Annotated in this window: 56 protein-coding genes (2 of these 56 running past the window's edge); 26 read left to right on the top strand and 30 right to left on the bottom strand. The window is 73.2% G+C overall.

From position 1 onward, the window contains the following. Both R2E43_RS31865 and R2E43_RS31860 read left to right on the top strand, forming a co-directional pair. Nucleotides 1–493, top strand: partial view of a hypothetical protein gene (locus R2E43_RS31865; protein WP_332056778.1) — the 3' end only. 503 nt of this gene lie to the left of the window's left edge; 493 of the gene's 996 nt are visible here — the last part of the coding sequence; its start codon lies off the left edge, out of view; its stop codon occupies nt 491–493. Between the two features lie 76 nt (nt 494–569). Next, entirely contained in the window at nt 570–1,592 is a 1,023-nt protein-coding gene (locus R2E43_RS31860) for a hypothetical protein (protein WP_332056777.1), read from the top strand. Between the two features lie 23 nt (nt 1,593–1,615). Here R2E43_RS31860 and R2E43_RS31855 read toward each other — a convergent pair whose 3' ends face one another. The 3 genes from R2E43_RS31855 to R2E43_RS31845 all read right to left on the bottom strand — a co-directional run bounded on the left by R2E43_RS31855 (nt 1,616) and on the right by R2E43_RS31845 (nt 4,725). Beyond that, nucleotides 1,616–2,461 (bottom strand): spermidine synthase, encoded by an 846-nt coding sequence (locus R2E43_RS31855; RefSeq protein WP_030865987.1) that lies wholly within the window; start codon nt 2,459–2,461, stop codon nt 1,616–1,618. Nucleotides 2,462–2,548: 87 nt separating this feature from the next. Then, nucleotides 2,549–3,727, bottom strand: a complete 1,179-nt coding sequence (gene tuf, locus R2E43_RS31850; RefSeq protein WP_003977508.1) for an elongation factor Tu — start codon at nt 3,725–3,727, stop codon at nt 2,549–2,551. 275 nt (nt 3,728–4,002) lie between these two features. Continuing rightward, complete coding sequence (locus tag R2E43_RS31845; protein WP_189282899.1) at nt 4,003–4,725, bottom strand: DNA alkylation repair protein; 723 nt, start codon at nt 4,723–4,725, stop codon at nt 4,003–4,005. Between the two features lie 49 nt (nt 4,726–4,774). Between R2E43_RS31845 and R2E43_RS31840 the strand changes: the two genes are divergently transcribed. Next, nucleotides 4,775–5,551 carry a TVP38/TMEM64 family protein gene (locus R2E43_RS31840; RefSeq protein ID WP_011027720.1) on the top strand — a complete coding sequence of 259 codons (777 nt, stop codon included), beginning with the start codon at nt 4,775–4,777 and terminating at the stop codon, nt 5,549–5,551. 40 nt (nt 5,552–5,591) lie between these two features. On the opposite strand, the gene R2E43_RS31835 is transcribed toward R2E43_RS31840, so the two are convergent. Then, the gene (locus R2E43_RS31835; RefSeq protein WP_030865980.1) at nt 5,592–6,761 is read right to left on the bottom strand and encodes a thiolase family protein; all 1,170 of its coding nucleotides are present in this window, start codon (nt 6,759–6,761) and stop codon (nt 5,592–5,594) included. A gap of 134 nt (nt 6,762–6,895) precedes the next feature. On the opposite strand from R2E43_RS31835, the gene R2E43_RS31830 reads away from it, so the two are divergent. From R2E43_RS31830 to R2E43_RS31820, 3 genes are all read left to right on the top strand, one after another. After that, nucleotides 6,896–7,369 carry a winged helix-turn-helix transcriptional regulator gene (locus R2E43_RS31830; protein WP_003977504.1) on the top strand — a complete coding sequence of 158 codons (474 nt, stop codon included), beginning with the start codon at nt 6,896–6,898 and terminating at the stop codon, nt 7,367–7,369. A 149-nt stretch (nt 7,370–7,518) separates the two neighbouring features. After that, a complete protein-coding gene (locus tag R2E43_RS31825) occupies nt 7,519–8,394 on the top strand; it encodes an undecaprenyl-diphosphate phosphatase (protein ID WP_003977503.1) in 876 nt (291 codons plus the stop codon). A gap of 596 nt (nt 8,395–8,990) precedes the next feature. Further along, nucleotides 8,991–10,049 (top strand): PP2C family protein-serine/threonine phosphatase, encoded by a 1,059-nt coding sequence (locus R2E43_RS31820; RefSeq protein WP_231909113.1) that lies wholly within the window; start codon nt 8,991–8,993, stop codon nt 10,047–10,049. Here the strand turns inward: R2E43_RS31820 and R2E43_RS31815 are convergent. From R2E43_RS31815 to R2E43_RS31805, 3 genes are all read right to left on the bottom strand, one after another. Then, nucleotides 10,021–10,818 carry a hypothetical protein gene (locus tag R2E43_RS31815; RefSeq protein WP_247703545.1) on the bottom strand — a complete coding sequence of 266 codons (798 nt, stop codon included), beginning with the start codon at nt 10,816–10,818 and terminating at the stop codon, nt 10,021–10,023. The genes R2E43_RS31820 and R2E43_RS31815 overlap by 29 nt on opposite strands. A 294-nt stretch (nt 10,819–11,112) precedes the next feature. Continuing rightward, nucleotides 11,113–11,346, bottom strand: coding sequence for a hypothetical protein (locus R2E43_RS31810; RefSeq protein ID WP_191848756.1), 234 nt, complete (start codon nt 11,344–11,346; stop codon nt 11,113–11,115). After that, the gene (locus R2E43_RS31805; RefSeq protein ID WP_332056776.1) at nt 11,343–12,092 is read right to left on the bottom strand and encodes a class I adenylate-forming enzyme family protein; all 750 of its coding nucleotides are present in this window, start codon (nt 12,090–12,092) and stop codon (nt 11,343–11,345) included. Before R2E43_RS31805 ends, R2E43_RS31810 begins: the two co-directional genes overlap by 4 nt. A gap of 381 nt (nt 12,093–12,473) precedes the next feature. Here R2E43_RS31805 and R2E43_RS31800 point away from each other — a divergent pair, with 381 nt between their 5' ends. Continuing rightward, the gene (locus R2E43_RS31800) at nt 12,474–14,792 is read left to right on the top strand and encodes a LuxR C-terminal-related transcriptional regulator (RefSeq protein ID WP_234328635.1); all 2,319 of its coding nucleotides are present in this window, start codon (nt 12,474–12,476) and stop codon (nt 14,790–14,792) included. A gap of 369 nt (nt 14,793–15,161) precedes the next feature. Here R2E43_RS31800 and R2E43_RS31795 read toward each other — a convergent pair whose 3' ends face one another. Continuing rightward, a complete protein-coding gene (locus R2E43_RS31795; protein WP_332056775.1) occupies nt 15,162–16,034 on the bottom strand; it encodes an RNA polymerase sigma factor in 873 nt (290 codons plus the stop codon). A gap of 304 nt (nt 16,035–16,338) precedes the next feature. On the opposite strand from R2E43_RS31795, the gene R2E43_RS31790 reads away from it, so the two are divergent. The 3 genes from R2E43_RS31790 to R2E43_RS31780 all read left to right on the top strand — a co-directional run bounded on the left by R2E43_RS31790 (nt 16,339) and on the right by R2E43_RS31780 (nt 18,138). Beyond that, entirely contained in the window at nt 16,339–17,307 is a 969-nt protein-coding gene (locus tag R2E43_RS31790; RefSeq protein WP_030865938.1) for a DUF2637 domain-containing protein, read from the top strand. A gap of 219 nt (nt 17,308–17,526) precedes the next feature. Continuing rightward, a complete protein-coding gene (locus R2E43_RS31785) occupies nt 17,527–17,739 on the top strand; it encodes a hypothetical protein (RefSeq protein WP_016325728.1) in 213 nt (70 codons plus the stop codon). 219 nt (nt 17,740–17,958) lie between these two features. Next, nucleotides 17,959–18,138, top strand: coding sequence for a hypothetical protein (locus R2E43_RS31780; protein ID WP_003977493.1), 180 nt, complete (start codon nt 17,959–17,961; stop codon nt 18,136–18,138). A 58-nt stretch (nt 18,139–18,196) separates the two neighbouring features. Here the strand turns inward: R2E43_RS31780 and R2E43_RS31775 are convergent, their stop codons facing one another. Then, complete coding sequence (locus R2E43_RS31775; RefSeq protein ID WP_003977492.1) at nt 18,197–18,937, bottom strand: SDR family NAD(P)-dependent oxidoreductase; 741 nt, start codon at nt 18,935–18,937, stop codon at nt 18,197–18,199. Nucleotides 18,938–19,085: 148 nt separating this feature from the next. On the opposite strand from R2E43_RS31775, the gene lnt reads away from it, so the two are divergent. Beyond that, nucleotides 19,086–20,660, top strand: coding sequence for an apolipoprotein N-acyltransferase (lnt, locus tag R2E43_RS31770; RefSeq protein ID WP_003977491.1), 1,575 nt, complete (start codon nt 19,086–19,088; stop codon nt 20,658–20,660). On the opposite strand, the gene R2E43_RS31765 is transcribed toward lnt, so the two are convergent. Together R2E43_RS31765 and R2E43_RS31760 are read right to left on the bottom strand one after the other, a co-directional pair. After that, complete coding sequence (locus tag R2E43_RS31765) at nt 20,584–21,489, bottom strand: Gfo/Idh/MocA family protein (RefSeq protein WP_106518774.1); 906 nt, start codon at nt 21,487–21,489, stop codon at nt 20,584–20,586. The two genes, lnt and R2E43_RS31765, sit on opposite strands and share 77 nt — an antisense overlap. A gap of 13 nt (nt 21,490–21,502) precedes the next feature. Next, entirely contained in the window at nt 21,503–22,693 is a 1,191-nt protein-coding gene (locus tag R2E43_RS31760; protein ID WP_037666839.1) for an FAD-dependent monooxygenase, read from the bottom strand. 102 nt (nt 22,694–22,795) lie between these two features. Between R2E43_RS31760 and R2E43_RS31755 the strand changes: the two genes are divergently transcribed. From R2E43_RS31755 to R2E43_RS31745, 3 genes are all read left to right on the top strand, one after another. Next, nucleotides 22,796–23,416: a TetR/AcrR family transcriptional regulator gene (locus R2E43_RS31755; protein WP_003977488.1), complete on the top strand. Its 621-nt coding sequence runs from the start codon at nt 22,796–22,798 to the stop codon at nt 23,414–23,416. A gap of 42 nt (nt 23,417–23,458) precedes the next feature. After that, complete coding sequence (locus tag R2E43_RS31750; RefSeq protein ID WP_003977487.1) at nt 23,459–23,971, top strand: DinB family protein; 513 nt, start codon at nt 23,459–23,461, stop codon at nt 23,969–23,971. 103 nt (nt 23,972–24,074) lie between these two features. After that, a complete protein-coding gene (locus tag R2E43_RS31745) occupies nt 24,075–24,581 on the top strand; it encodes a hypothetical protein (RefSeq protein ID WP_046247768.1) in 507 nt (168 codons plus the stop codon). 42 nt (nt 24,582–24,623) lie between these two features. On the opposite strand, the gene R2E43_RS31740 is transcribed toward R2E43_RS31745, so the two are convergent. The 5 genes from R2E43_RS31740 to fabG form a co-directional block, all read right to left on the bottom strand. Further along, nucleotides 24,624–25,175, bottom strand: coding sequence for a hypothetical protein (locus R2E43_RS31740; RefSeq protein WP_003977485.1), 552 nt, complete (start codon nt 25,173–25,175; stop codon nt 24,624–24,626). Nucleotides 25,176–25,301: 126 nt separating this feature from the next. After that, nucleotides 25,302–25,985 carry a uracil-DNA glycosylase gene (ung, locus tag R2E43_RS31735; protein WP_332056774.1) on the bottom strand — a complete coding sequence of 228 codons (684 nt, stop codon included), beginning with the start codon at nt 25,983–25,985 and terminating at the stop codon, nt 25,302–25,304. Nucleotides 25,986–26,058: 73 nt separating this feature from the next. Beyond that, nucleotides 26,059–27,645 (bottom strand): ABC transporter substrate-binding protein, encoded by a 1,587-nt coding sequence (locus tag R2E43_RS31730; protein ID WP_326654293.1) that lies wholly within the window; start codon nt 27,643–27,645, stop codon nt 26,059–26,061. Between the two features lie 208 nt (nt 27,646–27,853). Next, complete coding sequence (locus tag R2E43_RS31725; RefSeq protein WP_011027733.1) at nt 27,854–28,615, bottom strand: SDR family oxidoreductase; 762 nt, start codon at nt 28,613–28,615, stop codon at nt 27,854–27,856. A gap of 43 nt (nt 28,616–28,658) precedes the next feature. After that, the gene (fabG, locus tag R2E43_RS31720) at nt 28,659–29,420 is read right to left on the bottom strand and encodes a 3-oxoacyl-ACP reductase FabG (protein ID WP_003977481.1); all 762 of its coding nucleotides are present in this window, start codon (nt 29,418–29,420) and stop codon (nt 28,659–28,661) included. 265 nt (nt 29,421–29,685) lie between these two features. Between fabG and R2E43_RS31715 the strand changes: the two genes are divergently transcribed. Beyond that, nucleotides 29,686–30,453 (top strand): hypothetical protein, encoded by a 768-nt coding sequence (locus tag R2E43_RS31715; protein WP_189282904.1) that lies wholly within the window; start codon nt 29,686–29,688, stop codon nt 30,451–30,453. Nucleotides 30,454–30,515: 62 nt separating this feature from the next. Here the strand turns inward: R2E43_RS31715 and R2E43_RS31710 are convergent, their stop codons facing one another. Together R2E43_RS31710 and R2E43_RS31705 are read right to left on the bottom strand one after the other, a co-directional pair. Continuing rightward, nucleotides 30,516–30,899, bottom strand: a complete 384-nt coding sequence (locus R2E43_RS31710) for a DUF3037 domain-containing protein (protein WP_016325735.1) — start codon at nt 30,897–30,899, stop codon at nt 30,516–30,518. Beyond that, nucleotides 30,896–31,651, bottom strand: coding sequence for a HipA family kinase (locus R2E43_RS31705; protein ID WP_003977478.1), 756 nt, complete (start codon nt 31,649–31,651; stop codon nt 30,896–30,898). Before R2E43_RS31705 ends, R2E43_RS31710 begins: the two co-directional genes overlap by 4 nt. 260 nt (nt 31,652–31,911) lie before the next feature. On the opposite strand from R2E43_RS31705, the gene R2E43_RS31700 reads away from it, so the two are divergent. Then, on the top strand, nt 31,912–32,493 hold the full coding sequence (locus R2E43_RS31700; RefSeq protein WP_231909116.1) for an ATP-binding protein: 582 nt from the start codon (nt 31,912–31,914) through the stop codon (nt 32,491–32,493). Nucleotides 32,494–32,624: 131 nt separating this feature from the next. Next, on the top strand, nt 32,625–35,342 hold the full coding sequence (locus R2E43_RS31695; RefSeq protein WP_332056773.1) for a helix-turn-helix transcriptional regulator: 2,718 nt from the start codon (nt 32,625–32,627) through the stop codon (nt 35,340–35,342). 32 nt (nt 35,343–35,374) lie between these two features. Here the strand turns inward: R2E43_RS31695 and R2E43_RS31690 are convergent, their stop codons facing one another. Beyond that, complete coding sequence (locus tag R2E43_RS31690; RefSeq protein ID WP_030865899.1) at nt 35,375–36,787, bottom strand: aminopeptidase P family protein; 1,413 nt, start codon at nt 36,785–36,787, stop codon at nt 35,375–35,377. Between the two features lie 123 nt (nt 36,788–36,910). Here R2E43_RS31690 and R2E43_RS31685 point away from each other — a divergent pair, with 123 nt between their 5' ends. Continuing rightward, on the top strand, nt 36,911–37,894 hold the full coding sequence (locus R2E43_RS31685; RefSeq protein ID WP_332056772.1) for a LuxR family transcriptional regulator: 984 nt from the start codon (nt 36,911–36,913) through the stop codon (nt 37,892–37,894). Between the two features lie 80 nt (nt 37,895–37,974). Here the strand turns inward: R2E43_RS31685 and R2E43_RS31680 are convergent, their stop codons facing one another. Both R2E43_RS31680 and R2E43_RS31675 read right to left on the bottom strand, forming a co-directional pair. After that, nucleotides 37,975–38,538 carry a hypothetical protein gene (locus tag R2E43_RS31680; RefSeq protein ID WP_003977472.1) on the bottom strand — a complete coding sequence of 188 codons (564 nt, stop codon included), beginning with the start codon at nt 38,536–38,538 and terminating at the stop codon, nt 37,975–37,977. A gap of 60 nt (nt 38,539–38,598) precedes the next feature. Then, nucleotides 38,599–40,212, bottom strand: coding sequence for a serine protease (locus R2E43_RS31675; protein ID WP_332056771.1), 1,614 nt, complete (start codon nt 40,210–40,212; stop codon nt 38,599–38,601). A gap of 318 nt (nt 40,213–40,530) precedes the next feature. Between R2E43_RS31675 and R2E43_RS31670 the strand changes: the two genes are divergently transcribed. Together R2E43_RS31670 and R2E43_RS31665 are read left to right on the top strand one after the other, a co-directional pair. After that, nucleotides 40,531–41,028 (top strand): Rieske (2Fe-2S) protein, encoded by a 498-nt coding sequence (locus tag R2E43_RS31670; protein WP_003977470.1) that lies wholly within the window; start codon nt 40,531–40,533, stop codon nt 41,026–41,028. Further along, a complete protein-coding gene (locus R2E43_RS31665) occupies nt 41,025–41,492 on the top strand; it encodes a pyridoxamine 5'-phosphate oxidase family protein (RefSeq protein WP_198653144.1) in 468 nt (155 codons plus the stop codon). The genes R2E43_RS31670 and R2E43_RS31665 overlap by 4 nt, the downstream gene beginning before the upstream one ends. A 150-nt stretch (nt 41,493–41,642) precedes the next feature. Here R2E43_RS31665 and R2E43_RS31660 read toward each other — a convergent pair whose 3' ends face one another. Beyond that, complete coding sequence (locus tag R2E43_RS31660) at nt 41,643–42,554, bottom strand: LysR family transcriptional regulator (protein WP_016325742.1); 912 nt, start codon at nt 42,552–42,554, stop codon at nt 41,643–41,645. 74 nt (nt 42,555–42,628) lie between these two features. On the opposite strand from R2E43_RS31660, the gene R2E43_RS31655 reads away from it, so the two are divergent. Further along, nucleotides 42,629–43,627 carry a DMT family transporter gene (locus tag R2E43_RS31655; RefSeq protein WP_136208813.1) on the top strand — a complete coding sequence of 333 codons (999 nt, stop codon included), beginning with the start codon at nt 42,629–42,631 and terminating at the stop codon, nt 43,625–43,627. A gap of 627 nt (nt 43,628–44,254) precedes the next feature. Here R2E43_RS31655 and R2E43_RS31650 read toward each other — a convergent pair. Continuing rightward, complete coding sequence (locus R2E43_RS31650) at nt 44,255–45,592, bottom strand: aminotransferase class I/II-fold pyridoxal phosphate-dependent enzyme (RefSeq protein ID WP_329432726.1); 1,338 nt, start codon at nt 45,590–45,592, stop codon at nt 44,255–44,257. 35 nt (nt 45,593–45,627) lie between these two features. Between R2E43_RS31650 and R2E43_RS31645 the strand changes: the two genes are divergently transcribed. Next, nucleotides 45,628–46,314 carry a pyridoxamine 5'-phosphate oxidase family protein gene (locus tag R2E43_RS31645; RefSeq protein WP_003977465.1) on the top strand — a complete coding sequence of 229 codons (687 nt, stop codon included), beginning with the start codon at nt 45,628–45,630 and terminating at the stop codon, nt 46,312–46,314. Between the two features lie 46 nt (nt 46,315–46,360). Here R2E43_RS31645 and R2E43_RS31640 read toward each other — a convergent pair whose 3' ends face one another. The 3 genes from R2E43_RS31640 to R2E43_RS31630 all read right to left on the bottom strand — a co-directional run bounded on the left by R2E43_RS31640 (nt 46,361) and on the right by R2E43_RS31630 (nt 49,173). Next, nucleotides 46,361–47,311: a DMT family transporter gene (locus tag R2E43_RS31640; protein ID WP_332056770.1), complete on the bottom strand. Its 951-nt coding sequence runs from the start codon at nt 47,309–47,311 to the stop codon at nt 46,361–46,363. A gap of 186 nt (nt 47,312–47,497) precedes the next feature. Beyond that, entirely contained in the window at nt 47,498–48,502 is a 1,005-nt protein-coding gene (locus tag R2E43_RS31635) for an EamA family transporter (RefSeq protein ID WP_003977463.1), read from the bottom strand. 131 nt (nt 48,503–48,633) lie between these two features. Then, the gene (locus R2E43_RS31630; protein WP_003977462.1) at nt 48,634–49,173 is read right to left on the bottom strand and encodes a Clp protease N-terminal domain-containing protein; all 540 of its coding nucleotides are present in this window, start codon (nt 49,171–49,173) and stop codon (nt 48,634–48,636) included. 197 nt (nt 49,174–49,370) lie between these two features. Between R2E43_RS31630 and R2E43_RS31625 the strand changes: the two genes are divergently transcribed. Next, complete coding sequence (locus tag R2E43_RS31625) at nt 49,371–49,559, top strand: hypothetical protein (protein WP_162467732.1); 189 nt, start codon at nt 49,371–49,373, stop codon at nt 49,557–49,559. A 114-nt stretch (nt 49,560–49,673) separates the two neighbouring features. Here the strand turns inward: R2E43_RS31625 and R2E43_RS31620 are convergent, their stop codons facing one another. Genes R2E43_RS31620 through R2E43_RS31610 form a run of 3 tightly spaced genes read right to left on the bottom strand, consistent with a single transcriptional unit; the run spans nt 49,674 to nt 52,214 of the window. Further along, entirely contained in the window at nt 49,674–50,327 is a 654-nt protein-coding gene (locus R2E43_RS31620) for a PadR family transcriptional regulator (protein ID WP_011027749.1), read from the bottom strand. Further along, complete coding sequence (locus tag R2E43_RS31615; RefSeq protein WP_003977459.1) at nt 50,320–51,075, bottom strand: ABC transporter ATP-binding protein; 756 nt, start codon at nt 51,073–51,075, stop codon at nt 50,320–50,322. The genes R2E43_RS31620 and R2E43_RS31615 overlap by 8 nt, the downstream gene beginning before the upstream one ends. Next, a complete protein-coding gene (locus R2E43_RS31610; RefSeq protein ID WP_332056769.1) occupies nt 51,072–52,214 on the bottom strand; it encodes an ABC transporter permease in 1,143 nt (380 codons plus the stop codon). Before R2E43_RS31610 ends, R2E43_RS31615 begins: the two co-directional genes overlap by 4 nt. 173 nt (nt 52,215–52,387) lie before the next feature. On the opposite strand from R2E43_RS31610, the gene R2E43_RS31605 reads away from it, so the two are divergent. The 3 genes from R2E43_RS31605 to R2E43_RS31595 all read left to right on the top strand — a co-directional run bounded on the left by R2E43_RS31605 (nt 52,388) and on the right by R2E43_RS31595 (nt 55,181). Next, a complete protein-coding gene (locus R2E43_RS31605) occupies nt 52,388–53,602 on the top strand; it encodes a sensor histidine kinase (protein WP_332056768.1) in 1,215 nt (404 codons plus the stop codon). Further along, nucleotides 53,599–54,234, top strand: a complete 636-nt coding sequence (locus R2E43_RS31600; RefSeq protein WP_003977456.1) for a response regulator — start codon at nt 53,599–53,601, stop codon at nt 54,232–54,234. Before R2E43_RS31605 ends, R2E43_RS31600 begins: the two co-directional genes overlap by 4 nt. Nucleotides 54,235–54,371: 137 nt before the next feature. Then, nucleotides 54,372–55,181, top strand: a complete 810-nt coding sequence (locus tag R2E43_RS31595; protein ID WP_011027752.1) for a PhzF family phenazine biosynthesis protein — start codon at nt 54,372–54,374, stop codon at nt 55,179–55,181. Nucleotides 55,182–55,207: 26 nt separating this feature from the next. Here the strand turns inward: R2E43_RS31595 and R2E43_RS31590 are convergent, their stop codons facing one another. Further along, a protein-coding gene (locus tag R2E43_RS31590) for a CPBP family intramembrane glutamic endopeptidase (protein ID WP_011027753.1) crosses the window boundary here: on the bottom strand, nt 55,208–55,256 show its end. The gene runs 779 nt beyond the window's last position; the window shows 49 of its 828 coding nt (coding positions 780–828); its start codon lies beyond the right edge, outside the window — the gene reads right to left on this strand; its stop codon occupies nt 55,208–55,210.

Below are 55,256 nucleotides of genomic sequence, written 5' to 3'. Positions count from 1 at the left end.
CGAGGACGACGACCCCGACGAGAAGCCCCTGGTCGCCATGAAGGCCCCCGCCGTCCTGAAGGAGAAGTGGTGCGGGTCGGACGGCGACCGGGACGGCTCGGTCGAGTACACGCCCCTGGCCAGTGCGGGCACCCGCGGCAACAACGGCGCCCGGAGCACCGGGGAGATCGCCAGGGCCGACTCCGCGACCTGGGTCTACGGGGCCTTCGCCCAGCCGGACCGGGACAAGGTCTCGACGGGGACGGTGACGCCCTTCACCACCGACTCCGGCATCGAGGGCAGCCTGGCCACCTCCCGGTCGGCCGGGGTGGCGAAGAAGGGCAAGTGCGACGTGAACGGCAAGGCGACCACCTTCGCCTTCAAGTCCGCCGACGGCGACTTCGTGTCGTGGTCGTTCTTCGGCGCCGCGGGCGTCGCCGACGAGGTGACCGACGCCACCGTGCGCAGGATTCTGGCCACCGTCAGGGAGTACACGCCGTCGGACAGGCCCTAGGTTTCCGGGTTTCGGTACGTCCCTGACAAGGGTCGGTGACCGAATCGTTTCCTGGGCGGCATTAGGGTGACTGCTCATGTGGCCAGGACAGCAGCCGCCCGGGGGCGAGCAGAACCCGCAGAACAATCCGTACCAGCAGCCGGGGTACCAGCAGCCGAATCCGTATCAGCAGCCGGGCTACCAGCAGCAGCCCGGCGCGTACGGGCAGCAGCAGTGGAGCACGCCGCAGCCGGCCACCGTTCCGCAGCCGGCCACGGGCGGTGGTGGCGGTGGCGGCAACCGGACGAAGCTGGTCGCGATCGTCGCGTCCCTCGCCGTGGTCGTGGCCGCGGGCGTCACCGGCTTCCTGGTGCTCGGCGGCGACAAGGACGACAAGGCGGACGACGGCAAGGACAAGAAGACGTCCGCGAGCCCGACCGTGGAGAAGTCCGAGTCCCCCACCGCCGACCCCAGCGCGTCGGGCGCCGACGAGAACCCGCGCGGGGGCGAGGGCGCGAAGGCCACCGTCGACGGCTGGAAGGTCGTCGCCAACCCGCGCTTCGGCACCATGTTCGACGTGCCCGCGGAATGGGAGATCGACAGCACCGACACCAGCGTCGGCTTCGAGTGGGAGGAGGACGGGAAGACCGACCGCACCACGGTCACCGCTCCGGCCTACCTGAAGTCCGAGTGGTGCACGACCGACGAGAACAAGGACGGCCGCAAGGAGACCACCGCCCTCGCCACCACGGGCACCCGCGGCGAGAGCGGCGCCAAGACCACCGACCAGGCGGCCGAGACGCGGGTGCCGTGGTGGATCTACGGCGGTTACACCGAGCCGGACAAGAAGAGCGTGAAGTACGGCAAGCCGAAGCCGTACACCACCGCTTCGGGCATCAAGGGGAGTGTCATCACGGCGCACTCGGAGGGCGCTCCCAAGAAGGGCAAGTGCGACACCGAGGGCAAGGCGATCACCTTCGCGTTCAAGAACGGCGCGGGCGACTTCGTCACCTGGAACCTCTACGGCCCCAAGGGCGTCAAGGAGGAGATCCCGGAGGCGACGATCCAGAAGATCCTCGCCACCGTGCGCCTCACCGAGGAACCGCCGACCGAGTCCTAGGCGCACCGGGCCGACGGCGTCGCTCAGCCGATGCCGAATGCCCCGGCCGGGGGCTCGGGCGACGGTACGGCGTCCTCGTCCCGCACCGGACGGGCGTCGCCGACGAAGTCCCGCAGGGCGGGCCCGTGCTCGACCCTGGCCGGGAAGGCGTCGGCGGCGGTGCGCCGGGCCAGCGCGGCGGTGTCCAGCGGCCGGTGCGCGGCGACGAGCACCGCGTTGCCGAAGCGGCGCCCGCGCAGCACCCCCGGTTCGGCGATCAGCGCCAGCTCCTCGAAGAAGGCGGCGAATCCGGCCAGTTGGCCGCGCAGGAAGCCGAACGGCGCCCCGTCGGCCAGGTTGGCCACGTAGACGCCGTCGGCGCGCAGAACCCGGGCCGCCTCGCGCACATAGCCGAGGGACGTCAGGTGCGCGGGCACGCGTGAGCCCCCGAAGACGTCGGCGACCAGTACGTCGGCCGAGTCCGCGGGGGCGGCCGCCAGCCAGGCGCGGGCATCGGCACCGTGGGCGGTGATGCCCGCGCCCGGCGGCAGCGGCAGGTGCTCGGCGACCAGGTCGAGCAGCCCCCGGTCGGCCTCCACGACGTCCTGCCGCGAGCCGGGCCGGGTCGCGGCCACGTACCGGGGCAGGGTGAACGCGCCGCCGCCCAGGTGCAGGACGTCCAGCGTGCGCCCCGGCTCGGCGACCGTGTCCAGGACGTGGCCGAGCCGGCGCGTGTACTCGAACTCCAGGTGCGCCGGCTCGTCCAGGTCGACGTACGACTGCGGCGCCCCGTCCACGGTGAGCAGCCAGGCCCGGGCCCGGTCGACGTCGGGCATGAGCTTGGCGGTGCCGTGGTCGGTGACCCGGCTGACGGGTATGGCTTCGTTCACCCGCCCATTGTGCCGGTGCCCGGCGGGCCGCCCGCTCCACCGGGCTCAGCCCGGCCCACTCAGCCCGGCCCACTCACCCCGGCGCGCTCACTCCACCGCGGTCACGGTCCCCGCCCCCACGGTGCGGCCGCCCTCGCGGATCGCGAAGCCGAGCCCCGTCTCCAGCGGCACGTCCCGTCCCAGCTCGACCGTCATGGTGACGGTGTCCCCGGGCCGGGCGACGGCCTCCTCGCCGAGGTCCACGTCGCCGACCACGTCGGCGGTGCGGATGTAGAACTGCGGCCGGTATCCGGTGGTGAGCGGTGTCGAGCGCCCGCCCTCGCGCGCCGAGAGCACGTACACCCGGGCCCGGAAACGCCGCGCGGGGACGACGCTGCCGGGTGCGGCGACCACCTGCCCGCGGCGCACCGTGTCGCGGGCGACCCCGCGCAGCAGCAGCGCCACGTTGTCCCCGGCCTGCGCCTCCTCCATCGGCTTGCCGAAGGTCTCCAGGCCGGTGACGACCGTCTCGACGGACGCCCCGAGCACCTCGACCCGGTCGCCGACGCGCACGGTGCCGCGCTCGACGGCGCCGGTGACGACGGTGCCGCGGCCGGTGATGGTGAGCACGTTCTCCACCGGCAGCAGGAACGGCGCGTCCAGGTACCGCTCGGGCATGGGCACGTACGTGTCCACGGCGTCGAGCAGCGCCTCGACGGAGGCCGTCCACCGCGGGTCGCCCTCCAGGGCCTTCAGCCCCGAGACCCGTACGACGGGCACGGCGTCGCCGCCGTAGCCGTGCGCGGTGAGCAGTTCGCGCACCTCCAGCTCGACCAGGTCGGTCAGCTCCTCGTCACCCGCGTCGGCCTTGTTGAGCGCGACCACGATGTGGTCGACGCCCACCTGCCGGGCGAGCAGCACGTGTTCGGCGGTCTGCGGCATGATCCCGTCCAGCGCGGAGACGACGAGGATCGCCCCGTCGAGCTGGGCGGCGCCGGTGACCATGTTCTTGACGTAGTCGGCGTGGCCGGGCATGTCGACGTGGGCGTAGTGCCGGGTGTCGGTCTCGTACTCGACGTGCGCGATGTTGATGGTGATGCCGCGCGCCGCCTCCTCCGGGGCGCGGTCGATGCGGTCGAACGAAACGTACTGGGTGGTGCTGCCGGCCCCGCGCTCGGCGAGGACCTTGGTGATGGCGGCGGTCAGGGTGGTCTTGCCGTGGTCGACATGGCCCATCGTGCCGATGTTCAGATGCGGTTTGGTGCGGACGTACGCCGTCTTGGACATGGCGGTACCTCGAAGCCTCGTGGCGGTGGTGGGGACCCCTGGGGCCGGCCGACCCTCCCCCTGCGGGGTCCGCCGGACGATCCGGGGAGGGTCAGCTTCGGGCGCCGTCGACTGCGGCGGTGAAGTGGGCGACGGCAGCCTTCGGGGCATCCGCGACCGCGGATGCTGCGAGGTGGAAGGCGTACCGGAACATGAGACAGATCATCGCCGACGCTTCGTCGCACGTCGAATGGTTTTTTATGGAACGGCCGTTCGAGAGCGGTACCGCTCCGGCGCTACGGGCCGATGGTCCGCAGCGCCTCCCGCGCGGACAGCGGCGCGAGGCGGGCGCGGTGCTCGGCCACGAAGGCGCGCACGGCGTCCGGGTCGGTCCTGGCGTACTCGCGCAGGCACCAGCCGACGGCCTTGCGGACGAAGAAGTCGCCGTGGCCGGACCGGCGCAGGCAGTAGCCGAAGAGCCGGTCGGTGTCGGTGCGTTCCTTGTACCGCAGCTGGTGGAGGAGGGCCGCGCGGACCAGCCAGCGGTCCTCGTCATCGATCCAGGCGTCCATGTCGGCCGTGAGGCCGCGGTCGGCGGTGACCAGGCCCCCCACGACGTGTGCGGCGAGCAGGTCGACGGTGTCCCACCAGGGGACAGTGGTGAGCAGGTGCCGCACCACGGGCAGGAATCCGGACGAGCAGTGCGTCACATACCGGCGCAGGTAGTCGACGGCGAAGTAGTGGTACTCGCGCTCGGGCAGCCGCCAGCAGCGCAGCGCGACCGCGGTGCAGTCCGGCTCGTCCGGGCGGGGCACTCCTGCCAGCACGGCGCGGGACAGGGAGCGGCGAACGGGCGAGGTCATGCCCAGGAACGGCGCCACGTCCTTCATGTACGCCCGGAGTCCGACGGCCCGCTCGGGGTCGGCCGCGGCGGGGTATTCGAGGGTGATCCGCTCCAGTACCGTGTCGGCGAGGGCGCTGTGCGGCGCGTCCGGAATCGGCCGGGCTGTGACGCTCATGAGACGCACCATACGGCGATCACACACATTTGTCGGTTAGTGTCACCGGATGCTCGATGCCACCACCCGCTCTGGGGGCACCGCCACGGTCTCTCCCCGGACCGCCGCCGCCGAACTCGCCGTCGCCGCCGCAGGACCGGTCGCGCCGACCGGCTTCGCCGCGCGTGTGACGAGAGTGCTGCTGTCGCCGTGGTCCCGGCTCTCCCTGCTCGTCGCCCTGCTGGTTTCGGCCGCGACGACGGTGGTGCTGTTCCAGCCGCAGCAGTTGCTGACGAACGGCTGGCCGCCTCAGCTCGGGGGCGCCGCGGCGGCCGTCGCGTACGCGGTGGCGTACGGGCTGTGCACGGTCGCCTTCGTGCCGCGCCCGCTGCTCAACCTGGCGGCCGGCGCGCTGTTCGGCTCGCAGCTGGGGCTGGCCTCCGCGCTGGCGGGGACGGTGCTCGGCGCCGGGGTCGCCTTCTGTCTCGGCCGGGTCCTCGGCCAGGAGGCGCTGCGCCCGCTGCTGCGGGGCAAGTGGCTGAAGGCCGCGGACGGGCAGCTGAGCCGGCACGGTTTCCGGACGATGCTGGCGATGCGGCTGTTCCCGGGGGTGCCCTTCGCGGCGTCCAACTACTGCGCGGCCGTGTCCCGCATGGGTCTGCTCCCCTTCCTGCTGGCGACGGGGCTCGGTTCGGTCCCCAACACCGCCGCCTACGTCGTCGCGGGCGCCCGTGCCTCGACGCCGACCTCCCCCGCCTTCCTGATCGCGTTGGCCTGCATCGCCCTGCCGGGGCTCGCGGGCGCGGTGGTGGCCTGGCGCAAGCGGCACCGGCTGCGCGGGCGCTGAGCGGGTGCACAGCGCGCGCCGAGCCGATGCCGACGAGGCGTTACACCGCTTCCAGGATCATGGCGTTGGCGAGACCGCCCGCCTCGCACATGGTCTGCAGGCCGTAGCGGGCGCCGCGTTCGTGCAGGGCGTGGACGAGGGTGGTGGTCAGACGGGTGCCGCTCGCGCCGAGGGGGTGGCCGAGCGCGATGGCGCCGCCGTGCACGTTGACCTTGGCCAAGTCGGCGCCGGTCTCCCGCTGCCAGGCCAGTACGACGCTCGCGAAGGCCTCGTTGACCTCGAAGAGGTCGATGTCGCCGAGGGAGAGCGACGCCCGGCGCAGCACCTTCTCGGTGGCCGGGACGACGCCGGTGAGCATGAGCAGCGGGTCGGAGCCGGTCACGGCGAAGCTGTGCAGCCGCGCGAGGGGCCGCAGTCCGAGGCGGGCGGCGGTGTCGCCCGAGGTGATCAGCACGGCCGAGGCACCGTCGTTGACCGGGCTGGCGTTGCCCGCGGTGACGTTCCACCCGATCTGCGGGAACCGTTCGGCGAAGGCCGGGTCGTGGTAGGCGGGCCGCAGTCCGGCGAGGACCTCGACGTTGCTGTCCGGGCGGACGCACTCGTCGTGCGACACCCCGTCCAGCGGCGCGATCTCGGCGTCGAAGCGGCCGGCGGCGTGGGCGGTGGCGGCCTTCTGGTGCGAGGAGACGGCGAAGGCGTCCATGCGCTCCCGGCTCAGTGACCACTTCGCGGCGATCAGTTCGGCGCTGATGCCCTGCGGGACGAGCCCCTGCGGGTAGCGGGCGGCGACGCCGGGACCGAAGGGGTCGGCGCCGGGCGGCACGTTCGACCACATCGGCACCCGGCTCATGGACTCGACCCCGCAGGCGACGACGAGGTCGTACGCCCCGGCCATGACGCCCTGCGCGGCGAAGTGGACGGCCTGCTGGGAGGAGCCGCACTGCCGGTCCACGGTGGTAGCGGGGACGGACTCGGGGAAGCCCGCCGAGAGCAGGGCGTAGCGGGTGGTGTTCATCGCCTGTTCGCCGACCTGGTCCACCGTGCCGCCGATGACGTCGTCGATCAGCGCCGGGTCCACCCCGGACCGCTCGACGAGGGTGCGCAGGGTGTGCGCGAGGAGTTCCACGGGGTGGACGTGGGCGAGGGCGCCGTTCGGCTTCCCCTTGCCCATGGGGGTGCGTACGGCTTCCACGACGACTGCGTCACGCATGGTGCGGGCCTCCGGTGGTCGGTGGTGGCGAACTGCCGGTGCGGAACTACCAGTGAGTAGGAAATCTGGACTCACCATAGCCTCGTGAGTTGGAAATTCAAACCCTCTCTTGATCCTCACCTAGACTGGCCGTCATGGCCGCCGCTCCCAAGAACCCGCGCCCCTGCTCCATCGCCGACACGCTGGCGCTGGTCGGCGAGAAGTACTCGCTGCTGGTCCTGCGCGAGGTCTGCCTCGGCAACGGCCGCTTCGACCAGCTGGTGCGCAACACCGGCGCCCCGCGCGACATCCTCGCCACCCGGCTGCGGCGGCTCGTCGACGCGGGGATCCTGGACCGGCGTCCGTACAGCGAGCGCCCGCAACGCTTCGAGTACCGGCCGACTCGGGCGGGCCTGGAGCTGGAGCCGGTCCTGATGACCCTCATGGCGTGGGGCGACCGGCATCTGCACCCGGACGGCGACCGGCCCATGGTGATCGAGCACGTCTGCGGCCACGAGCTGGTCCCCCAGGTCACCTGCCCCGCCTGCGGCGACGCCGTCCGCCACGAGGACCTGACCGCCCATCCGCGGGTCCCCGGCTGGACGGTGACGGGCCCCGCGGCGGCGTAGGCCCGCTCACCCCCGTCGTCCGGGGTTCATTTTGGGGCGCTACGCTGCCCCACGGCACGCCAGGTCCCGATCACCGCACGCGACGGTTCGGCGTGTCCGCCGACCGTTCCCCGCCGTTCTCCGATCGCCACTTGGACTGACGCAACTTTATGTCTTGGTTTGAATCCCTTGTCCTCGGACTCGTCCAGGGACTGACCGAGTTCCTCCCCGTGTCCTCCAGCGCGCACCTGCGGCTGACCGCGGCGTTCTCCGGCTGGCACGACCCGGGCGCGGCCTTCACGGCGATCACGCAGATCGGCACCGAGGCCGCGGTGCTCATCTACTTCCGCAAGGACATCGGGCGGATCATCGCGGCGTGGACGCGCTCCCTCACCGACAAGTCGATGCGCCACGACCCGGACGCGCGCATGGGCTGGCTGGTGATCGTCGGCTCGATCCCGATCGGCGTGCTCGGCCTGACGCTGAAGGACCAGATCGAGGGCCCCTTCCGCGACCTGCGGATCACCGCGACGATGCTGATCGTCGTCGGCGTGATCATCGGCATCGCCGACCGGATGGCCGCCCGGGACGAGAAGGGCGGCCGGCACCGCGCTCCCCAGCAGCGCAAGGAGCTGGAGAACCTGGGCGTGCGGGACGGCCTGATCTACGGCCTGTGCCAGGCGGCGGCCCTCATCCCCGGCGTCTCGCGCTCCGGCGCGACGATCAGCGGCGGCCTCTTCATGGGCTACCGGCGAGAGGCGGCCGCCCGGTACTCGTTCCTGCTCGCGATCCCCGCGGTGCTCGCCTCCGGCGTCTTCGAGCTGAAGGACGCGATGGAGAGCGACCACGTCTCCTGGGGACCGACGCTCTTCGCCACGGTCATCGCCTTCGCCACCGGGTACGTGGTCATCGCCTGGTTCATGAAGTTCATCTCCACCAAGAGCTTCATGCCGTTCGTCTGGTACCGCATCGCGCTCGGCATCGTCATCATCGTGCTGGTCAGCGTGGGTGTGCTGAGTCCTCATGCGGCCGAATCCGGCGGCTGAACCAGGGCCGTACAGCTCCAGTGGTCGTCGCCACGCCCCGGCTCAAGGAGGCGATGGACTTCGAGGTCCGAGGGGATCGACGGCCACAGGGACGCAGGAAACTGGCCGTGGAGCGAGCTGAGTACCTTCGGCCTGTGAATCTTGGAACGGGTTCGGAAACCTGCCGGCTCCTTGGCGTCAACGACCGCGCCAGGTGTATGGATCACGAGCGTCGCTGACGCCGATGACGCCGGGCTCAGCATCGGCTTCGGGGCAGCCCCCGGATGTGGTCCGCGACTGTTTTTCCCTGCCCGCTCGCTCCTGTGGCCGGCTGTGCCTGACAGGTCGTTCGAGGGCTGCACCTGGTTGCGTCGGGCCGAAGGTGGATATGGCGGCGATGTTCGTTGTTCCCGTGAAGTGCGGAGGGTCGATCCCTCCGGGAGGGGCTGGCTCGTGCATCATTTTCGTCGAAGTCTTGGACCGCATGACTCAGGGGAAGGGAGGGGCCATCTGTGGGCGTGGGGCGGGCGGCTGCAGAGTACCGGCGACAAGCTGAGCAGCATCCCTGGCCTCCACGATGGCTGCGTTGGCTTCCACCCTCGCTGATCCTGGTGACGATGGCGCTCGATCACGCGACACCCCCACGGTACTTTTTCGGATCGCTGCTGACCGCATCGGTCGTCCTGGCCATCTTCGTCTATCGTCCGCTCGGTGTGGCAGCGACCGGGGCCATCGGATGCCTCTTTCTGGCCGTCACCGTGCAGATCGAGGACTACATCGGCCCAATGACCGTCGTCGCTTTGGTCGTGCTGGGTTCCGTCACCTTGCTTTCCGTTGTGCTGTGCGTAATGCTCCAGCGGGCCGCGAGCCGCTACCGCCGCGTGTTGGCGGTAGCGGAAGCCGCGCAGCTGGCTCTCCTGCGTCCTCTGCCCGACAGAATCGGCTCTCTACGGATGGCCGGCTTCTATCGGGCTGCTGATGACGAGGCGTTGATCGGCGGGGATCTTTACAGTGTCCGCCCGACGCCGTTCGGCGTTCGTGCAATCGTCGGGGACGTCAAGGGGAAAGGCATCAATGCGACCCAGACGGTGGCCACGGTGATCTCCACCTTCCAAGAGGCGGCGCTGCTTCACCCGACACTCCCCCAGGTGGCAGATCGCATCGACGTAGCCCTCCAACTGGACCGTGACAACCCTCCGCCGGAGCCCGTCAGCCACACACAGCCCGAGCACAGTGCCGATGACGCCAAGGGGCTGGTGGACGAGCTCTTCACCACGGCGGTCCTGCTGGAATTCACCTCGGACGCGCGCACGGTACAGGTCCTGGACCGGGGCCACCAGCCTCTCCTCATCGTCCGCCGCCACACCACATCGGTTGTGCCGGCCGAGCACAGTCTGCCGCTGGGCATGGCCGATCTGCTCACCGAACCACCCGGCACTACCGCGTGCCGGCTGGAACCCGGCGACATCCTTCTCGCGTACTCCGACGGTGTCACCGAGGCACGCGACTCCACCGGCACCTTCTATCCGCTGCCCGAACGGCTGCGGCACCACTACGCCACAAGCGCCCAGCCCGTCTCACCCTCTGACCTGATTTCCTTTCTCCAGGAGGACGTCACCCGATGGGCGCACACCCTGGGGGACGATGTCATCGCCATCGCCTTCCAGCGGATCTGACACGGTGATCCGGAGAGCTGGGCCGCAGCCGGGCTCGGACGGTAGTGGCACGGGCGCCGTCCGACAGGCCGCAGCTGATCTCGGCGCCCAGGAGACGTGCCTGCGTCAGGCTCCTCGCCGTGAGGGAAGCCGCGGCCCTGTCGGTACAGGCCTGTGGTGCCTGCAATTCGATGACGAGTTCCTCCCGCTCAGTCACCGTCAGCCGCAGGGTGGCGGCCGATGAGGCCGTGCCGGCGAGTGGGGCGCGCGCGACGGGTATGTGTGTCAGGCAGGTCAGTACCTGGATGGCGGTAGCGAGGTCGCCGGGCCATCCGACGAGAGTCAGGTGCGTACGCGCGTCGTTGCGGAGCGTGCCGAGTTCGTTCGGGGAGCAGGTGTAGGACTGGTGCCGTTCGAGGCGGTCAGCCGCGACGGGGCGCCGGTGTGCTGTCTTGCGGACGTCATCGAGGTAGGCCGCGAACGCGGAGACGCTGAGCAGCCACCGGCGCAGCGCGCTCTGCTGAGCGGGAACGGCGGATATGTGGTTCGCCGCCGGTGCGACGAGCCCGGCAGCTCTACGACCGGTGATGACCCGTTCGACAGTTCGCCAGCCGGCACGTCTGCGTGCGGGAACATGCAGTGATGTCAGGTCGTACACCTCGTGTACGACGTTGAAGCCCTGCCGTGCGGCGAAGGCACGCAGCGACGTGAGTGTCACGACGGCTGTGGAGGTGTGGTCGCTGATGGCGTAGAGCACAACGTCGGCGCCAGTGTTCTGGTCTGGGTCCATGGCGAAAGGTGCGGGGCGTCTCGTGACGTGGGTTCGTCCCTGGGCGGGGGGTGCTGTCATGGTCTCGGCCGCCTTCCTGGTCATAGCCACGGGTAGCGGCGGGTGAGGATCGTCCATTCCTCGTCCGTACCGCCCGGTGCATAACGGCCCGCTTCCTGCCACAGCTGCAAGAGAGCAGGGAAGATCGGCTCCGGCTCGGTGAGGGCTGCCTTCGCGCTGCTCCGCAGCGACGGAACGGGCGTGAACCAGGCTGACGTCGTGGCTTCGGAAGGGGCGTGGCCGGGGGCACTGGGGCTAACCATCGCCACGCCCCCACGTCGCGAGGGCGGCCCGGGCCTGGCCGGGGTCGATGAGGGCAGCGAACTCCTCGCGTGCCACCGTCACGACTTCGTCGGCGGTGGGCCGCTGCCTCGGTGCGCACCGGTCGGCCGCGATCCGGACCGCTGCCTGGGCCAGGAGGACGTCGCGCTCGGCCTCGTCGAGCCTGTCGTCCTTGAGAGCGGTCAGGAGCTTCCGCCAGATGGTCAACGGGCACTTCCTGACGGCGGCGGCGCAGCAGGGCAGTCGGCCGCATCCGGGAATCCGCTGTCCGAGACGGCGGCGTGCCCGCCGGGGGTCAGCAGACAGGCACCGATGAGGATCACCGCGTTCAGGCCGTGCGTCGTTCCAGAGGCGGAGAACGGTGGCACTTGTGCGGGGTCGACGTGCGACGCGGTGTTGTCGATCAGTGTTCTGGCGGTCAGGGCGGCGGTGCGGAGCATGCGGTGGCTGAGTAGCGCCTCCTGGGCACCGGACGGCGTGTCCGGCGCTCGGACGGCGATGGCCGGGTCGTGGTCCCAGCGGTGGACCACGCCGGTGTGCCGAGGCCAGAACGTCACCTGGTCGAGGAAGTCGGGGCCGACCGGGATCAGTGTCGTGTCGCTCTTCCTCATCTCCTGCGAGGTCGTTTCGTCGGGAGCGGTGAAGACGAGTCGTGCGCCACAGGCCTCATGGCAGGGGTCCACGGTGGGTGTCCGGGTTCTGGGGTACACGGGTACGGCGACTGCTCCGGTGCGCAAGGCTCCGAAGTAGAGCACCGCGAAGGCCAGGGAACAGGGCAGTCTCAGCCCGACCCGGTCGCCGGGGCGCACCCCGTGGGCGCGTAGTCCGCCGGCGGCACGGGCACTGAGATCGTCCAGATCGGCATAGGTCAGGACTGTCTTCTCATCCTGCATCGCCAGCCCCTGCGGTTGCCGCTGGGCCATGTCCACCAAGGCCGTGGCGAGGTTACTCACGTCGATTCGCTTCCATACCAGGGGGCGCATCCGGTGTCTGCTCGGCAGCAGTTCGCGCCTGCCCCCTTCATCCGGCGCAGGAACGACTCTGCCCCCGCACGTGACCTCTGGGCGTGGACTTGTGGGCAAGATCGGTAGGTGGGGCAGGGCGATTACGTATGCGCTGGCCATACGTAGGTGCACATACGCATCCCCGAGGGGCCTCTTTCGGGGGATACGGAGGCGTACCCGCCGCGAGGCGCGGTCGTTGAACGCACGTAGTCGGACGGTCCGGTGTGACGGCGCCGGCGACTCGGCTCGAGCGCACCTGCGGATTCGAAACGTCAAGCACACCGTCGCTCGCGGCGTCGGATTCTCGTGCTGGCACAGAAGGGGGATGGCGTGACGCAGTGGACATGGGCCAGGCCGGGAGCGCGGAACGAGACCACCGGGTTCATCGGCCGTGCGGCCGAGTTGGAGGCCGTGCGGAGCGCGGTGACGCAGGCCAGGCTGGTCACGCTCACCGGCCCCGGTGGGGTCGGCAAGAGCAGGGTCGCGATGAGGGCCGCGCACCAGGCGGCGGTCGACTTCCCGGACGGCGTCAGCATCGTCGAACTGAGCGGTCTGCGGGACGCCGAGTTCCTGCCCAACACGGTGGCCACCGCGGTCGGTCTGCCCGAGATCGCTTCGACCGAGCCGATGGACCAGCTTCTCGGTCATTTCGCGGACAAGCAGGCATTGCTGGTACTGGACACCTGCGAACATCTGGTGGACGCGATGGCCGTCTTCGTGGACATCCTCTTGAGTCACTCCGCGGGGCTGGTGCTCCTGCTCACCAGCAGGCAGCCTGTGGCACTGCCCGGAGAGTGCGTCCTGCCCATCCCGCCGATGCCCACTCCCGAGGCGGACGCGGACGAACACGGCAATGACTCCCTGGCTCTGTTCGTCACCCGGGCGAAGGCAGCCCTGCCCACCTTCGAACTGAACACCGACAACCGCTCCGAAGTCGTCGCCCTCTGCCGTCGTCTGGACGGTATTCCGCTGGCCATCGAACTGGCGGCCGTGCGGTTGAGAACCATGACGCTTGAGCAGATTCTCGGCCGTCTCGACGACCAGTTCCGGCTCCTGTCGGGGGTGCGCACCGCCCAGGCCCGTCATCACACGCTTCGGACCACGATCGAGTGGAGCCACGAACTGTGCTCGCCTCCGGAGAGGGAACTGTGGGCAAGGCTGTCGGTGTTCGCCGGCGGCTTCACCCTCGGTGCCGTCGAAGAGGTCGCGGCCGGGGGTGAGCCGGCCGACTGGGACGTGGTGGACCTGCTGGGCGCTCTGGTGGACAAGTCGGTGGTGCAGCGGGTGGAAGGCGTCGGCGAGTACCGTTTCCGGATGCTGGACACCATCCGTGAGTACGGTGCCGAGCGGTTGGAGCACAGTGGCCTGAGACAGGAGTACGCGCGCCGCCATCAGGACTTCTTCCTGCGCATGGCCCGGCGGGCGGGCGAGGAGTGGCTGGGGGATCAGCAGGTCGAGTGGGGCGACCGGCTCGCCGCCGACTTCGACAACTTCCGGGTCGCGATGGACTTCGCGGTTGCCCACCCCTCGGACGGCGCCGGCTACGGACTGGTCAATGGCCTGTGGGGGCTCTGGCTGGGCAAGAGCCGCCTGACCGAGGCCCGGCGCTGGATCGAGAAGGCCCTCGTGGCCGAGCCGGAGCCGAGCGTCGAACAGGGAATCGCCCTCTACTACGGCGCCTACTACGGACTGATCCAGGCCGACCGTGAGACGGGCGACATGGTGCGGCGGTGCCGGGCCGTGGCCGAAGCGCTGGACGACGACTTCCTGCGCGCCCGGGCCCTGTACGTCGAAACGTACGAGATGCTCATGTGGAGCCGGGACACCGAACGTACCCTCGCTTCGTACGAGCAGACGCGCCAACTGCTCAAGGCGTCAGGCGATGTGTTCCCGCTGGTGGCCGGCTACATCAACACTGCGGTGTACCACGCAGCTCACGGCAATCCGGCCGGTGCCCTGCGGGACGTGGACGACTGCCTGCAGCATCTGTCGCACATCCCGCACGAACGGTGGGGACGCAACTACATGACGATCGCGCGGGTGCTCGCCCTCTGGGCGGACGGCAGCACGGCCGAAAGCCGGGAACTGGGCCGCAGAATGCTGCCCTCAGCCCTCGACCAGGGCGAAACGATGAGCCTGGCCGCCACGCTGGAATTCCTGTCCTGGTCCGCCTGCGGCGAACACGAACACGAGCACGCCGCGATCCTGCTCGGCGGAGCCGCCACGCTCTGGCGCCGCGTCGGCACCACGTTATGGGGAGTACGGGCGCTGAGCGCGCAGCATACGCAGGTGGAGAACACACTGATGCTCGGCCTCGGGGCGGAACGATTCACCCAGGTGTACACGTTCGGGACCCGCCTCCCGGTGCCGCAGCTGATCGACGTGGCCTGCGGGAACGCCCACGCCGATGACGCCGCACCGCCACGGCACCCTCACGACGGCAGCCCTCTGGGTCCTCTCACCCCGCGTGAGCGGGAGGTTGCCGACCTGATCGGTGAAGGACTCACCAACCGGCAGATCGCCGAACGCCTCGTCATCTCCAAACGCACCGCCGACACCCACGTCGAGCACATCCTCACCAAACTCGGCGTCACCTCCCGCACGCAGATCGCCGCGACCATCGGCCCCGGCAAACCGACAGAGGCTTGAGCCCTGCGCCCTCCGCGATGACCATGGTGGTCCGCGCCGGACCTTCGAACAGGGCTGTCGGCGGGCGAGAAGGTGAGCGGAACCCCTGCCCGATGAGTTCGCCGCGCCGTGGCGGTCCGGCGATCCGGCCTCAGGGCGACCGGGGCGAGGCGGCGCCGGTCTCGCGCAGGCAGATTGCACACAGGTGCGCGGGCCAACGCTTTACGCGGCGGGATGACCACCGCATCGGCACACCACGGGAGCCGTGATCGACACCCTCAGCGGCCCGTCCTGGGCGGTTTCGTTCGGATCATGAGGAATCGGCTGGGGCCGGACTGGCCGGACGGGGTGGGGCACTCGGTCTCCCGCTCGGGCCTCGCACGGTGGGGATCAGGTGCCGGCGGTGCTCGTGGAAGCCGGCTCGGCCGGACTACTGCCGCCTCGGGCGCGGGAGGTCCCGTGTGGCGCGGCCGGAACGTGAGAGTGGCCGTGAACGCGGGGGTGTGGTCCGGATGTTTCGTGCTGAGGCGCATGCGACAGCATGGACGCGGCAACGAGACCGCTCAGCAGCGCCACCGCACCGACGGCCGTCCGTGTGAGGAGGCGTGTGCGACGCTCGCTCTCGGCGCGCACCGCGCCGGCCGTGGGCACGGTCGCTGACGCGGCATCGTCCACCAAGGCCCTGACCTGTTCCCGCAGTCGGCTCACGTCCTCGCAGTCGGGGAACTGCTCCTGAAGGGCGGCGTGCGCGTGAAGCAGCCGCATCCGGGTGGCCGCGGGAGAGGCTTCCAGCTCCGCTGCCGCTTCGTCGATCGTCAGCCCCAGGCCGTCACACATCACGAGGGTGCGGCGGTGCAGAGGTCTCAGTCGCAGGATCGCGGTGCCCATCGGACCGTTCGGTGCGAGGGCGTCGCGCGTCACGGTCTCCCGGAACCGGTGCCACGGTGAGAGGGCGTACTCGTAGGCGCACCCGCGAACCCAGCTCACCGGGTCCGCGTGGACGGCGACCTCCGGCCAGCAGTCCCAGGCGCGGCAGAAGGCGTGGTCAACCGCCTCGAAGGCGCGTCCACGACGTCCGGTCAGCAGATGTGTCTGATGGACCAGATGCGGTGCGGTGTGCAGATAGAGCGCGTCGAACGCCGCCTCGGGCGTCGGGGCGGAGCGAAACGAATCTGCAGAACGTCCGGGCTCCCGCCGATCGGTGCCGACTGGTCCGACGGGCTGCTCCGTCACCCAGTCTGCGGGGCGCAGATGAGAAAGCAAACGAGGACTTCCTTCTGGTGGTGCGGAAAATGCCGTCCGTATGGGACAAACGGTGCGGGACGGTCAACGACCGACCCTGCGACGGGTCACCCGAACCACCGGGCGCACCCCGGCCGACCGCGCGCTTCCCTCGCACCGTTCACCCGTTTGCCGCACACCCGCCGAGGCGCAGAACCGTTACTCCGGGCATGACCAAGTACACAGGGGATGGGGTTCTCCGGCCGCCGGGGGACAGCGCGAACGACCGGCACCGGCCACGACCGGTCGGCACGGACCGGGAGATGGTCAGGTAACCCACGGCCTTATGCACCACGAACGCAGCACACACGACGCGCGCCGCCCGAACCACCCTCAGTACTTCCCCGGGCAGCCCCCGTTCGCGGACGGGAACGGCCAACCCTGGCCACACGTGGAAGAGTTCACTCCCGACACGGACATGGTCCTCGACCTCCACGCGACCGACGCGTACGCCGGACCTCTGGCGCCGCCGGACACCGACTGGGACCCCGCGGCGGAACTGGCATTCATGCTCCAAGGCACGCGGGAGCGGCGGCAGCCCACCGACTTCCACGAACCGGAGACCTCCCCGCGGCCGCCGGCGGACGGGGCACCGCAGGGAGACCCGTATCCGGCCACGGCGCCACTCGGACGCCGACGCCGTCCACGTCGCAGAGCGCGCCGTCGACGCGACATCAGCCCCCTGCGCGTCACCAGCCTGACGGCCGCCGCGCTGGCGGCCGTCGTCGCCTCATCCGTGAGCCTGCTCAGCGGGATGGCGTCGTACGAGCCGCTGCGCCTGACGGCCACCACCCAGGCCTCCGACGGCGTGGTGTCATGGTGGCCGATGCTGGTGTACGGCCCCTGGCTGGTGGCGTCGTTGGCCGTGCTCCGCGCCGCGCTGCACCGGCGCCGTGCCGTGCACTCGTGGGCCGTGGTCCTGCTGTTCTCGGCCATTGCGATGCTGCTGTGCGTCTTGCAGGCAGCCAGAACACCGGAGGACGCCGCGGCCGCCTCCTTGCCCGGTCTGGCCTCGCTGGTCTGCTTCCAACAAGTCGTCCGGCAGATCACGTTGAGCCGACCACCGCGGCGCGCCGCGCCCCGTCATCACCGTCCCTCCCAGGGTGACCGATCCACCGCCTCCGGCGAGGTGCGGAATCCGCGGGGCAAGGACGGGAACGGCCGTCGCCAGCCCTCCGCGCCGGGCACCGTGCGGAACCGCCCTCCGCAGGGAGCCGCCCCGGACCGGGGCCGTGCTCGGCCCACCAGACCCTGAACGGCCGGTGCGCGGCGGGGCGACGTCCACGCGGGCCCGGACCTCGTCGGCCGCGGCAGGCATGGAGCGGCTTGCGTGCGGGAGTGACGATCGGGCACAGGACGGCGAACCGACGTCGGCGAAGACGGGGGGAGCCGCCTGACCTCGTGTGGCGACGCCGGTTGGACGCGTCACCGGGCTCCCGCCGCTCCCGCCCCGCGCCGCCGACTGTCCTCGCGGGTGACGAGACCCACCGAAACAGTCCTGCCGGGCCGCTACCGGTCAGGGAGGATCCGCCACGTCACCGTCGACGAAACCGATCACCAACAGCTCGCCCTACTGGTCGCGGGCGCGAAAGCAGCCTGCTCTCTGCCCCTGATTCTCGACGAGCGCCACCCGCTGTTCCATGCTGCCTTGCCGGACAGCGACGGCGTGCTGCGTGCCAGGTGGTGACCAGGCCACCGCCGGCGCCGTGACCGACTCGTCGTTCTTGTGTCGGCGTACACGTCGAAGTACCCAGGTACGTATCGCATCGCGCTCGGCGTCGTCATCGTCGCCCCGGTCGCGACGGGTGCCCTCAGCCCGCACGCCGCGGAGTCCGCCGGCTGGCCGGAACTGTTTGTGTAGCCGTCCGGTAGCGCAGTGTCAGTGCTTGCCCCTAGGCTTGTCCGCATGTCCCCCGATTACGTGACGCCTGGTTCCGTGCGGTCCGCCGCGGAGCTGAACGATCAGATCCGCGCGCTGTGGCGGCGCGCGGGCGGGACCCTGTCGGCGCAGGAGCGCGTGGAGTACGAGTTGCTGGTGGTCGAGTGGGCGACCGCGATCCGCGGGCAGGTCGTCGAGGCGGCCTGAGCCGCGGGGCCGCCCCGGTGCTCGGCCCGGCCCCTCCCCGGACGCACCCGGGCCCCGGTCAGCGTCCGCCCGCCACCCTGAGCACCGTCCCCGTCGTGTACGACGCGTCGGGCGACAGCAACCAGGAGATCGCCGCGGCGATCTCCTCCGCCCGGCCCGCGCGTCCCATCGGCACCGCCGCCCCCATCCGGGCCGCCCGGCCGGCGTCCCCCGCCGCCGCGTGCATCCCGGTGTCGATCACCCCGGGCGCGACGGCGTTGACCCGGATCCCGTCCGGGCCGAGTTCCTTGGCCAGGCCCAGGGTCACCGCGTCGACCCCCGCCTTGCTCGCCGCGTAGTGGACGTACTCCCCGGGGCTGCCGAGGGTCGCGGCGCCCGACGACACGTTCACGATCGCGCCGCTCCCCCGCGGGGTCATCAGCCGCGCCGCCCGCCGGGCGCACAGCAGCACGCCCAGCAGGTTGACGTCGAGGACCCGGCGCAGGTCCGCGGTGTCGCTGTCGGCGAGCCGTCCCAGCGGGCCGGTCACAGCCGCGTTGTTGACCAGCCCCGTGACCGGGCCCAGCCGCTCCTCCGCCACGTCGAAGAGCCGCTCGACGTCGGCCTCGACGGACGTGTCCGCGCGCACCGCGACTCCGCGGCCGCCCGCGTCGCGCACCCCCGCCACGACCGTCTCGGCGGCCGTCGAGTCGCGCGCGTAGCCCACGACGACGTCGTGGCCGTCCGCCGCGAGGCGCAGACAGGTCGCCGCTCCGATCCCCCGGCTGCCGCCGGTGACCACTGTGATGGGCCGGGTCATGAGGTACCTCCACGTTTGATCGATCATCGATCATCCTAGGTGAGGGCTCACGCGCCGGACAGGCTTCGGTGTGATCAACTGAATCCGCCTCGCCGCGAGCGCACACTGTACGGATCACCGGGTACGGATCATCTGTAGGGAGGAGCCCATGAAGACGCTCGACCGCCGGCTCGCCTCCCCGTGGCGACGCTCCGGCCTCGCCGTGCTCGCCGGCGCCCTGCCCGTGCTCGCCTTTCCGGGCCCGGCCCTGTGGTGGTGGGCCTGGTTCGCGCTGGTCCCCTGGATCCTGCTGGCCCGGACCGCGCCGGGCGGGAAGCGGGCGGCGTACGACGGGTGGTGCGGCGGGTTCGGGTTCGTGCTGGCCATGCACCACTGGCTGCTGCCCAACCTGCACGTCTTCACGTTCGTCATCGCCGCGCTGCTCGGCGCGCTGTGGGTCCCGTGGGGCTGGCTGGTGCACCGGACCCTGGGCGGGACGCCCTCCTCGCGCCGGGTCGCCGCGGCGCTCGTCGTCCTGCCGTCGGGCTGGCTGCTGGCGGAGCTGGTCCGCTCCTGGCAGGGACTGGGCGGCCCCTGGGGGATGCTCGGCGCCAGTCAGTGGCAGGTCGCCCCCGCGCTGCGGCTCGCCTCGGTGGGCGGCGTGTGGCTGCTCAGCTTCCTGGTGGTCGCCGTCAACGCGGCCCTCGCCGTCCTCGTCGCCGTACGCCGGGCGAGGGTACCGGCCCTGGCCGGGCTCGTCGCCACGGCCGCGGCCACCTCGGCGGCCTGGGTCTGGTCGCCGCGCCCCGACACCGACGAGCGGGCCGCGATCGCCGTGGTGCAGCCCGGCGTGGTCGCCGGAGCGGACAGCGCCGACCGCCGGTTCGACCGCGAGGAGCAGCTCACCCGGCGGCTCGCCGACCGCGACCTCGACCTGATCGTCTGGGGCGAGAGCAGCGTCGGCTTCGACCTGGACGACCGGCCGGACCTCGCCCGGCGGCTCGCCGCGCTGTCCCGGGAGACCGGCGCGGACATCCTGGTCAACGTGGACGCGCGGCGCTCCGACAAACCCGGCATCTACAAGAGTTCGGTGCTCGTCGGCCCCCAGGGCCCGACCGGTGACCGGTACGACAAGATGCGGCTGGTCCCCTTCGGTGAGTACGTGCCGTTCCGGTCGCTGCTCGGCTGGGCCACCTCCGTCGGCAAGGCGGCGGGCGAGGACCGCAGGCAGGGCACCGAGCAGGTGGTGATGGACGTCGGCGACGGCCTGCGGATCGGGCCGATGGTCTGCTTCGAGAGCGCGTTCCCCGACATGAGCCGCAGCCTCGTCGCCGACGGTGCCGAGGTACTGGTCGCCCAGTCCTCCACCTCGACCTTCCAGCACACCTGGGCACCCGAGCAGCACGCCTCGCTCGCCGCGCTGCGCGCCGCCGAGACCGGCCGGCCGATGGTGCACGCGACGCTGACCGGCGTCTCGGCCGTCTACGACGCGAACGGCGCCCGGATCGGCTCCTGGCTCGGCACCGACGCGAGCGCGTCACGGGTGTACGAGGTCCCCGTCACCCACGGCACCACGCCGTACGTCCGCTACGGCGACTGGACGGTGTACGCGGCGCTGGGGATCCTCGCGGCCTGGGGCGCCGCCGAGGGCGTACGGACGGTGCGGCTCAGGCGGAACCGTCCGGCACGGCCCGGACCACCCGCTCGCACAGCTCATGGGTCGCCAGCGCGTCCCGGGCACTGAGCACCTCGCCGGAGCGCACCGCGTCGAGGAAGGCGAGCACCGCCTGCTCGATGCCGCGCTGCCGGGCCACCGGGACCCAGTCGCCGCGCCGCCGCACGGTGGGCTGGCCCTTGTGGTCGATCACCTCGGCGAGGTTGACCACCTGGCGCTTGGTGTCCTGGCCCGAGACCTCCAGGATCTCCTCGGCCGAGCCGCTGAGCCGGTTCATCACGCCGAGCGCGGTGAAGCCGTCCCCGGCGAGCTGGAGCACGACGTGGTGGAGCAGACCGCCCTCGGTACGGGCGCGCACGGTCACGTCGTCGACCGGTCCGGGCACCAGGAACCTCAGCGTGTCGACGACGTGGATGAAGTCGTCGAGGATCATCGTGCGCGGGTCCTCGGGCAGTCCGGTGCGGTTCTTCTGCATGAGGATCAGCTCGCGCGGGTGCTCGGCGCACTGGGCGTACCCGGGCGCGTGGCGCCGGTTGAAGCCGACGGCGAGGCTGGTGCCGCGCTCCTCGGCGAGGGTCACCAGGCGTTCGGAGTCGGCCAGTTCGTAGGCGAGGGGCTTGTCGACGTAGGTGGGTACGCCCGCCTCCAGCAGCCGGGTCACGATCTCGGGGTGGGCGGCGGTCGGCGCGTGCACGAAGGCGGCGTCCAGGCCCTGGGCGAGGAGCGCGTCGAGGTCGGCGTGGCGCTGCGCCGGCGGGATGCGCAGCTTGTCCGCGACCCGGGCGAGGGTGGCGGGGGTGCGGGTCTGCAGGTGCAGTTCGATCCCGGGGAGGGCGGCGAGCACCGGCAGGTAGGCCTTCTGCGCGATGTCGCCGAGTCCGATGCAGCCGACCTTCACGGGATGTGCTCCTCTAACGTTCGTTGTGCTCGCCGACCTGGGTCCGCCGGGAAGCATACGGGGGCTGCGGGGGCCGCCAGTCGGCGATGCCGTCGAAGCCGCGCAGGAGCAGGGCGGGACCGGCCTTGGACAGGGCGAGGATCGTGGCGTCGCGGACGGCGGTCCCGGCGCGGTTGCGCATCAGGTTGAGACGGGCGACCTTGACGGCCTTGCGGGCGATCGCGGTCGTGCGGGGCAGCCGGGCGGCCGTGTAGGCGGCGAGATCCTGGTTGTGGTGGGCGAGCACGATCGCGTCCTCGACGGCCTGGTTGCCGCCCTGGCCGAGGTTGGGCGGCATGGCGTGCGCGGCGTCCCCGAGGAGGGCGACCCGGCCGCGGTGGTAGGCCGGCAGCGGCTCCGCGATGTGGTGCACGTCGTGGCGCAGGACGTCCTCGGGGCGGGCGGCCGCGAGGACGGCGGGGATCGGGTCGTGCCAGTCGCCGTAGCGGTGCAGCAGTTCGGCCCTCTCGTCGGCCGCGTGCCCCGCGGCCGGGGCGACGGCGGCGGCGTAGGCGTATACCCGGCCGTCCTTGAGCGGATGTGTGCCCCAGATGCGGCCCCGGCCCCAGGTCTCGTGGGAGGCGAATGCCACGCCGGGGACGGGGATCACCAGCCGCCAGGTGGTGAAGCCGGAGTAGACCGGGCCCGGGTGGTCCGGGAAGAGCGCGCGGCGCACGACGGAGTGGATGCCGTCGGCCGCGACGACCAGGTCGGCCGCCAGCTCGCCCTCCGGGGTGCGGACCCTGGCCGGACGGTCGCGGTCACCGGGGTCGGCGACCGTCGCGTCGGCGGCCGTGCGGACGGCGTTTGGCGGCAGCAGCGCGGCGAGGCGTTCGACGAGGGTGGAGCGGTGGAGCAGCACCAGCGGACCGTCGAAGCGTGCCGCGGCCGCCTCGGCACTGGAGCGGGAGAGCCAGCGTCCGCCGGGGGTGCGCAGTCCGCCGTCGCCCTGCCATGCGGCGAGGTCGCGGATCTCGTCACCGAGGCCGATCACGTCCAGGGCGCGCAGGGCGTTGGGCGACAGCGAGATGGCCGCGCCGATCGGCCGGAGCGAGGGGGCCCGTTCCAGGACGGTGACCCGCAGGCCGCTGCGGTGCAGGGCGGCCGCCGCGGTCAGGCCGCCGATGCCGCCGCCGATCACGACGGCGCTCCTCGTACGTGTCATGGCTCTCCCCGGCCCTCTCCTCGACGCGAGGCACACTACAGATGTAGTAGCACCCGCCGCCGACTGTACTACAGCCGTAGTGAGACGGGTAGGTTGATCTCCATGTCCGCACACACCGCACCCTCCGGCCCCTCGGCGGGCGCCTCCCGGGCCGGCCTGGTCGCCGACGCGGCTCTGACCCTGCTGGCGGACCGCGGGATGCGCGGGCTCACGCACCGGGCGGTCGACGAGACGGCGGGGCTCCCCCAGGGCTCCACCTCCAACGTCGCGCGGACCCGGCAGGCGCTGCTGGAGCTGGCGGTGCGGCGGCTGGCCGACCGGGAGGCCCGGGTGCTGGCGCTGCACGAGATGCCGGACCCGCGGGCCGGCCTGGACGCCCTGGTGGACGCGCTGGCGCTGGCGACACACCGGGCGCTGACCCGTAACCGGGCGCTGACGCTGGCCCGGTACGAACTGGCGCTGGAGGCCACGCGCCGCCCGGAGCTGCGGGCGCACTTCGACGCCGCGGGCGCCCGATTCCGGGAGCAACTGGGCGCCCTCGTCACCGCGATGGGCTCCGCCGACCCGGCCCGCCACGTCCTGACGCTGGTCGCCTGGGCGGACGGCCTGATGTTCAGTTGCGTGGCCGGGACCTTCCACGCCGAGGTGCCGGGCCTCGAAGAGGTGCGGTCGGGGCTGCGGGAACTCCTCGCGGGGATGCTGGGCAGCGTGCCGGACAGCTGAAAACTCCTGGTGGGACCCGCCGTTCTGAGCGAGGATGCCGCCATGACGACCGAACGCCACGAACCCGCCGTCGACGCCGACGAACGCACCATGCTGGAGGGCTGGCTCGAATACCACCGGCAGACCCTCGCCTGGAAGTGCGAGGGACTCACCGACGAGCAGTTGCGGACGGCCGCCGTCGCACCGTCGACGTTGTCCCTGATGGGACTCGTCCGGCACATGGCGGAGGTGGAGCGCAGCTGGTACCGCAGGGTGCTGGCGGCGGAGGACGCGGGCCCGATCTACTACTCCGACGAGGACCCGGACGGCGAGTTCCGGCTCACCGGGGCGGACACCTTCGCCGAGGCCCGCGCCACCTGGCAGGCCGAGATCGAGGCGGCCCGCCGCAACGCGGCCGGCGTCCCCCTGGACGCACCGACCCGGGGCAAGCACCTGCGCACCGGCGAGCGCTACACCCTGCGCTGGATCCACACCCACATGATCGAGGAGTACGCGCGTCACAACGGGCACGCGGACCTGATCCGCGAACGCCTGGACGGCGCCACGGGCGACTGACGTCACCCCGGGTCGCCCACGGGACTCCGTACGGGGGCGGAGATCACCCGTGCGGGGCAACCTGCGCTTGTCCGGCGCCGGTCGTGACGCCCGAACCAGCAGAGTGGCGCGGGTGCATCGAACGACGACCACCGCAACGCTTCTCGTGACCGTGGCTGTCTCGGCCCTGACCGGCTGTACGACGGTCCGGGGCCCGGCCGCGGCCGACCCGTCCGCGGTCGGCGCCCGCTCGTCCGCGCCACGTCCGGACGGCCCGGCCGAGCCGCGGGTGGTGCAGGCCCCGGCGCGGGAGGCGCTGGAGATGATCGGGCCCTCCCCGACCCCGGAACACGCCACCGGAGAACCCCGCCGGACGAAGGCCCCGGCGCCCCCGCCCGCGCGGCACCGGCTCCCGGCCGCCGGTGCCACCGAGCGGCGGCCCGCCGCTCCGGCGGCTCCCGAGCCCACCCGTGCGCCCGCGACCCACCGGCCGCGGGTGCCCGAACTGCCCGGCGGGACCGGCGCTGGCACCGGCGGGAAGGCGGACGTGTGCTCCCTCGGCAAGCAGTACGGCGGCTGGCGGCCGGGCAGCCCCGAGGCCCGCATCTGCGAGCACGCGTACGGCCACTGAACCCAGCCGTGCCACGGTGACCGGCCGGGCGCCGGGCCGGACCTAGGGCCGCTGCCGCGGCGGTCGGCCCCGCCCCTGGGGGCCGTCGGGACGGCCGGACCCGTCGGCGCCCCGGCCGGCGCCGTCCAGACGCAGCTCCAGCCGGTCGATCGAGGCGCGTACGCCCTCCCCGTAGCGCCCGGGGGCGAGGGTCTCGGCGGCGGCACGGGCGTGTCTCAGGTGCAGCCGGGCCGCCTCGCGGTGACCGAGCCGGTCGTAGTCGGCGGCCAGGTTCAGGTGGAGCGAGGGGTAGAGGGCGCGGGCGGCGGGCGTACCCTCGCCCCGGCCGGCGGACGGGTCCCCCGTCAGTTCCTCGGCGGCCGACAACGCCCGCAGGTCCCAGGCCAGTTCCTCCTGCGGGTCGTCCTGGGTGTCGGCCAGGTAGTGGGCCAGCGTGCAGCGGTGCAGGGCGTCGCCGTGCTCGCCGATCTCCGCCCACAGGGCGAGGAAGCGGTGCCGGGCCTCCTCGCGGTCGCCCGCGTGGTGCAGCATGGCGACCTGGCCGATCCGCGTCAGCACGGCATCCGGCGCCGCCTGCTCCTGTCCCTTCGCCACCGCGTCCTCCGTGCCCTCGTCGGGTGTCCCGACGACGCTAACCGCACGCGCCCGCTTTCCCGGTCAGGCGGCACCGGGGTGTGCGCGGGCCGGCCGGTGACGGACCGGCCCGAGCGCCGGGCCGGCTCAGCCCAGGTTCGGAATGGTCCAGTCGATCGGCTCGTGGCCCTGCCCGGCGACCGCCTCGTTGATCTGCGTGAAGGGGCGGGAGCCGAAGAACTTCTTCGCGGACAGCGGCGAGGGGTGCGCGCCCTTGACCACGACGTGCCGCGCCTCGTCGATCAGCGGCAGCTTCTTCTGCGCGTAGTTGCCCCACAGCACGAACACCGCGGGGTCGGTCCGGGCGGCCACCGCGCGGATCACCGCGTCGGTGAACAGCTCCCAGCCGCGGGACTTGTGCGAGTTCGCCTCGCCGACCCGGACCGTGAGCACCGCGTTGAGCAGCAGGACGCCCTGCTCCGCCCACGGCATCAGATAGCCGTTGTCCGGGATCGGGGTGTCCAGCTCCGCGTGCATCTCCTTGTAGATGTTCCGCAGGGACGGCGGGACCTTCACCCCCGGCCGGACCGAGAAGCACAGCCCGTGCCCCTGGCCCTCGCCGTGGTACGGGTCCTGGCCGAGGACCAGCACCTTCACCCGGTCGAACGGCGTGGCGTCCAGCGCGGCGAAGACCTCCTCGCGCGGCGGGTAGACGGGGCCGTTCGCCCGCTCCTCCTCGACGAACTCCATCAGCTCCTTGAAGTAGGGCTGCTGCAGCTCGCCGCCCAGCACCTCGCGCCAGGATTCGGGCAGCATGGCGATGTCGGTCACGTCAACTTCCTTACGGTGTGCGGTGGCTTCCAGTGACCAAGAACCTACCGCCGACCACTGACAACGGGAGCGGCTACCAGCTCGTCTTCCGCTGGAGCTGCCACATCATCATGATCGTCGACGGGTCCAGGGCCTGCTCCGCGCCCGAGATGTCCGTGCTGGCGGCCACGTACTGCTTGCCCTGCCACAGCGGCAGCAGCCGCGCGTCGTTCACCATGATCTGCTGCGCCTGCTCGAACTCCCGCTCCACGTTGGCGCGGTCGCTCTCCCGGCGGGAGCGCGGCAGCAGGTCGCCGGTGATCTTCGGGGTGAGGTACGGCGTGCCGAGCGCGTTCTGCTCCCCGACGAAGGGCGCGATGAAGTTCTCCGCGTCCGGGAAGTCCGGGGACCAGCCACGTCCGAACACCGGGTACTCGCCCTTCTGGTATCCGGCGACGTACGTCTTCCAGGGACGGCTCTTGAGGGTGACGTCGAACAGCCCGGAGGCGTCGAGCTGCCGCTTGATCTCCTCGAACTCCTTGGCCGTCTCGGAGCCGTAGCGGTCGGTGGTGTACCAGAGGGTGAGCGGGACCGGCTCGGTGATGTCGGCGTCCCGGAGGATCTCGCGGGCCTTGGGGATGCTGGGGTCGCCGTAGTCGTCGAAGAAGCCCGTGGTGTGACCGGTGAGGCCCTTGGGGACCATCGAGTACAGCGGGTCGACGGTGTCCTGGTAGATCTTGTGGGCGATCACCGTCCGGTCGATCACCTGCGCTACGGCCTGGCGCACTTCCTTGCGCCCCGCCCACGGGTCCTCGGGGTTGAAGACGAGGTAGCTGATCTCCGTACCGGTGCCCTCGACCAGCTGGAGGCCCTCCTCCTTGCCCTCCTTGCCCTGGAGGGTGATGACGTCGTCGGCCGCGAGGCCCCGGTAGGTCACCTGGATGTCTCCGTCGCGCAGCGCCTTCACCATGCCGGCGGAGTCCTTGAAGTAGCGGACGGTCACGGCCTTGTTCTGCCGTTCGGCGAAGCCCTTGTAGCGGTCGTTGCGCACGAGTTCGGCCCGCTCGCCGTCCTCGTAGGACTTGAGTGTGTACGGGCCCGAGCCCACGACGCCGCTGCCCTCCCGCAGGGCGTCCGCGGGGTAGTCGCCGGGGGCGACGATCGACATGGCGGGCGTGGCGAGCACGAACGGGAAGGTGGCGTCGGGCTTGTTGAGGTGGAAGACGACCTCGCGTTCGCTGGGCGCCTGGACCCGTTCGAGGCTGCCGAGCAGGCCGGCCGGTCCACCGTTGACGTCGATGTCCTTGATCCGGTCGATCGAGTACTTGACGGCCCGGGCGTCGAGGGCGTCGCCGTTGGAGAAGGTCAGGCCCTCGCGCAGCTCGCAGCGGTACACCCGGTTCGAGGTGTCGGTGAACGCGCACTGCTCGGCGGCGTCGGGCTGCGGCGCGGTGGCACCGCTCGGGTAACTGAGCAGCGTCTGGTAGATGTTCCGGAACAGCTCCCACGAGCCGTCCCAGGAAGCGGCCGGATCGAGGGTGCTGGGGGCGCTGGTCGTCCCGACGACGATCGGCTCCTCGTCCTCCGGACCGTCGGAGGACAGGATGCCGCATCCGGTGACCAGTGCCGATATGGACACGATGGCCGCGACCCGCCGCAGGCCCCGCTTCCGGTTGAACACGCGCACGCTCCTCGATCCGCCGTACCAAGGTCGGCAGACCATACCGCAGCGCCACGCCCCCTGAACCCCCTTCTGAACAGGGGTTTTGATCATTTGGCGATGACTACGTTGTCATCGTGCACCGGGTTCCGATACGCGGACACGGGCGCCGTTTTCGTCAACGGCGCCCGTGTCCGGGGGCGATCTTGAGGGGTCCTCGTGGGCGAGATCAGGCCACGCCGGCGTTCAGGAAGATGCCGCCGTCGACGACGAGCGTCTGACCCGTGACCCAGGCGGACTGCTCCGAGGTGAGGAACTCGGCGGCGCCCCCGATGTCGGAGGGCACGCCGAGCCGGCCCAGCGGGTAGCCCGCGGCGGCCTCCTCCTCACGCCCCTCGTACAGGGCGGCGGCGAACTTGGTCTTCACGACCGCCGGGGCGATCGCGTTGACCCGCACCCGGGGGGCGAACTCGTGCGCCAGCTGCGCGGTGAGGTTGATCAGCGCGGCCTTGCTGACGCCGTACGCGGCGATGAAGGGCGAGGGTGAGAGGCCCGCGACGGAGGCGATGTTGACGATCGCGCCGCCGTTGTCCTTCTGCCAGGCGTGCCACGTGCGCTGGGCGAAGCCGAGCGCCGAGATCACGTTGGTCTCGAAGACCTTGCGCGCCACGTTCAGGTCGAGGTCGGCGATCGGGCCGAACACCGGGTTGGTACCGGCGTTGTTGACCAGGAAGTCGACGCGGCCGAAGGCCTCCATCACGCGCTCGACGGCGACGGCCTGGTGGGCCTCGTCGTGCGCCTTGCCGGCGACGCCGATGACCCGGTCGGGGCCGAGCCGGTCGACGGCCTCCTTCAGCGCGTCCTCGTTGCGGCCGGTGATGCAGACCCGGTCGCCGCGCGCGACGAGTGCCTCGGCGACGCCGTAGCCGATGCCGCGGCTCGCGCCGGTGACGAGCGCGACCTTGCCGGAGGGCTCGGGCAGTTCAGTCATGTCAGTGTTCCCAACCGTTCCTGGTCTCCGTGTTCCGTCTTCCCTAGTCGAGCGGTCCGCCGGCCACGTACAGGACCTGGCCGGAGACGAAGCCGGCGGCCTCGCCGGTGAAGAAGGCGATGGCGTTGGCGATGTCGTCGGGCTCACCCACGCGCGCGACCGGGATCTGGGTGGCGGCGGCGGCCTTGAAGTCGTCGAAGCCCATGCCGACGCGGTCGGCGGTGGCCTTCGTCATCTCGGTGGCGATGAAGCCGGGGGCGACGGCGTTGGCGGTCACGCCGAACTTGCCCAGCTCCTTGGCGAGGGTCTTGGTGAAGCCCTGGAGACCGGCCTTGGCGGCGGAGTAGTTGACCTGGCCGCGGTTGCCGAGGGCGGAGGAGGAGGACAGGTTGACGACACGGCCGAACTTGGCGTCCACCATGTGCTTCTGGCAGGCCTTCGTCATCAGGAAGGCGCCGCGCAGGTGCACGTTCATGACGGTGTCCCAGTCGGAGACGCTCATCTTGAACAGGAGGTTGTCGCGCAGCACGCCCGCGTTGTTGACGAGGATCGTCGGCGCGCCCAGCTCCTCGGCGATGCGCGCGACGGCCGCCTCGACCTGTGCCTCGTCGGAGACGTCGCAGCCGACCGCGATCGCCTTGCCGCCGGCCGCGGTGATCTTCTCCACGGTGTCCTTGCAGGCGGCCTCGTCGAGGTCGATGACGGCGACGGCGCGGCCCTCGGCGGCCAGTCGTACGGCGGTGGCGGCGCCGATGCCGCGCGCGGCTCCGGTGACTACGGCGACCCGCTGCTCAGTGGTGGACATTCGCTGCTTCTCCTCGTCCTGGGGATGCGGCCCGTGCGGAGCGTGCGCCCTGCGGTGAGCGACCGCTTAGTACCTTCCGCAGACGTGACGCTAGAAGCCCTGGCACCCGGTGTCAACGGGACACCGGGCCGGTGTGATCCATTACCTGGTCCCCGCCCCGCGCCGTTCCCCTCGGTCGCCCGATCGGCCCAGCGCTGCGGGCCGCCCGGCCGCCCGGCCCCTAGCGTCGAAGCGCGAGCCACCCGTGGCCGGAAAGGAGGCGTCCATGCGCCGTCGAACCGGTGCAGCAGGCATAGCAGTCGCGATCGCCGCGATCGTGCCGCTGGCCGACCCCGCACCCGCCCAGGACCTCAACGCGAGCCTGGAGCCGGACTGCCGGAGCTTCACCTACCAGGAAGCGGTGACGATCGGGCTGGAGGAGGATCCGGGCAGCCCGGACCCGCTCTGCCCGGACTCGGAGTACGAAGACCCGTCCGCCGAGGCCCCACCGGACGCGGGCCGGACCGAGGACGGCCGGCTCGATGCGGGCGGAGCCGGCGACGGGCGCCTCGACGGAGGTCTGCCCGACGGAAGCGGACCGGGCCAGGCCCGGCCGGACGAGAACGGCCCCGACGGAGGCGGGCCGGGCCAGAGCCGGCCCGACGAGGGCCGCCTCGACGGGGGCCGCCCCGACCAGGACCGGCCCGGTCAGTCGCACTCCGCCGGCCGGGGTCCGTTCGACCAGGGCGGGATCCGGGAGGCCCGGGAGGCGGACGACGGCGCGGGCGGCGCTGCCCGTCCGGGCCGGGACCAGCTCCCGACGATCTCCGCCACCTCCATGCCGCGTCCGGCCACCACGGCCCCGGCCCCGGTCGTCACCACGCCGGCACCCGCGGCCTCCCCCGCCGTGACGCCGACGCTCGGCACACAGGGCGGCCTCGGCGGCGCGTCGGGCACCGGTCCCAGCGACTGGGACATCGGCATCGGCCTGAGCTTCGTCACCGGCGCCGTGCTCGCGACCGGCTACGTGATCAGGCGCCGCCGACGCGTCTGACGCACGGACCGGACAGCGCGTGCCGGACAGCGCGTGCCGAAACGTCCGGGCGGGCCCCGCCCCTACCGCACCAGCAGCTCGAGAAGCCGTTCCGTCTCGGCCGCCGGGTCGGCCGTGAGGCCGGTGTGGACGGGGCCCGGCTGGACGACGGTCGACCGGGGTGCGATCAGCCAGCGGAACCGGCGGCCGGGATCGTCCTCGGCCGCCTGGCCCGCCGCGTCCCCTCCGGCGCACACGCCCTCCACGGCGCGCAGCGCCGCGCGCACCCCGGGCAGGTCCACCCGCGGGTCGAGGGCCAGCAGCCGGTCCTCGTCGAGGTGGGTGCGGGCACCGACGTAGGACCTGGCACGGCAGTAGACGAGTACGCCGGCGTTGACGCACTCCCCGCGCTCGACGCGCGGCACGACGCGCAGCAGCGCGTACTCGAATACGTGGCGGTCGCTCACCGCACCCCCTTGACGCGTTCGTGGATCGTGGCGGCCCGGGCGAGCAGCGGCCCGGCGTAGGCGCGGCGCAGGTCGTCGGGTGTGGCGAAGCCGGGTTCGTCCCGCAGCCAGACGTCCGGGATCTCGGCGGTGACCTCGGCGAGGAGTTCCTCGGTGACCAGCGGTGCGAGCGCGGCGGCGGCCGAGCCGACGTCCGGCGCGAAGCGCGCGAGGGCGTGGTCGGCGGCGTCGTAGGGGCGGGCGGCGGATGTCTCTGCGCCGGGCCAGTTGTGGTGCCAGATCATGGTGGCGCCGTGGTCGATGAGCCACGTCTCGCCGCGCAGGCGCAGCAGGTTGGGGTTGCGCCAGGAGCGGTCGACGTTGTTGACCAGCGCGTCGAACCAGACGATCCGTCCGGCCTCCGCCGCGCTCACCTCAAAGGCGAGCGGGTCGAAGCCGAGCGCGCCGGAGAGGAAGCCCATGCCCAGGTTGGTGCCGCCGCTGGACTTGAGCAGTTCCTGCACCTGCTGGTCGGGCTCACCGAGCCCGAGCACCGGGTCGACGTCGACGGTCACCAGTCGCGGCACCCGGAAACCCAGCCGGCGGGCGAGTTCGCCGCAGACCACCTCGGCGACCAGCGTCTTGCGGCCCTGACCCGCGCCGGTGAACTTCAGGACGTACGTGCCGAGGTCGTCGGCCTCGACGAGTCCCGGCAGCGAACCGCCCTCACGCAACGGCGTGATGTAGCGGGTCGCGAGGACCTCTCTCAACACTTGTGCCGGCCACCCGTCTCTTCAGCCCTGCCCGTCCCCGCGGGGAGGCTTCCCCCGGACCTGGAGTGAGCATAGTGACCGCGGGTGACCGTCGGCGAGACCGGCCCGGGCCCGCGCCCTGCGGAGGGCTTTTCTTACGTATCCGTAGCGCCCGGGCCCGTATGTACGCGCGGTGGCCGCGGTCCCTAGGTTGCCGTCATCGGCCGGCCGCGCCTTGGCGCGTGCCCGTTTCCCGCCGCACTTCGCACCAGGAGCCTGCCTTGGCCAACTCGGTCTTCGATCCGTGTCCCACGGCGTCGCGGACGGCGTCCTTCCTCCTTCCCGCCGTGCCCGCGGCCGTGCGCGAGGGACGCCGCCGTGTCCGTACGACGCTGCTCGGCTGGGGCCTCGGCCTGGACGAGGACTCCAGCTGGTCACTCACCGTGGTCTGCGGCGAGCTGCTCGTCCGCGCGGTACGGCGGGCCGCCGGGGGGCCGGCCGGGCGGCTCGCGGTGGGCGTCGACGTGGAGGGCGACCAGGTCATCGTCGACGTGCTCGAACTGCTCGACGGCGCCCCGCCCTCGGCCCGCGTGCGGGCCGAGCCTCCCGGCCCGCACGGCGAGGACGGCTGGGCCCTCGCGCTCGTCGGCGCCCACTGCACGGCGCACGGCACCGAGCACACCCCGGCGGGCCCCCGCTGCTGGGCCGTCGTCACCCTGCCCGCCGGGGCGTTCCCGGGCCGCCCGTCGGACGTGGAACGCCTGGGGAGCACGCGCTGGGTCGTGGAGCCTGCGGGGGCCGCCCTTGCCCGGGCGGGAACCCGCGTGCTGAGGATGGGGCAGGAGAACGTCCCGTTCGCCTAGGACGCCCGCCCGGCCCGGCGGGGCGGGGCGGCGCGTCCTCGGGCCGGACGGGGCGAACGGGCCGAAGGGGCCGAACGGGGCGAACGGGCCGAACGGGCCGAACGGGCCGGAGGAAAGCGATGGTCGACGACATGGCCGCTGTGCAACGGTCCCCCTGGCTGGCTCCCCTGCGTCTGGCGCTCGGCGGAAGCGGCTCGGTCCTCGTCCTCGTGGAGGGCCCGGCGGGCCTGGGCAAGAGTCGTGCGCTGCACCGGCTGAGCGGCCTGCCGGAGGCGGCCGCGGCCCGTCGGGTCCTGTGGCGGTGCGGTACGGCGCAGGAGCGGCCGGAGACGGGCGGGGGCGCCGCCCTTCTGCTGGTGGACGACGTGCACCGGGCGGCACCCGAGGAGAGGGAGTGGCTGCGCGGGGTCCTGGAGCGGCCGTGGGAGGGGCTGGCGGCCGTACTCGCCTACCGCCCCGAGGAGTTGGGCACCTGCGGTCTGCCGCTGGGCGTCCCGGCCGTTTCCTATCCTCCGGCTCTCGCGGTCTTCCGGCACCGGCTGCGCGTCTGGAGCGTGGACCGGGTGCGGCGGGCCGCCTCGGAGGCCCTGGGCGAACGGGCGACGCCCGAGGCGGTCGCCCGGCTGCACGCGTGCTCCGGCGGGGTGCCGCAGGTGGTGGCCGACCTGCTCGGCGTGCTGCGCGCGGGCCCGGGTTCCCGGTGCACGGCCGCCGACGTGGACGCGGCCGGCGTTCCGGTGCGGCTGGCCGAACTGGTGCTGAGCCGTACGGACGCGCTGGCCCCCGCGGACCGGCCCGTCGTGTGGGCGGCCGCGGTGCTGGGCGAGGCGGCCGCCCGGGACGAACTGCTGTCCGTGGCCGGGACGGACCCGGCGCGCGGCCCTGCGGCGCTGCTCGCGGCCCTGGCCCGCGCGGCGCTGTCGGAGGTGTCGCAGGGACGCTACGGCTTCGCCGTGCCGCTCGCCGCGACCGCCGTGCGCGAGCGGGTGCCCGGGCCGGTGCGCGAGGAGTTGCACGGGCGGGCGGCGCGGGTGCTCGCCCGCCGCCGGCCGGTGCCGTGGTCGGAGGTGGCCCGGCACCGGGGGGCCGCCGGCCGGCGCAAGGGCTGGCTCAGGGCGGTGGAGAAGGCCGCGCTGGCCGCGGTGGCGCAGGGCCACCACGAGGAGGCGATCGGGCTCCTGGAGCGGACGCTGGCGGTGCCGGAGGTCCCGGCGCGGTTCCGGGCCCGGCTGGCGCCGCTGCTGGCCCGCAGCGCGGTGGTCGGGCTGCGCTCGGACCGGACGGTGGAGGTGCTCACCCAGGCCGTCCGCGATCCCGGTCTGCCGGTGGACGTCCGGGGACAACTGCGGCTGGACCTCGGCCTGATGCTGGCGAATCAGGTCGGGGACCTGGCCGCCGGGATGCGCGAGCTGGAGTCGGCGGTCGAGGAGCTGGGCGAGGTGCGTCCGGCGCTCACCTCCCGGGCGATGGTGGCGCTGGCCATGCCGGAGTGGCCGACGGGGACGCTGGCGGGGCACCGGGAGTGGCTGCGCCGGGCCGCCGGGCTCGCCCACGCCGGTGACAGCGAGGTGGCGCGGGCCGCCGTCGCCGCCAACCACGCCTCGTTGGCCGTGGCCTGCGGTGACCCGCGGGCCCGGGAGCTGGTGGCGGCGCTGCCCGTCGAGGGTGCGCCGGCGGGCTGCCGGGAGCACGCGGCGCGGGGCCTGTGCAACGCCGCGGACGCCGCGCTGTGGCGGGGGTCGTACCAGTGGGGCGAGGAACTGCTGTCGGCGGGGCTCGACCTCTCGGCCCGTATCGGAGCCTCGTACACCGAGCAGACGGCGCAGGGCACCCGCCTGCTGCTGGACTGGTGGTCCGGGCGGTGGGCGGGGCTGGGTGAGCGGTGCGAGCGGTTCGTCGCCGAGACCGCCGACATGCCCGTGGTGGCGGCGGACGCCCACCTGGTGCGGGGCATGCTGGCCTTCGCCCAGGGGGACTGGACCGAGGCCGTGCACTGGCTGACCGCCCTCGGGGCGCCCGCGCCGGAGTGCACGCGGATGCCGCTGGCCGCGGCCACGGCGGGGACGCTGATCCGGCTCGCCCTGGTCCGCGGCGATTCGCCGGCCGCGGCGGAGCAGGCCGGGGCGGCCTGGACGGCCGTGTCGGACAAGGGCATCTGGGCGTGGGCCGCGGAGCTTGCCCCCTGGGCGGTGGAGGCGGTGGCCCGGGCGGGGGACGTGGCGGCCGCCCGCCGGATGGCCGCGGAGTTCGTCCAGGGACTTCAGGGGCAGGACGCGCCGTCCGCCCGGGCGGCCGTCGTGTGGAGCCGGGCCGCGCTGGAGGAGTGCGAGGGCCGCCACCGGGAGGCGGCCGGGTCGTACCGGAAGGCCGCGGCGGCCTACCGGGAGCTGCCCCGTCCCTACGCCTGGGCCCTGACGACGGAGGGCGCGGCACGCTGCTCACTCACCGGCGGAGCGGGAACCTCCGGGGCGGCCGGGGACCGTTCGGACGGTGCCGCCGGTGCGGACGGCGGGCGGGCCCAGGCCGTCGCGTCGTTGCGGCGCTGTGTCGAGCAGTACACGGAACTCGGCGCGGTCTACGACGCCGCCCGGGCCCGTACCCTGCTGCGCTCGCACCAGCCCCCGCAGGCCCGCCGCCCGGGCCGTCCCGCGTTCGACGACCGGCTCTCCCCCCGGGAGCGGGAGGTGGCGGAGCTGGCGGCCCGCGGACTGATGAACCGTGAGATCGCGGTGGTGCTGCACCTCTCGCCGCGGACGGTGGAGCAGCATGTCGCCCGAGCCATACGGAAGACCGGCGCCCTCTCCCGGCGCGACCTCCTGCGCACGGAGAAGAACGCCGGTCCTCCTTGAGGTCCTCGAGGTCCGGGAGTCCGTCCGCGGGCTCAGCCCGCGAAGCGGGCCATCCAGGCCTCGACCTCGTCGGCGCTGCGGGGCAGGCCCGCGGACAGATTCTCGTGGCCGTCCTCGGTGACGACGAGGTCGTCCTCGATCCGGACGCCGATCCCCCGCCACTCCTCGGGCACGGTCAGGTCGTCCGCCTGGAAGTACAGGCCCGGTTCGACGGTCAGGCACATGCCCGGCTCCAGCACGCCCTCGACGTACTCCTCCGTGCGGGCCCGCGCGCAGTCGTGGACGTCCAGGCCCAGCATGTGACCGGTGCCGGCCATGGTGAAGCGGCGCTGCAGACCCAGTTCGTACGCCCGCTCGGCGGGGCCCTCGATGAAGCCCCACTCCACCAACCGTGCCGCCAGGTGGCGCTGGGCGGCCTCGTGGAAGTCGCGGTACGCGGCGCCCGGCTTGACCGTGGCGATCCCGGCCTCCTGGGCCTCGTACACCGCGTCGTACACCTCGCGCTGGAGCGGCGTGAAGGTGCCGCTGATCGGCAGGGTGCGGGTGACGTCGGCGGTGTAGAGGGAGCGCGTCTCCACACCGGCGTCCAGGAGCAGCAGGTCTCCCGGGCGGACCGGGCCGTCGTTGTCCGTCCAGTGCATGATCGTGGCGTGCTCGCCTGCGGCGCAGATCGTGCCGTAGCCCACCGCGTTGCCCTCCAGGCGTGCCCGGCGGAAGAAGGTGCCCTCCAGCCACCGCTCCGACGAGGCGACGGCCCGGGACAACTCGCCCACCACGTCGGTGAAGCCCCGCACCGTGGAGTCCACCGCCTTGCGCAGCTCCCCGAGTTCCCAGGCGTCCTTGACCAGGCGCAGGTCGCTCAGCACGTCCTCCAGCTCGGCGTCGCGCTCCTCGTCGGTGGTGACGGCCGCCTCCAGGGCGGGGTCGATCCCGCGCACGATCCGGGTCCGCACCTCGCTGACGGCGGCCAGGTCGGCGGCCGCCGTGCGCACGTCGCGGCACGGCAGGCCGAGCACCCGCTCCGACTCGGCCAGCGAGCGGCGCCGGCCGGTCCACAGTTCGGCGTGGGCGCCGGTCCAGAACTCGTCGTCGTCGCGGCTGTCCCGGGGCAGTTGGTAGCAGTAGGCGTCGTGGCCGCCGTCCGGGCGGGGTTCGAGCACCAGGGCTCCGTCCCGGGCCTGGTCTCCGGTCATGTGCACGTAGCCGGAGTAGGACCGGAAGGGGTAGGTGTCGTCGTTCGAGCGGACCTTGAGGTTCCCCGAGGGGACCACCAGCCGTTCGCCGGGGAACCGTGCGGAGAGCGCGGCACGGCGGAGGGCCGCGTACGGGGCCTGCTCGGCGGGCGCGAGGTCGTGCCGCTCCGTGTCCGCCCAGCCGGTGCGCATCAGTGCGGACAGCTCCGCCGAGAGCGTGGGGTACAGGCTGTTCTTCCGACGGTTCGACACGTCGTGCACCTTCTTTCGCTGGACTTCCGCCGGACGCTACCGCGTCCCGGCGGGCCGCGGGGCTCAGGAGTGCCAGTGGCACCGATCGGCCACCACGGGACCGGTCGGGCCGATAATCGCCTCATGGCGAACGAGAAGCTCGGCGAGTCCCTCCGCGTACTGGGGCTCGACCCCACGGCCTGCCGGGTCTACCTGGCCCTGCTGGAGCTGTCCCCCACCCCGCTGGAGGCGATCGGCGCGGCGACCGGCCTGAGCGGTGCCCGGCTCGCCGCGGCGTACACCACGCTGGCGGACACCGGTCTGGCCAGTGCGGCGGCCGGGGGCGCGGACGTCGTGGCGCCGGTGCCGCCCGCGGCGGGCCTGGAGGTGCTCGCACGGCATCGGGCGGCCGAGCTGGAGGAGTCGCGCATCGCCGTCGGGGGCGCGTTCGAGTCGTTCCGTCGTCGGCGCCTCGCCGCCTACAACGACGGCCTCGTCGAGGTCGTCACCGGGGAGGACGTCGGTCCGCGCATGCGCCACGCGTGGGCCAGTGCCCGGGAGCAGATCCGGCAGTTCGAGTCCCCGCCCTACGTCCACCTGGCGGGCGCGACGGACGACGCGCTCGCGACGCTGGCCCGCGGGGTGACCCAGCGCGTCGTCTACGCGCGCGAGTCGCTGGAGCGGCCCGGTCAGCTCGAGAACGTCATCGAACCGTGTATCGAGGCGGGTGAGCAGGCCAGGGTGCTGCCGTCGGTGCCGGTCAAGCTGCTGATCATCGACGAGGCGTTCGCGCTGGTGTCGTTGTCGATCAAGGACGCGGACGTGCACAACACCATGCTGGTGGTGCAGCCCTGCGGTCTGCTCTCCGCGCTGGCGGCGCTGTTCGAACAGACCTGGCGCGACGCCGTCCCGCTGCACGGTCCCGCCGCCCGCCCCGCCGGGCTCCCGGCGGCCGACCGTCGGCTGCTGCGGCTTCTGGCCGGCGGCGCGACCGACGAGGCCGCCGCCCGCGAGCTGGGAATCAGCCGACGCACGCTGTTCCGGCGGCTCCAGATCCTCATGGCCCGCCTCGGCGCCGCGAACCGCTTCCAGTTGGCCCTGCAGGCCCAGCGCGCGGGCTGGCTGTGAGCCCGGACCGGCCGTGGCCGCCCGCGCGTTCTCGCGGGCGGCCACGGCGGTGACGCCGGTCCGGTCCCGGACGCCGGTCGTCAGCACATCTGCGTCTTCATGACGTCGTAGGGGCTGTTCCAGCTCGCGCAGCCCACGGCACTGTGGTCGTACCAGTTGTGTCCGAACTCGTGCGCGGAGAGCAGGGCGAAGTCGCGCACCATGGTGGACAGCGCGATACGACCGCCGTGGTTCCAGTTGCAGCCGACGGCGTTGGATATGCCGCAGCCCGCCACGTAGCCGTTGGTGCAGGAGACGGGGGTGCCGCCGGAGGCGGTTTGGACGCCGCCTCCCCAGTAGTCCGCGCCGGCGGCGATCGCGTTCTCGTAGCCCCGGCACGAGGCGGTGATGTGGTAGTACCAGCTCGCCCGCGCGACGCCCGCGGACTGCTTCGCCGGGGTCCGCTGCGCCGGTCGCGCCGTCGCCGGAGACCCGGCCCGGTCGCCGGTGAGCGAGACGCCCTCGGTGGCGGCCGTGACCCCGGCGGACGCGGCGGGCGGGCCGGGGACGGGGGCCGTCGACTCGGCCGCCTCGGCGGTGAAGGGCAGGGCCGCCAGCAGGAGGGAGGCCAGGAGCGCTCCGGCTCCCCGCTTGAGCACGGACATGTCATGTCCTTTCGGGTGTGGGGGTGGGGCAAGGGGGATGGGGTGAGGAGAGCGGGCGGCTCAGAACCGGAGCGACCAGGCGTCGACGTGGCCGGTGTCGTTGACCCAGTTGTCGCTCACCCGGAGCTTCCAGGTGCCGTTCGCGGGCTTGCCGGAGGCGTTGACCGCGAACGTGCCCCGGACGTCGTCGGTGCCGTCGTAGGCCGCGTAGTCCTTCAGCAGGAAGACGTCGCCGTCGGGGGCGACGAGTTCGACCCGGAGGTCGCCGCGGTAGGTGTGGCGGATGTCGACGGTGACGGAGAGGTCGGCGGGCGCGTTGCCGCTGACGCCGGTGACCGTGAGGGGGGACTCGACGGTGGCCCCGTCCCGGATCGGGTAGTCGTCGGTGTTCTCGAACCGCTCGCCGTCGGTGGGCGGCTGGGTGTCGTCACCGGTACCGGTGAACAGCAGGCGGTTGGGGGACCCGTTGCGGGGGTCGGTGACCTTGCCGGACGTGGCGTCCGCGACGAGCCGGTCGCGGACCTGGGCGGGAGACCAGTCCGGGTGGGCCGACAGCAGCAGGGCGGCCGCACCGGCGACGTGCGGCGAGGCCATCGAGGTGCCGCTGTCGGCACGGGAGGCGGAGTCGCCCGCGTTGGAGGCGGAGACGATGGTGTCGCCGGGGGCGAAGATGTCCAGGCAGGAGCCGTAGTTGGAGCCCTGCCCGTTCGACCAGCCGCTGGCCCGGGCGTCGCGGCTGTCGGTGGCGCCGACGGTGACGGCGGCGGGGGTGGAGGAGGGCGAGTACGAGCAGGCGTCGGCGTTGTTGTTGCCGGCCGCGACCACCCAGGTGACGCCCGAGGCGACGGAGGCGTCGACGGCGTCGTTGACGGACTGGGTCCGGCCGCCGCCGATGCTCATGTTGGCCACCGAGGGGCCGTCGGCGTTCCTGGTGACCCAGTCGATGCCCGCGAGGACCGGTGCCCAGGTGTTGCCCGAGGTGCCCTGGCAGTTGAGCACACGGACGCTGACCAGCCGGACGTCCTTCGCGACGCCGTGCGAGGCGCCGCCGACGGTGCCCGCCACATGGGTGCCGTGGCCCTGGCAGTCGGAGGCGTTGGAGTCGTCGTCGATGAAGTCGTAGCCGCTGACCGCGCGGCCGCCGAAGTCGTTGTGGCTGAGGCGGACTCCGGTGTCGACGACGTAGGCGGTGACGTCCGGGGCACCGCCCGGGTAGGTGTAGGAGCGGTCGACCGGCAGGTCGCGCTGGTCGATGCGGTCCAGGCCCCAGGAGGGCGGGTCGGGCTGGGTGCCGACCGCGTAGGCCACGGCGTCGGCCTCGACGCGGGCGACCGACGGGTCGGCGGCGAGTTCCTCGGCCCGCCGCTCCGTCATCTTCACCGCGAAGCCGCGCAGGGCGGTGGTGTAGGTGTAGCGCAGGCTGCCTCCGTGGCGTTTGGCCAGCGCCTTGGCCGAGGCGGGTACGTCGGCTCTGGCGACGTTGTCCTTGAGGGTGACGATGTAGGAGCCCTCGACGGCTCCGGCGCGGTCGGCCCCGACGATGTGGCCCCGGTCGTCGGGCGGTACGGGGGCCGCCGCTCCGTTGGCCGCCGCGGCACCTACCAGCAGGGCGGACGTGGCACCGGCGGCGAGCAGCCCCCGTATGGCACGGGCGTCGAACTTCCTGAGTTTCATGGGCATCTCCGTGGGATGTCGTGCGCATGACAGACCAGTGCAAGCCACCTTTCGCGTCGTTCACGCCTCCCGGGGCGCGGATCGGTGCGACGGCGTCTCGCGGAAGGGAACCTAGGCACCGGCCCGGCGCGCGCCTATCCGGGCGCCACGGGCACGGACACGCAAGTAATTGCGGCGCCCGGTACGGCTCGGCGGGTTTCACGCGGAGTTGCCCGGCGGCCCGTGGGCGAGGGACGGCCGCCGGCCTTGAACAACAAGCGCCGCGGGGCCGTACCTCTCGGCAGATCATCACGCGTCCACCCCGGAAGGGACCCCAGCATGACCAGCGCACCGTTTCATCCCGCAGCGGGACCGGCCCGTCGTACCGTCGTGGCGGCGGCCGGGGCGGCGGGACTCACCGCCGTGCTGGCCGCCTGCTCAGACTCGGACGACGGCGCGTCCGGCGACGGCGGCACCGCTCCCTCCGGCAGTCCCTCCCAGGAGGCGGGCGGCGGCGGTTCGGGCGGCGGCGAGAACGCGGGAGCCGGGGCCGCCCTCGCGGCGACGGCCGACATCCCCGAGGGCGGCGGGAAGGTCTTCCCCGATCAGAAGGTGGTGGTGACCCAGCCCGCGGCGGGCGACTTCAAGGCCTTCTCCGCCACCTGCACCCACCAGGGCTGCGCCGTGAAGAGCGTGGCCGACGGGCTCATCAACTGCCCCTGCCACAACAGCAGCTTCTCGATCACCGACGGCAGCGTGCAGGGCGGTCCCGCGCCCAAGCCGCTGCCCGCCGTGCAGATCACGGTCAGCGGGGACTCGATCCGGCTGGCCGGATGACCGTGACGCAGCGCCGGGGGCGCCGGATCATGATGACGCCCGGCGAGCTGGAGGCGTTCCTCACCGCCCAGCGCACCTGCCGGGTCGCCACCGTCTCGGCGGACGGCGCCCCGCACGTGAGCACGCTCTGGTTCGTCTGGGACGGTGCCTCGATGTGGCTGTACTCGGTCGTGCGCAGTCGGCGCTGGGCGGACCTGCGGCGCGATCCGCGGGTGGCGATCGTCGTCGACACCGGCGAGGAGTACGACGAGTTGCGGGGCGTGGAGCTGTCCGGCCGGGTGGCGTTCGTGGGCGAGGCGCCGCGCACCGGTGAGCTGTGCGCCGAACTCGACTTTCCGGAGACGCTGTTCGCCCGCAAGAACTTCGGCCTCCAGGAGATGCCCCACGACGGCCGGCACGCCTGGCTGCGGCTGACGCCGGAGAAGGTGGTCTCCTGGGACTTCCGCAAGCTGGCGCGGGTGTAGCCGGGTGCCCGGGTGTAGCCGGGTGCCCGGGTGTAGCCGGGTGCCCGGCCGAGAGGCGTCCGTACAGCCGGGCGCCCGCCCGAGAGGCGTCGGTATTGCCCGGCGCCGCCCGGAGTGGCGCCCGCCCGCCCGGCACCTGCCCGCCCGGTCTCACCCCGCCTCGCCCACCTCCCGCGCCGCCGCCCGCAGCGCGTCCACCGCCGCCCGGATCGACGGGCGGCGGTCGGCGTCCGCGCGCCAGACGACGTACACGTGCCGGCGCACCCGCTGCCTCAGCGGCACCGTGACGACCGCGGCGGGCATCGGATGGCGGCCGAGCAGGGGGGCGATGCACACGCCGAGCCCGGCGGCGACCAGCCCGAGCTGAGTGTGGGTCTCGGCGGCGCGATGGCCGACGATCGGCTCGATGCCCTTGGAGCGCAGCGTGAACATCAGCCACTCATGGCAGAACTCCCCCTCGCCCCACGTGATCCACTCGTCCTCGGCGAACTCCGCGAGGTCCACCTCGTCCCGGCCGGCCAGCCGGTGGCCGACGGGCAGGGCGACGTCGGCGGGATCGTCCAGGAGCGGCGCCTTGACGAGTCCGTCGGGCAGTGGCATCGGCTTGTTGTACCAGTCGAGCACGACGGCCAGGTCCAGGTCGCCGCGCACCACGCCGTTGATGCCGCGCTCCGGCTCCAGCTCCGAGGAGCGGATGCGCAGCGCGGGGTGCTCGGCGCGCAGGGCGGCCAGCGCGGCGGGGAAGAGTCCGCGGGCGGCCGTGGGGAACGCCGACAGCCGCAGCTCGCCCGCCACCTGTCCGCGCTGCGCCTCCAGGTCGGCCTGGGCCAGCTCGACCTGGGAGAGGATGCGGGCCGCGTGCTCGGCGAGCAGCCGGCCGGCGTCCGTGAGGCGTACGCCCCGCCCGTTCTTGGCGAGGAGCCGCTGCCCGGCCTCGCGCTCCAGCTTGGCCATCTGCTGGGAGACCGCCGAGGTGGTGATGTGCAGGCCGGCCGCGGCGCCGCTGACCGATCCGTGCCGGGCGAGGGCGTCGAGGGTCCGCAGGCGCTCCAGGTTCAACATGTAAGCGATACTACGAGGTATTCCGTGCGAATTCTCGATTGTGCTACGAGGACGACTGCCTCATCGTTGCCTGCATGAGCAGCGTCCCGTCCCCCTCCGCCCCTTCCCCGGCCCGCCGCGTCCTCGACTGGCGGCTGCGCTTCGGACTCCTCTCCCTCGTCTGGGGTTTCAGCTTCCTCTTCATGAAGGTGGGCACCGAGAGTTTCGCCCCGTTCCAGGTCACGCTCGGGCGGCTGGCGTTCGGCACGGCGGTGGTGGCCGCGGCGATGGCGGTGAAGCGGGAGCGGCTTCCGCGCGGGGCGTGGACGTGGCTGCATTTGACGGTCGCCGGGTTCCTCCTCAACGCGCTGCCGTTCTCGCTGTTCGCCTTCTCGGAGCTGACCATCCCGTCGTCTCTCGCGGGCATCTGCAACGCGACCTCACCGCTGTGGGGCATGGCCCTGTCACTGGTCGCCCTGTCCGAGGACCGGCCGACGCGCCGCCGGGTGGCAGGGCTCGGCATCGGCTTCCTCGGCGTCCTGACCGTGCTGGGCGTCTGGCAGGGGTTCCACGGCCTCGACGTCACGGGCACGGCGCTGGCCCTGCTGGCCTCGTTCAGCTATCCGGTCGGCTGGATCTACGTCCGCCGCACGCTGGCCGGCTCCAGCCACTCCCACCTGTCGCTGACCGGTGCCCAGCTGGGCCTGGCCACGCTGCAACTGGCAGTGGTGACCCCGCTGTTCACCTCGGTGCCCACCAGCTTCCCGGTACTCCCGCTGCTGGCGGTCGCGGCCCTGGGCGTGCTCGGCACCGGGCTCGCCTTCCTGATCCAGTACGACCTGGTCGCCGAGGTCGGCCCGACGACGGCCCAGATGGTCACCTACTTCACCCCGGTCATCGCGACGGCCGCGGGCGTCGCCCTGCTCGGCGAGTCGCTGTCCTGGTCGACCCCGGTCGGCGCGGCCGTCGTCCTCGCCGGCGCGGCCCTGACCCAGTCCCGGCCCAGGGCGAACCGGGCCGGGACCGCGCCCGCGCCCGCGCCCGCGCCGGAGACTCCGGGAACGACGGGGGTACGACAGGGCTCGCGGGTCTGAGCGGGGCAAGACTCCGGGCGGGCGCCGCATCGCGCCCCGGTGGGACAGCTCGCCGGATCGCCCACCACCCGTACCGGGAGCCACCCGCCTCCGGGTTCGCCGGGACCGTTCGCCGCGCCCCGGAAGGGCCCTGGGGCAGCTGGGCAGCACCCCCGGGCGCGAGCGCGGGCACCACGCCGTCCGGCCGACCGGACGACGACGCGGTACGGCGCGACGGCACCGGACACCCTGCCGGGCCCCGGCCCGGCTCGGCTCGGCACCCACCGCACCCGTACCCGCACCCGCGCCCGGGGGCACTTACCGGCCCCGCGCCGCGCCCCGGAAGGGCCCTGGGGCGGCACCCCCGGGCGCGAGCGCGGGCACCACGCCGTCCGGCCGACCGGAGGACAGCTCGGTACGGCGCGAAGGCACCGGACACCCCGCCGGGCCCCGGCCCGGCACCCACACCGCACCCGGGGGCACTTACCGGCACGCCCCGCGACGAGACCCGGGGGCGCCCCCACGACGCATCGCTCCGACCGCCGAACAAGCACGGCACCCGGCGCCGAGGCCACGGGCGCCGGCCGGCACCCGGGTCCCTCCCGAACCCCGCATCGGACGTAGCTCCGTGGCGGCCCCGCCCCCGCCTCAGACGTAGCTCCGCGGCGGCCCCGAACCCGGCCCGGTCGCCGCGGCGACCGCCTCCGCCAGCGGTCCGAGGTCGTCCTCCCCCAGCGTCGAGACCGTGATCCGGATGCCCGGCGGCGCGCCCAGGCGGAAGCGGGCCCCGGGGGCGACCGCCCAGCCGGCGTGCAGGAGCCGGGCGACGGCACCCGTCTCGTCCGGCACCGGGATCCACACGTTCATGCCGCTGCGGCCGTACCCGGTGACCCCGTGTTCCGCGAGGGCGCCGAGGAGCCCGTCCCTGCGTCGCCCGTACACCCCCGCCACCGCACGGGCGTCCACCGCGCCGTCGGCCCACAGCCGGGCCACGGCCCGCTGGGTGATGCGGCTGACCCAGCCGGGGCCCAGCCGCTGCCGCCCGTGCACCCGGTCGAGCGTGACGGGGTCCCCGGTGAGCACGGCGAGCCGCAGGTCGGGACCGCAGGCCTTGGCCGCGGAACGGACGAGGGCCCAGTGACGGGTCGTACCGGCGAGGGGGTGCAGCGGCAGGTCGACGATGCCGTGGCCGTGGTCGTCCTCGATGAGCAGCGTGCCGGGGTGCTCGCGCAGGACGGACCGCAGCGCACGCGCGCGTACCGCGCCCACCGCGGCGCCGGTCGGGTTCTGCGCACGGTCCGTGACCACCAGGGCGCGGGCACCGGCCGCCAGGACCCGCCGCACGTCCTCGGGCAGCGGCCCCTGGTCGTCGACGCCGACGGGGACCGTGCGCAGGCCGAGCGCGGGCACCAGGTCCAGGAGGCTGCCCCAGCCCGGGTCCTCGACGGCGACGGCGTCACCGGGCCTGAGATGGGCCGCGAGGACCCGCTCCATGGCGTCCAGGGAGCCGGACGTCACCATCACGGGCCCGCCCGGCACACCGTCGGCGTCCAGTTCGGCCCGCGCGACGCGGGCCAGCTCCGGATCCACGGGCGCGTGCCCGTACAGCACCGGTTCGCGGTCGCCCTGCGCGGCCGCCACGGCGAACACGGGGCCCAGCGCGGGCAGCAACGCCGGGTCCGGATTGCCGTCGGACACGTCGCGCACACCCGCGGGCACGTCGACGCGGATGAACTCCCGCCCGGTGGTCGCCGGTTTCGCGCGCACCCGGCTGCCCCTCCGCCCGGCCGTCTCGATGACCCCGCGTTCCCGCAGGGTGCGGTAGGCGGCGGCGACGGTGTTCGGGTTCACCCCGAGCCGCTGCGCCAACTCCCGCATCGGCGGCAGGGGTTGCCCCGGCTCCAGCTCTCCCGAGCCCACCGCGCGCTCGACGCTCGCGGAGATCTCCGCTGCGCCCCGCCCTGTGATCCGATACTCTCCTAGCACAAACCAGATTATGCACTAGTGCAATGGAGAACGCCATGCAGGGGACCACGGGGACGTCGTCGCAGCCCACCGGCACCTACCCGCCCACCGACCGCACCGTCCCCACCCGCTCCCCCGAGCGGGCCGCGTACGACAAGGAGCTGGTGCACGCGATACTCGACGAGGGGTACGTCTGCCACCTCGGCTTCGTCCGCGACGGCGCCCCGGTGGTCCTGCCGACGCTGTACGGCCGGGTGGGCGAGCGGCTCTACGTGCACGGCTCGACGGGCTCGCGCCCGCTGCGGATGACGGGGGCGGCCGACCCGGGCCTGCCGGTGTGCCTGACCGTGACGCACGTGGACGCGCTGGTGCTGGCCCGCTCGGCCTTCCACCACTCGATCAACTACCGGTCGGTGGTGGTGCACGGCACGGCGTACGAGGTGACGGATCCCGAGGAGCGGCGCACGGCCCTGGACGCCCTGGTCGAGCATGTCGTCCCGGGCCGCTCCCGCGACTCGCGGCCGGCCAACAAGAAGGAGCTGGCCGCCACCGCCGTGATCCGCCTCGATCTGAACGAGGTCTCCGCCAAGCTCCGCACGGGCGGGGTGAACGACGAACCGGAGGACCTCTCCCTCCCGCACTGGGCCGGTCTCGTCCCGTTGCGCAAGGGGTACGACGCTCCGGTCGCCGACCCGGCCCTGGCGCCCGGCACGGCACTGCCGGACTACCTGTCGGCCGGGTGACACCGGCCCGCACGGGCGGCGTGGGCCCCGGGAAGGGCTCCCGCCGTCACGCGGGCGCCGGCCGCGTCCTCGCCTCCCGCGCCGCCCGGGTCTCCGCCACCGCGAGACCCGCGACCGAGCCGAGCATCAGCAGCGTGCCGGCCAGGGTCGCGGCCGTGAGGTGCTCGCCGAGCAGCAGGACGGCGAGCGCGGCCGCACTGACCGGCTCCAGGAGCATGATCACGGAGACCGTCGCGGACCTGACGACGGCCGCGCCGGCGAAGTAGAGCCCGTAGGCCAGCGCGGTCGGGACGGCCGCGACGTAGGCGAGGAGCCACAGCAGCCGGACCGGTTCCGCGGTGTGCGGCACCAGGCCCTCGGCCAGGGCGAACGGCAGCAGGCACAGACTCGTGACGGCGAACGCCCCCACGGACGTACCGGCCGCGTCCGCCCCGCCGCCCCGTCCCCACCAACGGGTGAGCAGCGTCATCACCGAGTACCCGGCGGCGGACAGCAGCGCGAGGAGCACACCCGGCAGGCGGACGGTCGCGCTTCCGCCGCCGAGGACGAGCACCAGGAGCCCGGCGAGGGCGCCGGCCACGGCCGCGGCACCCCCCGCTCCCAGCTGTTCCCCGAGGGCGAGGCGCGCGCCGAGGGCGATCAGTACGGGCCCCGCGCCGAGGGTGACCACCGTGGCCACGGCTAGCCCGGTGGACTGCACGGCGGCGAAGTAGGCGGTCTGGAACACCGCGAGCCCGACACCGGTGACACCGGCCCGAAGCGTCTTGCGGGCGAACGGTTCGCGGACCGCCGGGCGCACCCGCGGACGCAGCGGGCGGGCGGCGAGCAGCAGCACGAGCCCCACCGCGCAGCGCCAGAACGACAGGGCGACGGGCCCCATGTCGCTGGCTCGGTAGACCAGCGAGGCGGCGGCACCGGCGGTGCCCCAGGCGACACCGGCGACGATCAGATAGAGGAGGCCACGCCCTACGGGCAGGCCGGAGACGGCATTCGACACGAGTTCTCTCCGCAGACGCGCACGAGGCGCGGAAGTTCGGGGCGGCCCGGAACGACCGGGGCGCGAGGACTTTCGTCTGCGGGCAGCACCGTCCGGCCCGGCGACAGCGCGCCGGGCTCGCTACAGGGCCCGCCTCAGGCGGCCGGAGGCGGGAGGACGAGTGCGTCGGAATGCATGATCCGCACCCTAGGTCGACGTTCCCCGGCTCGACAACTCCCTTTCGGGACCGCCCCTGGCCACCGGGTCCGCGGAGCCCTTCGCCGGGGTCGAGGACTGGGCGATGAAGGCGCCCGCCAGCACCACGATGCCGCCGACGACCTGCGGGGCGGAGAGGTGCTCGCCCAGCAGCACCCACGCCAGGACGGTCGCGATGACCGCTTCCAGGCACGCCACGACTCCGGCGACCTGCGGCGACAGCCGACGTACGGCCACGATTCCGGTGACGTAGGCGAGCACCGTGGCGATGAGCACGATCCAGGCCAGCAGCAGGGCGGCGGCGACGGGCGTGCCGTCCATGGGTGCCGAGCCGGCGAGGACGGACCAGTCCATCGACCAGGGCCGGGCGACGACGGTGAGCACGGCGGCGCCGACCAGCAGGCCGTAGGCGATGACGCCGAGCGGGTCGGGCGCCTCCTCGCCGGCGTCGCTGCCCTGGTCGGACAGGACGAAGTAGCCGACCTGGCAGCAAGCGGCGCCGAGGGCGAGCAGCAGTCCGAGGGCGTCGAAGCCCAGCCCCGACCAGACCTCGACCACGCAGGCGAGGCCGCCGACCGCCAGGACCACGCCGAGCGCGGCGGCCCGTGTGACCGGCCGCCGTTGCACGAACCGCACCCAGCCGAGGACCAGAGCGGGCGCCAGGTACTCGACCAGCAGGGCGACGCCGACGGGGATGCGCGAGATGGCCGCGAAGTAGCACGCCTGGACACCGGCCACGGCGAACAGTCCGTACCCGGCGACCAGCGCGGGACGGCGGCGCGGCAGGGCGCGGTGGCGCACGGCGAGCGGCAGCATCACCAGGGCCGCGCCCGCGACGCGCAGCCAGACCACGTGGAGCGGATCGAGCCCGGCCTCGATGAGCGGTTTGGCCGCGACTCCAGAACCTCCGAAGGCGACCGCGGAGGCCAGTGCCAGGCCGAGCCCGGTGCCCTTGCCGCGGCTGCCGCGGGCGCTGTCAGACGTATGCACCGGCACATGATGACAGGGGTCGACATGACCGTCACCCCCGATGACACCTGTCTCACCGACTGGACGGCGCCGTGGCGCACGCGCGAGAGGGACGAGGGAAAGGACGCGGGAAGGACGACGGAAGGGTGCGGCCGGGCTCAGGGCGTCGGCTCGAAGTGGCTCTCCACTCGGGCGAGCACGGCGTGCGGCTCGACGGCGGCGCGGGCCAGTACCTCCGCGGCGCGGGTCCGCGGGTCCGCGACCAGGGCGGCGAGCAGGTCCGGGCCCCCGGCCCGGGCCGCCCCGCGCCGGACCGCCCGTGCGCACGCGTCCTCCATGGCCGCCGCGGCGGGCGGGGAGAACCCGGCGGCTCCGGTCACGACGGGTACGGCGCCGGAGTCCTCGACGGAGCTCTGCCAGCGCAGGCCGTAGCCGATGCTGCGCTGCACGAGGTAGCCGAGGACGCGGACGACCCGCGGACCGTCCCCGAGCAGTTCGCGGGAGTCCGCGTCGCACTCGAGCAGCGAGTGCAGCAGATGGGCGGTGTCGATCTGCCGGTCCCCGTCCCGCACCGCCCGGCGGCGGGCGCCGGAGACCGCCGAGGTCAGTTCCACGCCGAACCGGTCCTCGAGGTCGGTGCCGTCCGGCCACCGGCCGCCTTGCTCGCCGGCCGACTGCCGGGGGATACGGGGTTGCACATCCCCAGCTCATCAGTCCCGCGGAGCCCGGTCATCCCCGAAGGGAAGCATTTCGCCGTCCCACGCGGAGTGGACCAGCCCGGACAGATCTCCTCCTTGCGGATGAGATCAGGCCGTTTCGGCCCGGCGGGCGCGCGCCGCCTTGCCACACGCCCCCTGGGGCAACCGAAACGTACCCTCGCGGGTCGAACAGGGGCATGAGGAGCAGGTGCTGGCTGGTGGCGCTGCCCGCCGTCGACGGCAGGCAGTACGTGTACCGGGTGGACGCCCCCGCGGAGGCGCTGCTCGCCGACCTGTTCTGGGAGGCGTGGCACTGCCACGACGAGAGCGCCTTCCCGCGCGCGTGGGACGTCTTCGACGCGGCGGTGATACGACGGGTCGACTGAACACCCTGGGAACACCCCGGGGACGCCCCGCAGGCCGCGAACGTCCCCGTACGCGAAGGTGCCCCGCGGATCCGCTCCGCGGGGCACCTTCGTCCGCACCGGCACTCGCCCGTGTCAGTCCTCGTCGGCGAGGATCAGGTACAGCTTCTTGCGGGCGTCGCCGATGACGGCGAGCGCCTTCTCCCGCTGCTCCTTGCTGCCGGTCTTCCAGACCTGGCCGAAGGCCTCCATCAGCCCGAAACCGGCCTGGCGGATGTCGTTGAGGGCCTCCCAGTCGACGCCTCGCGAGGCCTCCTCCCAGGGCGCCTCCGGGCCTTCCTCGGCCGCGGTGCGGCCCGCCTCGGTGAGCGCGAAGAGCTTCTTGCCGCCCTCGCTCTCACTGGCGATCAGCCCCTCGTCCTCCAGCAGCTGGAGGGTGGGGTACACCGAACCGGGGCTGGGCTTCCACGCCCCGCCGCTGCGCTCGGCGATCTCCTGGATCATCTCGTAGCCGTGCATCGGCCGGTCCTTCAGGAGGGCCAGGATCGAGGCGCGTACGTCGCCCCGCCGCGCCCTTCCCCTGGGCCCGCCGCGCCCTCGGCCGCCCCAGGGACCCCCGTGGCCGAAGCCGGGCCCGAAGGGCCCGCCGGGGCCGCCGCCGGGACCACCCGGGCCGAAGGGGCCGAACGCCGCCCGCCGACCGTCGAAGCCGCCGCGGCCGAAGGGCCCGCCCTCTCCGTGGCCGGGGCCGTGTCCACCGTGTCCACGCTCGTATCCGTGGTTACGCATCGCCATCACTCCATTCAGTCGTTGATCTGTCGCGATGCCTCAACGATATATCGGAACGTATCGTGGTGCAAGCCCCTGCCGACGGACGGAGGCGGCCGTCGCGGACCTCGGCGATCCGGTCTGCGGCGGTGAGGTGGGTGCGGTCGTGGGTGACCAGCAGGGTGGCGCCCGCCCGCTCGTGGGTGAGGCGGGTGATCAGTGCGATGACGGCGGCGCCGCGCTCGTGGTCGAGGGCGCTCGTGGGTTCGTCGACCAGGAGGACGGTGGGGTCGTTCATCAGGGCCCGGGCGAGGGCGACGCGCTGACGCTGGCCGCCGGAGAGCTGGTGGGGGCGGCGGCCGGCCTGCCCGGCCAGCCCGACCGCGTCCAGGAGCTCCATCGCCCGGCCCCGGGCGGCGCGCGGCCTGCGGCCGTCGATCCGGGCCATCACCTGCAGTTGTTCGACGGCGGTGAGGGAAGGCAGCAGGTTGGGCTGCTGGAAGACGATGCCGATCCGGTGGCGGCGCAGAGCGGCCAGCTCGCCGCGGCTCAGGCCAGTGGTGGGGGTGCCGTCGACGGTGACGGTTCCGGCGTCGGGCGTGATGAGCGTGGCGGCGACGGCCAGCAGACTGGACTTGCCGGAGCCGGAGGGTCCGACCACGGCGGTCAGGCTCCCCCTGGGGACCTCCAGGCTGACCCGGTCGAGCGCGGTCAGGCGCTCCCCGCCGTCGGGGTAGGTGAGGGTGACGTCGGTCAGGTGCAGGCTCATCGGGCACTCCCCAGGGCGGTCAGCGGGTCGACGGAGGTGATCCGGCGGATGGACAGGGCGGCTCCGAGCGCGCCGAGGAGGACCATCACGGCGGCCGGGAGGAGCACGGTCGCGGGAGTGAGGAGGAACGGCACGGACGAGCCCGCGGCGAGGGCCCCCAGGGCGGCGGCGGCACCGGTGCCGAGCAGGGTGCCGCCGACCAGCAGGACGACGGCCTGTCCAAGGGCGTCCCTGAGGAGACCGGCGGTGGAGGCTCCGAGCGCCTTGAGGACGGCGACGTCGCCGCTGCGCTGGATGGTCCACACGGTGAAGAAGGCGCCGACGACGAGCGCGGAGATGGCGAACAGGAAGCCGCGCATCAGCTGCAGGGAGCCGTTCTCGGAGGTGTAGGAGCCGATCGCGGAGAGGGAGTCGGCGGTGGCGACGGTGGTGGTACCGGCCTTCTCGTCCACGGCCGCCACGTCGGCCGCCGAGGTGGTGCGCAGCGCGATGACGGTGGCGGTGGGGCCGTCGCCGCTCCGGCCGCCGGTGGGTCCGTCGCCGCCCCGGCCACCGGTGGCGCCGCCGTCGTCGCCGCCGGTGGGAGGCGCGGCCTTCCGCCACACGTTCAGGGTGGTCCAGACGACCGGGGTGTGGCTGAAGAAGGCGTCGCCGCGCACCTCGGCCACCCGCAGCCGCTGCCCGGCCAGGGCGAAGGAGTCGCCGCGCCGCACCCCGAGGTCGTCGGCGGCCGTGGTGGACAGCACCGCCGCGCCGTCGTCGATCCCTTCGGCGGGGGCGAGGCGGGAGCCGGGCCGCACGCCGAAGGCGGAGACCCCGGCGCTCCGGTCCCCCGCGGTGGCCTTGGTGGTGGTGATGCCGAGCGGTTCGGCGGCCTCGACGCCGGGGGCGTCGGACCACTGCCGCCACTGCCGCTCGGTGACCGTGGAGTCGGCGTACGACAGGTCCCCTCCCCCGCCGGGAGCCCGGAAGGCGATCCGGTCGGCGGGCAGGTCCGTGATGGCGGAGGTGTTCTGCCGTCCCAGTCCGGCCGTGAGCCCGGACAGCAGCCCGACCAACAGGGTGATCAGCACGATGACGGTCCCCATCAGGGCGAAGCGCCCCTTGGCGAACTTGAGGTCTCTCCAGGCGACGAACACGGCCTCGGCCTGTCCTTTCCGACGGTGGCAGCGGTACGGCTCCCACCGTCGCCGCCGGCCCCCCGCAGGCGCGTCCGGCGCAGGAGGTCACTTCCCGGGCCGGAAGGCGGCAGCCGGGTTGTAACTTTCGATGGAGGCTCCCGGGCGTCGGCCTTTCGTAGCCTGGGAGCACTGTGAACGTTTCCGCCCCCGCCCCGACCCCGACCTCCCGGGCCCTGGCCTGGTGCCTGCACCTGCTGGTCGTCGGGCTGCTCGTCCTGGTCGCCGCCCGGGCCGTGACGGACGGCCGGACCCCCACCGCAACGATCGTCGCCGTCGCGGTGGCCTGCGGCCTGGTGTACGCGGCCGGGCCGCTCCTGCCCCGGGTGCGCCTCGTCCGGCGGGTCGCCGCCTGGTGGCTGACGGCGGTGGGCGCCGTCTGGCTGGCGCTGCTGGCGCTGTCGCCCGAAGCGGTCTGGGTCGCCTTCCCGCTGTACTTCCTCCAGCTCCACCTGCTGTCGCGCCGCGCCGGCCTGGCCGCCGTGACCGCCACCGCCGTGGCGGCCGTCGCCGGGTTCGCCGCCCACACCGGCTCCTTCGGTCCGGCGATGGTGATCGGGCCGACGCTGGGCGCCGCCGTCGCCGTCGCGGTGGTGTGGGGCTATCAGGCCCTTTACCGCGAGAGCGAGCGCCGCCGACGGCTGATCGAGGCGCTGACCGCCACCCGCGCCGACCTCGCCCGGGCCCAGCACACCGCCGGCGTGCTCGCCGAACGCGAGCGGCTGGCCCGCGAGATCCACGACACGCTCGCCCAGGGCCTGTCCAGCATCCAGTTGCTGCTGCGCGCCGCCGAACGCGCGCTGCCCGAGCGGCCCGGTACCGCCGCCGGCCACGTCGTCGCGGCCCGGCGGGCCGCCGTGGACAGTCTCGCCGAGGCCCGCCGCTTCGTCGCCGCCCTCACCCCGCCCGCCCTGGAGGGCACCACGCTGGCCGACGCCCTGGAGCGCCTGTGCGCCACGGCCCGCGTCCGGCACCGGATCACCGCCCGTTTCCACCTCGCCGGTACTCCGGTCCCGCTGCCGACGGCGCACGAGGTCGCCCTCCTGCGCGTCGCCCAGTCGGCCCTGGCCAACACGGTCCGCCACGCCCACGCGGGCACCGCCGAGATCACCCTGAGCCACCTCGGCGACCACGTCGCCCTGGACGTCGTCGACGACGGCACCGGCTTCGACCCCGACGCGCTGCCCCCGCCCGACCCCGAGGCGGGCGGCTTCGGACTGGCCGCCATGCGCGCCCGCCTGGACGCCCTGGGCGGCACCCTGTCCATCGAGTCCGCGCCCGGCCACGGCACCGCCCTGGCCGCCCGGCTGCCCCTCGTCCCGCCCACCGAGCCCGAGGCCCACCCGTGACCGACAGCCCCGTCCGCCTGCTCCTCGCCGACGACCACCCCGTGGTCAGGGCCGGGCTGCGCGCCGTACTGGAGACCGAACCCGGCATGGTGGTGGTGGCCGAGGCTGCCACCGCCGAGGAGGCCGTCACGCGCGCCGCACGGGGGGACGTCGACGTCGTGCTGATGGACCTGCAGTTCGGCAAGGGGATGAATGGCGCCGAGGCCACCGCCGCGATCGCCGCCCGCCCCGGGGCCCCGCGGGTGCTGATCGTCACCACGTACGACTCCGACGCCGACACCCTGCCCGCCATCGAAGCCGGAGCCACCGGCTACCTCCTCAAGGACGCACCACCCGAGGACCTGGCCGACGCCGTGCGCACCGCCGCCGCCGGACGCACCGCGCTGGCTCCCGCCGTCGCCGACCGGCTCATGCACCGGCTGCGCACCCCCGGCACCACCCTGACCCGACGCGAGACCGAGGTTCTGGCGCTGGTGGCCGACGGCCTGTCCAACCAGGCCATCGGCCGACGGCTGCACCTCACCGAGGGCACCGTGAAGTCCCATCTGGCGCGCGTCTACGCCAAGCTCGACGTCGACTCGCGCACCGCCGCCGTCGCCACCGCGGGCTCCCTCGGCCTGATCCGGCGCTGACCGCACGCGCGCGCCGCGGAAGCCGTCGAAGCCCGCGAAGGTCCGTCGGAATCACGAAGGGCGCACCCACGAAAAGGGGGCCGGCACTCCGGGATTGGCCTTGGCCCGCGACCCGGTCCCGGCTCTAGCGTCGAGCCATGCGCATCCGAATCGTCGACGCCTTCACCGACCGGCCCTTCGCCGGCAACCCCGCCGGGGTCCTGCTCCTCGACGCCTTCCCGGACGACGACCGGCTCCAGCGGGTCGCCCTGGAGGTCAACCACTCCGAGACCGCGTTCGCCCACCGCCTGCCCGCGGGCGGCGAGGCGGACTGGGCACTGCGCTGGTTCACTCCGGCCACCGAGGTCGCGATGTGCGGCCACGCCACGCTCGCCACCGCCCACGTCCTGCACACCACCGGCGCCCACGAGGGGCCGGTGCGGTTCGCCACCCGCAGCGGCGTCCTGGTGGCGACGCCCCGCGAGGACGGCTCGTTCACCCTGGACTTCCCGACCGCGCCGCTCACCCCGGTCGAGGCACCGCCGGGCATCGCCGCGGCCCTGGGTGCCGAGCCCCGTACCGTCCTGGACACCGGGCCGAACATCGGGGACCTGCTGGTCGAGGTCGCCGACGAGGAGACCGTCCGCGGCCTGTCGCCGGACCTCGGGGCGCTGGCCGCCCACTCCGAGCGCGGCATCATCGCCACCGCCCGCGCCGAGGACCCGGCCCGCGGTTACGACTACGTCTCCCGCTGCTTCTTCCCCAACGTCGGCATCGACGAGGACCCGGTCACCGGCAGCGCGCACACCGCCCTGGCCCCCTTCTGGTCCGAGCGCCTCGGGCGTCCCGACCTCATCGGGCTCCAGGCGTCGTCCCGCTCCGGCCGGGTGCGCACGGAACTGCGCGGCGGGCGCACGCTGCTGAGCGGGCACGCGGTGACGGTGATCGACGGCGAACTGCTGGCCTGACCGCGCGGCGGCGCGGCCCCGGGCGGTCACGCCGTCGGCAGCCAGTCCACCTTCCCGGCGAGCAGCCCGTAGCCG

Origin of the sequence: Streptomyces violaceoruber, from assembly GCF_033406955.1 — a bacterium.
Lineage (GTDB): Bacteria > Actinomycetota > Actinomycetes > Streptomycetales > Streptomycetaceae > Streptomyces > Streptomyces violaceoruber.
Note: the sequence above shows the minus strand (reverse complement) of the source record. Positions and strands in the feature narration are given on the sequence as shown.

Bases quoted from the DNA above. Each gene is read 5' to 3' on its own strand.
- R2E43_RS31860 (WP_332056777.1), top strand. From the start codon at position 570: ATGTGGCCAGGACAGCAGCCGCCCGGGGGCGAGCAGAACCCGCAGAAC.
- tuf (WP_003977508.1), bottom strand. From the start codon at position 3,727: ATGTCCAAGACGGCGTACGTCCGCACCAAACCGCATCTGAACATCGGC.
- R2E43_RS31845 (WP_189282899.1), bottom strand. From the start codon at position 4,725: ATGAGCGTCACAGCCCGGCCGATTCCGGACGCGCCGCACAGCGCCCTC.
- R2E43_RS31840 (WP_011027720.1), top strand. From the start codon at position 4,775: ATGCTCGATGCCACCACCCGCTCTGGGGGCACCGCCACGGTCTCTCCC.
- R2E43_RS31835 (WP_030865980.1), bottom strand. From the start codon at position 6,761: ATGCGTGACGCAGTCGTCGTGGAAGCCGTACGCACCCCCATGGGCAAG.
- R2E43_RS31830 (WP_003977504.1), top strand. From the start codon at position 6,896: ATGGCCGCCGCTCCCAAGAACCCGCGCCCCTGCTCCATCGCCGACACG.
- R2E43_RS31825 (WP_003977503.1), top strand. From the start codon at position 7,519: ATGTCTTGGTTTGAATCCCTTGTCCTCGGACTCGTCCAGGGACTGACC.
- R2E43_RS31820 (WP_231909113.1), top strand. From the start codon at position 8,991: ATGGCGCTCGATCACGCGACACCCCCACGGTACTTTTTCGGATCGCTG.
- R2E43_RS31815 (WP_247703545.1), bottom strand. From the start codon at position 10,818: ATGGACCCAGACCAGAACACTGGCGCCGACGTTGTGCTCTACGCCATC.
- R2E43_RS31790 (WP_030865938.1), top strand. From the start codon at position 16,339: ATGCACCACGAACGCAGCACACACGACGCGCGCCGCCCGAACCACCCT.
- R2E43_RS31780 (WP_003977493.1), top strand. From the start codon at position 17,959: ATGTCCCCCGATTACGTGACGCCTGGTTCCGTGCGGTCCGCCGCGGAG.
- R2E43_RS31775 (WP_003977492.1), bottom strand. From the start codon at position 18,937: ATGACCCGGCCCATCACAGTGGTCACCGGCGGCAGCCGGGGGATCGGA.
- lnt (WP_003977491.1), top strand. From the start codon at position 19,086: ATGAAGACGCTCGACCGCCGGCTCGCCTCCCCGTGGCGACGCTCCGGC.
- R2E43_RS31760 (WP_037666839.1), bottom strand. From the start codon at position 22,693: ATGACACGTACGAGGAGCGCCGTCGTGATCGGCGGCGGCATCGGCGGC.
- R2E43_RS31755 (WP_003977488.1), top strand. From the start codon at position 22,796: ATGTCCGCACACACCGCACCCTCCGGCCCCTCGGCGGGCGCCTCCCGG.
- R2E43_RS31750 (WP_003977487.1), top strand. From the start codon at position 23,459: ATGACGACCGAACGCCACGAACCCGCCGTCGACGCCGACGAACGCACC.
- R2E43_RS31725 (WP_011027733.1), bottom strand. From the start codon at position 28,615: ATGACTGAACTGCCCGAGCCCTCCGGCAAGGTCGCGCTCGTCACCGGC.
- fabG (WP_003977481.1), bottom strand. From the start codon at position 29,420: ATGTCCACCACTGAGCAGCGGGTCGCCGTAGTCACCGGAGCCGCGCGC.
- R2E43_RS31715 (WP_189282904.1), top strand. From the start codon at position 29,686: ATGCGCCGTCGAACCGGTGCAGCAGGCATAGCAGTCGCGATCGCCGCG.
- R2E43_RS31695 (WP_332056773.1), top strand. From the start codon at position 32,625: ATGGCCGCTGTGCAACGGTCCCCCTGGCTGGCTCCCCTGCGTCTGGCG.
- R2E43_RS31685 (WP_332056772.1), top strand. From the start codon at position 36,911: ATGGCGAACGAGAAGCTCGGCGAGTCCCTCCGCGTACTGGGGCTCGAC.
- R2E43_RS31680 (WP_003977472.1), bottom strand. From the start codon at position 38,538: ATGTCCGTGCTCAAGCGGGGAGCCGGAGCGCTCCTGGCCTCCCTCCTG.
- R2E43_RS31675 (WP_332056771.1), bottom strand. From the start codon at position 40,212: ATGAAACTCAGGAAGTTCGACGCCCGTGCCATACGGGGGCTGCTCGCC.
- R2E43_RS31670 (WP_003977470.1), top strand. From the start codon at position 40,531: ATGACCAGCGCACCGTTTCATCCCGCAGCGGGACCGGCCCGTCGTACC.
- R2E43_RS31665 (WP_198653144.1), top strand. From the start codon at position 41,025: ATGACCGTGACGCAGCGCCGGGGGCGCCGGATCATGATGACGCCCGGC.
- R2E43_RS31660 (WP_016325742.1), bottom strand. From the start codon at position 42,554: ATGTTGAACCTGGAGCGCCTGCGGACCCTCGACGCCCTCGCCCGGCAC.
- R2E43_RS31655 (WP_136208813.1), top strand. From the start codon at position 42,629: ATGAGCAGCGTCCCGTCCCCCTCCGCCCCTTCCCCGGCCCGCCGCGTC.
- R2E43_RS31645 (WP_003977465.1), top strand. From the start codon at position 45,628: ATGCAGGGGACCACGGGGACGTCGTCGCAGCCCACCGGCACCTACCCG.
- R2E43_RS31625 (WP_162467732.1), top strand. From the start codon at position 49,371: ATGAGGAGCAGGTGCTGGCTGGTGGCGCTGCCCGCCGTCGACGGCAGG.
- R2E43_RS31620 (WP_011027749.1), bottom strand. From the start codon at position 50,327: ATGCGTAACCACGGATACGAGCGTGGACACGGTGGACACGGCCCCGGC.
- R2E43_RS31615 (WP_003977459.1), bottom strand. From the start codon at position 51,075: ATGAGCCTGCACCTGACCGACGTCACCCTCACCTACCCCGACGGCGGG.
- R2E43_RS31595 (WP_011027752.1), top strand. From the start codon at position 54,372: ATGCGCATCCGAATCGTCGACGCCTTCACCGACCGGCCCTTCGCCGGC.